Origin of the sequence: Bradyrhizobium sp. BR13661, assembly GCF_029892425.1 — a bacterium.
Classification (GTDB): Bacteria; Pseudomonadota; Alphaproteobacteria; order Rhizobiales; family Xanthobacteraceae; genus Bradyrhizobium.
In genome coordinates this window covers 338,034-388,043 of sequence record NZ_JARXWB010000005.1, presented here as the reverse complement: position 1 = coordinate 388,043, position 50,010 = coordinate 338,034, and the positions used below count along the sequence as shown (strand labels likewise).

The 50,010-nt window shown below is 59.9% G+C and carries 54 protein-coding genes (1 of these 54 cut by a window edge); 27 read left to right on the top strand and 27 right to left on the bottom strand.

What is annotated here, in order from left to right; genetic code table 11:
- Positions 1-10 precede the first annotated feature (10 nt).
- The 4 genes from M2427_RS11595 to M2427_RS11580 form a co-directional block, all read right to left on the bottom strand.
- The gene (locus M2427_RS11595) at positions 11-403 is read right to left on the bottom strand and encodes a hypothetical protein (RefSeq protein WP_280706420.1); all 393 of its coding nucleotides are present in this window, start codon (positions 401-403) and stop codon (positions 11-13) included.
- A gap of 50 nt (positions 404-453) precedes the next feature.
- On the bottom strand, positions 454-870 hold the full coding sequence (locus tag M2427_RS11590) for a hypothetical protein (RefSeq protein WP_280706419.1): 417 nt from the start codon (positions 868-870) through the stop codon (positions 454-456).
- Between the two features lie 562 nt (positions 871-1,432).
- Positions 1,433-1,885: a hypothetical protein gene (locus tag M2427_RS11585; protein ID WP_280706418.1), complete on the bottom strand. Its 453-nt coding sequence runs from the start codon at positions 1,883-1,885 to the stop codon at positions 1,433-1,435.
- Positions 1,882-2,352 (bottom strand): hypothetical protein, encoded by a 471-nt coding sequence (locus tag M2427_RS11580; protein WP_280706417.1) that lies wholly within the window; start codon positions 2,350-2,352, stop codon positions 1,882-1,884. Before M2427_RS11580 ends, M2427_RS11585 begins: the two co-directional genes overlap by 4 nt.
- A gap of 168 nt (positions 2,353-2,520) precedes the next feature.
- Here M2427_RS11580 and M2427_RS11575 point away from each other — a divergent pair, with 168 nt between their 5' ends.
- The 6 genes from M2427_RS11575 to M2427_RS11550 all read left to right on the top strand — a co-directional run bounded on the left by M2427_RS11575 (position 2,521) and on the right by M2427_RS11550 (position 7,166).
- Positions 2,521-2,877 carry a hypothetical protein gene (locus M2427_RS11575; RefSeq protein ID WP_280706416.1) on the top strand — a complete coding sequence of 119 codons (357 nt, stop codon included), beginning with the start codon at positions 2,521-2,523 and terminating at the stop codon, positions 2,875-2,877.
- Between the two features lie 381 nt (positions 2,878-3,258).
- Complete coding sequence (locus M2427_RS11570) at positions 3,259-3,831, top strand: hypothetical protein (RefSeq protein ID WP_280706415.1); 573 nt, start codon at positions 3,259-3,261, stop codon at positions 3,829-3,831.
- A 111-nt stretch (positions 3,832-3,942) separates the two neighbouring features.
- Complete coding sequence (locus M2427_RS11565) at positions 3,943-4,110, top strand: hypothetical protein (RefSeq protein WP_280706414.1); 168 nt, start codon at positions 3,943-3,945, stop codon at positions 4,108-4,110.
- Positions 4,111-5,028: 918 nt separating this feature from the next.
- The gene (locus M2427_RS11560; RefSeq protein WP_280706412.1) at positions 5,029-5,502 is read left to right on the top strand and encodes a hypothetical protein; all 474 of its coding nucleotides are present in this window, start codon (positions 5,029-5,031) and stop codon (positions 5,500-5,502) included.
- A complete protein-coding gene (locus tag M2427_RS11555; RefSeq protein ID WP_280706411.1) occupies positions 5,499-5,795 on the top strand; it encodes a hypothetical protein in 297 nt (98 codons plus the stop codon). Before M2427_RS11560 ends, M2427_RS11555 begins: the two co-directional genes overlap by 4 nt.
- 9 nt (positions 5,796-5,804) lie before the next feature.
- Entirely contained in the window at positions 5,805-7,166 is a 1,362-nt protein-coding gene (locus M2427_RS11550; protein WP_280706410.1) for a type IV secretory system conjugative DNA transfer family protein, read from the top strand.
- Between the two features lie 13 nt (positions 7,167-7,179).
- Here the strand turns inward: M2427_RS11550 and M2427_RS11545 are convergent, their stop codons facing one another.
- The 8 genes from M2427_RS11545 to M2427_RS11510 form a co-directional block, all read right to left on the bottom strand.
- Positions 7,180-7,908: a hypothetical protein gene (locus M2427_RS11545; protein ID WP_280706408.1), complete on the bottom strand. Its 729-nt coding sequence runs from the start codon at positions 7,906-7,908 to the stop codon at positions 7,180-7,182.
- A gap of 382 nt (positions 7,909-8,290) precedes the next feature.
- Positions 8,291-8,560 carry a hypothetical protein gene (locus M2427_RS11540; protein ID WP_280706407.1) on the bottom strand — a complete coding sequence of 90 codons (270 nt, stop codon included), beginning with the start codon at positions 8,558-8,560 and terminating at the stop codon, positions 8,291-8,293.
- Positions 8,561-8,585: 25 nt separating this feature from the next.
- On the bottom strand, positions 8,586-9,734 hold the full coding sequence (locus tag M2427_RS11535; protein ID WP_280706406.1) for a relaxase/mobilization nuclease domain-containing protein: 1,149 nt from the start codon (positions 9,732-9,734) through the stop codon (positions 8,586-8,588).
- Positions 9,724-10,128 carry a hypothetical protein gene (locus M2427_RS11530; protein ID WP_280706405.1) on the bottom strand — a complete coding sequence of 135 codons (405 nt, stop codon included), beginning with the start codon at positions 10,126-10,128 and terminating at the stop codon, positions 9,724-9,726. The genes M2427_RS11535 and M2427_RS11530 overlap by 11 nt, the downstream gene beginning before the upstream one ends.
- 560 nt (positions 10,129-10,688) lie before the next feature.
- Positions 10,689-11,006, bottom strand: a complete 318-nt coding sequence (locus M2427_RS11525) for a hypothetical protein (RefSeq protein ID WP_280706404.1) — start codon at positions 11,004-11,006, stop codon at positions 10,689-10,691.
- A gap of 64 nt (positions 11,007-11,070) precedes the next feature.
- Complete coding sequence (locus M2427_RS11520; RefSeq protein WP_280706402.1) at positions 11,071-11,274, bottom strand: hypothetical protein; 204 nt, start codon at positions 11,272-11,274, stop codon at positions 11,071-11,073.
- Between the two features lie 62 nt (positions 11,275-11,336).
- The gene (locus M2427_RS11515) at positions 11,337-11,546 is read right to left on the bottom strand and encodes a hypothetical protein (protein ID WP_280706401.1); all 210 of its coding nucleotides are present in this window, start codon (positions 11,544-11,546) and stop codon (positions 11,337-11,339) included.
- A 525-nt stretch (positions 11,547-12,071) separates the two neighbouring features.
- Positions 12,072-12,974, bottom strand: a complete 903-nt coding sequence (locus M2427_RS11510; RefSeq protein WP_280706399.1) for a zincin-like metallopeptidase domain-containing protein — start codon at positions 12,972-12,974, stop codon at positions 12,072-12,074.
- 271 nt (positions 12,975-13,245) lie between these two features.
- On the opposite strand from M2427_RS11510, the gene M2427_RS11505 reads away from it, so the two are divergent.
- From M2427_RS11505 to M2427_RS11490, 4 genes are all read left to right on the top strand, one after another.
- On the top strand, positions 13,246-13,803 hold the full coding sequence (locus M2427_RS11505; RefSeq protein WP_280706398.1) for a methionyl-tRNA formyltransferase-like protein: 558 nt from the start codon (positions 13,246-13,248) through the stop codon (positions 13,801-13,803).
- On the top strand, positions 13,800-14,525 hold the full coding sequence (locus tag M2427_RS11500; protein WP_280706397.1) for a hypothetical protein: 726 nt from the start codon (positions 13,800-13,802) through the stop codon (positions 14,523-14,525). The genes M2427_RS11505 and M2427_RS11500 overlap by 4 nt, the downstream gene beginning before the upstream one ends.
- Positions 14,526-14,677: 152 nt before the next feature.
- Entirely contained in the window at positions 14,678-15,388 is a 711-nt protein-coding gene (locus M2427_RS11495) for a hypothetical protein (RefSeq protein WP_280706396.1), read from the top strand.
- Positions 15,389-15,391: 3 nt separating this feature from the next.
- On the top strand, positions 15,392-16,153 hold the full coding sequence (locus tag M2427_RS11490) for a hypothetical protein (RefSeq protein WP_280706394.1): 762 nt from the start codon (positions 15,392-15,394) through the stop codon (positions 16,151-16,153).
- A 9-nt stretch (positions 16,154-16,162) separates the two neighbouring features.
- On the opposite strand, the gene M2427_RS11485 is transcribed toward M2427_RS11490, so the two are convergent.
- The gene (locus M2427_RS11485; protein WP_280706393.1) at positions 16,163-17,260 is read right to left on the bottom strand and encodes a DUF4238 domain-containing protein; all 1,098 of its coding nucleotides are present in this window, start codon (positions 17,258-17,260) and stop codon (positions 16,163-16,165) included.
- Between the two features lie 3 nt (positions 17,261-17,263).
- Positions 17,264-17,761, bottom strand: coding sequence for a hypothetical protein (locus M2427_RS11480; RefSeq protein WP_280706392.1), 498 nt, complete (start codon positions 17,759-17,761; stop codon positions 17,264-17,266).
- Between the two features lie 357 nt (positions 17,762-18,118).
- Between M2427_RS11480 and M2427_RS11475 the strand changes: the two genes are divergently transcribed.
- Positions 18,119-18,298, top strand: coding sequence for a hypothetical protein (locus M2427_RS11475; protein WP_280706391.1), 180 nt, complete (start codon positions 18,119-18,121; stop codon positions 18,296-18,298).
- A gap of 48 nt (positions 18,299-18,346) precedes the next feature.
- Here M2427_RS11475 and M2427_RS11470 read toward each other — a convergent pair whose 3' ends face one another.
- Together M2427_RS11470 and M2427_RS11465 are read right to left on the bottom strand one after the other, a co-directional pair.
- Positions 18,347-18,655 (bottom strand): hypothetical protein, encoded by a 309-nt coding sequence (locus tag M2427_RS11470; RefSeq protein WP_280706389.1) that lies wholly within the window; start codon positions 18,653-18,655, stop codon positions 18,347-18,349.
- Positions 18,652-18,867 carry a hypothetical protein gene (locus M2427_RS11465; RefSeq protein ID WP_280706388.1) on the bottom strand — a complete coding sequence of 72 codons (216 nt, stop codon included), beginning with the start codon at positions 18,865-18,867 and terminating at the stop codon, positions 18,652-18,654. Before M2427_RS11465 ends, M2427_RS11470 begins: the two co-directional genes overlap by 4 nt.
- A 389-nt stretch (positions 18,868-19,256) precedes the next feature.
- Here M2427_RS11465 and M2427_RS11460 point away from each other — a divergent pair, with 389 nt between their 5' ends.
- Genes M2427_RS11460 through M2427_RS11450 form a run of 3 tightly spaced genes read left to right on the top strand, consistent with a single transcriptional unit; the run spans position 19,257 to position 23,508 of the window.
- Positions 19,257-20,873: a VPA1262 family N-terminal domain-containing protein gene (locus tag M2427_RS11460; protein ID WP_280706386.1), complete on the top strand. Its 1,617-nt coding sequence runs from the start codon at positions 19,257-19,259 to the stop codon at positions 20,871-20,873.
- Positions 20,874-20,882: 9 nt separating this feature from the next.
- A complete protein-coding gene (locus tag M2427_RS11455) occupies positions 20,883-21,527 on the top strand; it encodes a hypothetical protein (RefSeq protein WP_280706385.1) in 645 nt (214 codons plus the stop codon).
- Positions 21,511-23,508, top strand: a complete 1,998-nt coding sequence (locus M2427_RS11450; protein ID WP_280706384.1) for a hypothetical protein — start codon at positions 21,511-21,513, stop codon at positions 23,506-23,508. Before M2427_RS11455 ends, M2427_RS11450 begins: the two co-directional genes overlap by 17 nt.
- Positions 23,509-23,541: 33 nt before the next feature.
- Here the strand turns inward: M2427_RS11450 and M2427_RS11445 are convergent, their stop codons facing one another.
- Positions 23,542-28,848 carry an ATP-binding protein gene (locus M2427_RS11445; protein WP_280706383.1) on the bottom strand — a complete coding sequence of 1,769 codons (5,307 nt, stop codon included), beginning with the start codon at positions 28,846-28,848 and terminating at the stop codon, positions 23,542-23,544.
- Positions 28,849-29,264: 416 nt separating this feature from the next.
- The gene (locus tag M2427_RS11440; protein ID WP_280706382.1) at positions 29,265-30,476 is read right to left on the bottom strand and encodes a site-specific integrase; all 1,212 of its coding nucleotides are present in this window, start codon (positions 30,474-30,476) and stop codon (positions 29,265-29,267) included.
- A gap of 427 nt (positions 30,477-30,903) precedes the next feature.
- On the opposite strand from M2427_RS11440, the gene M2427_RS11435 reads away from it, so the two are divergent.
- Positions 30,904-31,314 carry a twin-arginine translocation pathway signal gene (locus M2427_RS11435; RefSeq protein ID WP_280706381.1) on the top strand — a complete coding sequence of 137 codons (411 nt, stop codon included), beginning with the start codon at positions 30,904-30,906 and terminating at the stop codon, positions 31,312-31,314.
- Here M2427_RS11435 and M2427_RS11430 read toward each other — a convergent pair.
- Both M2427_RS11430 and M2427_RS11425 read right to left on the bottom strand, forming a co-directional pair.
- Entirely contained in the window at positions 31,311-32,513 is a 1,203-nt protein-coding gene (locus M2427_RS11430) for an FAD-dependent monooxygenase (protein ID WP_280706380.1), read from the bottom strand. The two genes, M2427_RS11435 and M2427_RS11430, sit on opposite strands and share 4 nt — an antisense overlap.
- A 19-nt stretch (positions 32,514-32,532) precedes the next feature.
- Positions 32,533-32,778, bottom strand: a complete 246-nt coding sequence (locus M2427_RS11425) for a zinc-finger domain-containing protein (RefSeq protein WP_007602543.1) — start codon at positions 32,776-32,778, stop codon at positions 32,533-32,535.
- Positions 32,779-33,096: 318 nt separating this feature from the next.
- Between M2427_RS11425 and M2427_RS11420 the strand changes: the two genes are divergently transcribed.
- Together M2427_RS11420 and M2427_RS11415 are read left to right on the top strand one after the other, a co-directional pair.
- Positions 33,097-34,233, top strand: coding sequence for a hypothetical protein (locus M2427_RS11420; protein WP_280706379.1), 1,137 nt, complete (start codon positions 33,097-33,099; stop codon positions 34,231-34,233).
- A 34-nt stretch (positions 34,234-34,267) separates the two neighbouring features.
- Positions 34,268-35,023 (top strand): alpha/beta hydrolase, encoded by a 756-nt coding sequence (locus M2427_RS11415; protein WP_280706378.1) that lies wholly within the window; start codon positions 34,268-34,270, stop codon positions 35,021-35,023.
- Between the two features lie 34 nt (positions 35,024-35,057).
- Here the strand turns inward: M2427_RS11415 and M2427_RS11410 are convergent, their stop codons facing one another.
- A complete protein-coding gene (locus M2427_RS11410; RefSeq protein WP_280706377.1) occupies positions 35,058-36,029 on the bottom strand; it encodes an AraC family transcriptional regulator in 972 nt (323 codons plus the stop codon).
- A 214-nt stretch (positions 36,030-36,243) separates the two neighbouring features.
- On the opposite strand from M2427_RS11410, the gene M2427_RS11405 reads away from it, so the two are divergent.
- Both M2427_RS11405 and M2427_RS11400 read left to right on the top strand, forming a co-directional pair.
- Positions 36,244-37,014: an alpha/beta hydrolase gene (locus M2427_RS11405; protein WP_280706376.1), complete on the top strand. Its 771-nt coding sequence runs from the start codon at positions 36,244-36,246 to the stop codon at positions 37,012-37,014.
- A 113-nt stretch (positions 37,015-37,127) separates the two neighbouring features.
- Complete coding sequence (locus M2427_RS11400; protein WP_280706375.1) at positions 37,128-37,655, top strand: hypothetical protein; 528 nt, start codon at positions 37,128-37,130, stop codon at positions 37,653-37,655.
- A gap of 60 nt (positions 37,656-37,715) precedes the next feature.
- On the opposite strand, the gene M2427_RS11395 is transcribed toward M2427_RS11400, so the two are convergent.
- Entirely contained in the window at positions 37,716-38,651 is a 936-nt protein-coding gene (locus tag M2427_RS11395) for a LysR family transcriptional regulator (RefSeq protein WP_280706374.1), read from the bottom strand.
- Between the two features lie 107 nt (positions 38,652-38,758).
- Between M2427_RS11395 and M2427_RS11390 the strand changes: the two genes are divergently transcribed.
- Positions 38,759-39,172 carry a hypothetical protein gene (locus tag M2427_RS11390; RefSeq protein WP_280706373.1) on the top strand — a complete coding sequence of 138 codons (414 nt, stop codon included), beginning with the start codon at positions 38,759-38,761 and terminating at the stop codon, positions 39,170-39,172.
- A 24-nt stretch (positions 39,173-39,196) separates the two neighbouring features.
- Here M2427_RS11390 and M2427_RS11385 read toward each other — a convergent pair whose 3' ends face one another.
- On the bottom strand, positions 39,197-40,555 hold the full coding sequence (locus M2427_RS11385; protein ID WP_280706372.1) for a hypothetical protein: 1,359 nt from the start codon (positions 40,553-40,555) through the stop codon (positions 39,197-39,199).
- Between the two features lie 275 nt (positions 40,556-40,830).
- On the opposite strand from M2427_RS11385, the gene cysE reads away from it, so the two are divergent.
- The 3 genes from cysE (at position 40,831) to M2427_RS11370 (ending at position 43,040) form a co-directional block, all read left to right on the top strand.
- Entirely contained in the window at positions 40,831-41,655 is an 825-nt protein-coding gene (cysE, locus tag M2427_RS11380; RefSeq protein WP_280706371.1) for a serine O-acetyltransferase, read from the top strand.
- Positions 41,656-41,778: 123 nt separating this feature from the next.
- The gene (locus tag M2427_RS11375) at positions 41,779-41,997 is read left to right on the top strand and encodes a DUF3126 family protein (RefSeq protein WP_007602550.1); all 219 of its coding nucleotides are present in this window, start codon (positions 41,779-41,781) and stop codon (positions 41,995-41,997) included.
- Between the two features lie 425 nt (positions 41,998-42,422).
- On the top strand, positions 42,423-43,040 hold the full coding sequence (locus M2427_RS11370) for a hypothetical protein (RefSeq protein WP_280706370.1): 618 nt from the start codon (positions 42,423-42,425) through the stop codon (positions 43,038-43,040).
- Between the two features lie 31 nt (positions 43,041-43,071).
- Here the strand turns inward: M2427_RS11370 and M2427_RS11365 are convergent, their stop codons facing one another.
- The 3 genes from M2427_RS11365 to M2427_RS11355 form a co-directional block, all read right to left on the bottom strand.
- A complete protein-coding gene (locus M2427_RS11365) occupies positions 43,072-44,916 on the bottom strand; it encodes a caspase family protein (protein WP_280706368.1) in 1,845 nt (614 codons plus the stop codon).
- Between the two features lie 8 nt (positions 44,917-44,924).
- Positions 44,925-46,793, bottom strand: coding sequence for a caspase family protein (locus M2427_RS11360; protein WP_280706367.1), 1,869 nt, complete (start codon positions 46,791-46,793; stop codon positions 44,925-44,927).
- A gap of 279 nt (positions 46,794-47,072) precedes the next feature.
- Positions 47,073-47,780, bottom strand: a complete 708-nt coding sequence (locus M2427_RS11355) for a hypothetical protein (protein WP_280706365.1) — start codon at positions 47,778-47,780, stop codon at positions 47,073-47,075.
- Between the two features lie 223 nt (positions 47,781-48,003).
- On the opposite strand from M2427_RS11355, the gene M2427_RS11350 reads away from it, so the two are divergent.
- Together M2427_RS11350 and M2427_RS11345 are read left to right on the top strand one after the other, a co-directional pair.
- Positions 48,004-48,333 (top strand): hypothetical protein, encoded by a 330-nt coding sequence (locus M2427_RS11350; protein WP_280706363.1) that lies wholly within the window; start codon positions 48,004-48,006, stop codon positions 48,331-48,333.
- 87 nt (positions 48,334-48,420) lie between these two features.
- A complete protein-coding gene (locus M2427_RS11345; protein ID WP_280706362.1) occupies positions 48,421-48,951 on the top strand; it encodes a gamma carbonic anhydrase family protein in 531 nt (176 codons plus the stop codon).
- Here the strand turns inward: M2427_RS11345 and M2427_RS11340 are convergent.
- Positions 48,948-49,112, bottom strand: coding sequence for a hypothetical protein (locus tag M2427_RS11340; RefSeq protein WP_173937527.1), 165 nt, complete (start codon positions 49,110-49,112; stop codon positions 48,948-48,950). The genes M2427_RS11345 and M2427_RS11340 overlap by 4 nt on opposite strands.
- 114 nt (positions 49,113-49,226) lie before the next feature.
- Between M2427_RS11340 and M2427_RS11335 the strand changes: the two genes are divergently transcribed.
- Positions 49,227-49,535 (top strand): hypothetical protein, encoded by a 309-nt coding sequence (locus tag M2427_RS11335; RefSeq protein ID WP_280706360.1) that lies wholly within the window; start codon positions 49,227-49,229, stop codon positions 49,533-49,535.
- A 103-nt stretch (positions 49,536-49,638) separates the two neighbouring features.
- On the top strand, positions 49,639-50,010 hold the 5' portion of the coding sequence (locus M2427_RS11330) for a hypothetical protein (protein ID WP_280706358.1). Its footprint extends 12 nt past the window's final position; only the first 372 of its 384 coding nucleotides appear in the window; the start codon lies at positions 49,639-49,641; its stop codon lies beyond the right edge, outside the window.

Below are 50,010 nucleotides of genomic sequence, written 5' to 3'. Positions count from 1 at the left end.
GGTCCGGACTTCAGGTGAGAATTTGTTCGTCGTCTTGCTTGTCATGGCTCCACCTTCTCAAGAGTTGGAGCCTCCGGCAATCCCGGGGCGGTTCAGCGCCCCGCAATGCTTGATCTAACGTTAATCCAGAGACAGCAGCTGAGGCACCATACAAATATGCAGCAGCGGCCGTATAATTCCCGTTGAACTGACCAATGGCACCATTTGGACGCTGAAGGTCGCCTTGTCCGCCCCATATAAAATTCTGAGCGAGAAAAACATCGGCAGCTACGCCTCCTAACAAAGACCAACTGTATGCAGTATTGATCTGATCTTGAAATGATTGGGCGCTGAATCCGTCGGGGATCAGAATTGGCTGCCCGTCAATAGTAATCGTTTGGCCGTTCAGAACAAGATTTGTCATGAGTATCCTCTGTTTTTATTGATGAGCGGCACTTACAGTTCAAATTCACCTCATTGTGTTTCTTCGTACACAAGCTCGACGCCGTTAAAGGATGCTTTTTTATCAACTATCTTCATCCACTTCGGCACAATGACCTTCAGAGTATTGACATCAATCCATTCGACTTTAGGGACCACAATTGCGGATGGAGTTGTTGAGTCATTAAAAGTCACTTTTCTTTCTGAAAAAGGACTAAAAGGCATGTCCAGATAATAGTAAGAGCCAAACGCCTCTCCGCAGAGATGAATTTCGGCAGTAACCCCTTTAGCGCTCACCGCCTTACTCTGTATTTCGTCGGGGAAACACAAGCCAACGCCTGTCTCTCGCATGAAGTACATTCTTTGCGCGATGAAGACCGCCGATAAAAGCGCAATGCAGGCAGTGGCTCGAAAAGCCCATTTAAATAGTTTTCGCAAAGGCACGTTCAAAGGAAAATCTCCATTAGTTAGAGTTCGTCTTTGTTAGAGCTGCAATAGCGCACCGTATCGGAGCTGCCGAAGTGAACTGTTGGCGACCAGATCCCTCACGGTAGGATCGGCTAGCGTAGCCAGCACAATCGTCAGGCCGCTGAGGCAGGAGGCAATCAAGAACCAAGAGACTATGGTTACCGATAAAGGTCGATTGGTCATCATTGCTCTCATTCGGCATTTTACGGATTGCGCAACCACGATTTCCATCTTCCAACTTCTCCTGAAACCGATGCAGCTCCGCCGTGCGGCAAGAGCAAAAGCGTGTTGTGAAGGCGTAAGCGGGAAAGGATGGCAAAGTCGCGTAGGCGAAGGCACTGCCTGCTGCAATTCACTTCAGCGCCTGGCGCGCTTGTCTTGATTATTTTTCGAACTGCTTTCGCGGGTCTTTATAGCACAACGTCTAGAGGTTGTATATTCAGATACGCGAGGAGACTGAAAGTTCTTACTTGTTTTGAATGAGAAACGATCAACCGCTTGTTACAAGACATAAATATCTGAAGGTTAGCTTCAGTAGAATCGATCACAACCGGCTGTGGGAAAATCTCGTAATACGTGGTAGCGTCGGCGCGTCCATGTTTCGAGTGAATCTCAAGCCACCGCTGTCCTCGCTGAAAAGAAAAAATGCGTCCTTCTGTTCGCGTTCGATGCGGAGCTTGTGCGTCAGCGTTGCCAGCCGGTCACAAAAGGTGACGGCATAAGCGAAGGGCGCGATTTGTTCCCGTGGCGGGACCGGAAGATCCGCGTGCGCGGGCTGCACAAGATAGACGTGGAACGGCTCGCTCGGATCGGATGCAAAGAGCAAGCCGCTTTCGACGTGAAGAAATGTTTTCGTCGTGCGGCTGTGGATATGCACGTGCCAACGTGAATCCTCCCGAATGGCAACGGCTTGCTCGATCATGTCGTCATCGCATTCAGGGTCGTCCTGCGTGAAGGCTCGGCCGACAAGCACATGCGGGGCGCGGCGACCGGTCATGCGCGCACCACGCGCGGTAATTCCGGCGCGTCAGCCGTTAACGCGTCATCAGGTGAGCCATCGCGATAGGCGTAATAAAAAGCGCCTTCGTGCCGCATGCGGCGCGAACGTGCAAAGATACTGGCCATGTCCGCCGCATGGCCGATGATGTGCAGCGCTGGCTCATCAACCGGCAAAGGCTCACAGGGCGATACGACTACGAGTTCACTTTCGCGATAATCGGTCGCAAAGGTGAGGGCGGTAGGGCAATGCCGAATGGTCGATGTCCAGCAATCCCAGGCCTGAAACTGCCAGATTGAACTGAAGGCGGTATCCGAAATAGCCTCGCTCCAGCCATACGCGTAGGTACCCAGACGGAAAGTCACTCCCGTGGAAACAACCGGTGCCGCGCTAGTTCGAAGAGAAGGCACGGTAACACCGGCGGCAACCGCCGCAAGGCTGGTCACAAGCTGGCGTCGGTCGATCATGGTCACGCACCCCGCACAAAGCACGTCGGCAATGAATCACAAGAACGGTCGTGCGTCACGCCCCCTGGCGGTCGATTATCGATCCGATGAGGTTGTAAGGCGCCAAGTCCCTAGAGATAATGAGCAACTGCGTAAAGTCGGCCTAATCGAGCGAAAGGCAGTCCCGCAATGAATGCAATCGATTTGCCGTTTTATCCGGCTTTCGGCTTTGACTTCGAGCTGACCGGGGAAAACATCGAGTTCCTGCAAAAGTTGTACAGCGCCGGAGAATTCGAAAAATACCTGCGCCTGATCCACCCGCAGTTAAGCTGCTTTCGCACCATGCCTTCGCGCGGCGTGGCCGAGGAGCCGAAAGCAAAACACGCAAATTCGCGTTGGCGGCAATGGCGCGACGAATATCTGGCCGAACTCGCCAAAGACTTCCCTGCGAATCCGGCCATCCACGCCGTACAGCGCGAGGTTGATCTAGTATTGGGTTGGCGGGAAGCCGTGCCGGCAAAGCATCGATATTGGATTCACGACTAGAAAATGCCGCGTCTGCGGCACAAGACCCGTTAGGGATGGAAGCAGGACGGCGGAAACCTCGCGGGTTCGGTTCACGACAGCCCGACCACGACGCGCGGGAAGGCAATTCTAAGCCACCCCTTCAACAGGTCGCCAAGTCGGTATAAGTTTCGGGGCATGGCGACGAACAAAACACCAAGCGAAGGAAGTGAGGGCGGCCAGACGCGGCTCGAACGACACCTTGAAGCGCTGAGGAAGCGACACCTTAAGAGGCAGACGGAGCTCGAAGCCGTGTCGCCGTCGCCGTTCGCTCCACGGCAAAAGCGCACTAAATCGACCGACAGCCCCAAGGCACTGCCAAAACCGCGCAAGCCCCCCGCCAGAGAAGCGCGGGACCCCTCCATGCCGGTCGACGCGGCGGGAAAGGTGAAGTGGTTAGGCGTCCAATGGTATGACCCTGCCAAAGGTTTCGACTTCGGGGAACACGGCCAAAAGCCACTGAAAGTAAAGGGAAACGTCCCACTTGAAAGTACGGTCCCGAGGGGTGGTAAGATCGGCTCGGCCGAGATTTTCGGCGGAATAGACGAAGGTTTTTTGAACGATGCGATTGCCGCCGTCCTGACAAGCTTGGGCGTTCCTAAATCTCAGCACCGCGAGACGTGGGCAGAGATGGAACGCATCGCGAGGGCGCGCGCAGATGCCGCGCGCCGTCCGAAATGGGATGAGCGCGGCAAATATGCCGAACTGAAAGACCTCAGCGCGCCGCAATTTTTGAAGCGCGTATATGCCGACGCGATTACCTCTGACGGTTCGATAGAAAAGCAAATGGTCAGAGACATAGATCCGAAATTGATGGCTTCGGTCGAGGTCTATTTGAGCAACCGTAAGTCGCGTCAAAAAGATTTAGGTGATGCAGCCGGATTACGCCTTATCGCGGGACCAACGTCTCCGCTGAAACGGTCCGACTTGGGGTGAAAAGACTTAAGACTTTAGTTGAATAGGCTTAAGTCTTTTCAACATGGTTAACGCGTGCTACTGATCTCCGTGGCGGCACAATTGCCGCTAGGCCCAAACGGAGAACTGGAAATGACCAACGACCAGCCTTCCTCTTACGGTGGTGCCCAGCACGTTGGCACTACCGCTGCACAAAACGGACATGCTCCCCCCAACACGCACGGTTGGGATGACTCGGCGCGGCAAGCCGCTGAAGCGGCCTATCGGTATGCGCAAGAGCAGATGAACAAGAACAAGTAGCTCCTCACCAACGACGCTTCCGCCGGGTGACCGGCGGGAGCGCACGGCGCAAAGACTCCATTTAACATTGGGGGCCTTCGAGATGAGCGAGACACTGATCGAGACCCGTACTGCCACGACCAGCCCGACGATCACAGCGCGTGTGGCAAAAATTCCGCCGATCCTGATTGCGGCTGCAGCGGCGTTCGGAGCTTACGAGACAGCTCCGCTCCTGGTCCAATACGCCCGTCTAACGCGGCCACTCTACGCGACGACGGCTGACATCGAACCAGTCGTCTCGCCGGAGGAGAAACCGGCATCGGCTCCAGCCTCAGAGCCCACTTACAAACAAGCAACGCCGCCGTCTGTCGCACGCCAAGTGCCGGAGGAGGTTGCCGCTCCGCCCGTGCTATTTGTAAATCCGCCAAGGGTTGTAGAGCCGCATGGTGTGGCGGCCGCGTCGCCAAGAATGACAGCGCATCCCCTGCTGCGTGGCCGCCCATTTCAGGTGAGGCTAGCCGCACCTGGCTTCCGTTTCGGTCATGCCTTCTCGGGCGCGCGCGGGGCGCTTCGTATTGGACATGTGATGCCCCTGCTCAATTTTGCCCGTCGTTTCCGTCGCTGAGGAAGATCGCTATGTCCGATTCAGTCAATCTCGACGCGCCAAACCTGCACCGAAACTTTGCCGTCAATCTAGGTCTCGCGACCGTAACAGCGAGCATCTCCGGCTTCACTCTCTGGGGCGCGAACAATCTCGGCGTCAACGATCCACTTTGGTGGCAGGGAGGCAGCCTCGCGGCGGGCCTTGCCGCAGCTCTATTCACGGTCGCCGCCAGCAAGGCGCGACGGTCGATGAACGGCAGTGATCCCTCGGTTCCTTCGCCATCGGCGACTTTGGTCCTACCTACAGCGAAGTCGACAAAGGAAGAGGAGGTACCCATGGCCGACACCAGCGCAACAACGGAACACCTCGTCGAAGCCGAACGCGAGCGGTTGGCGAACTCTGGTTACAGCGAAGCGGAGATCAGCCAAATCCTGATCGCGCGCGAGGCGAGGCTTGGCTTCGGTGCTCAAGGTGCCGCGTCAGGTGTCGTCAGCAACCTGACAGCGGTAATGGGGCATGTCCGAAATTTCCTGCCCGGCCTTAAGGCCGATTTTGAAAGAATGCTGAATACCAGATCCTCCTTCAGCGCGCGGATCGAAGCGGCCGTCGTTGTTGCGCTGAAGGCCTTCGTGGTTGCTGTGCTCTGCTACATCGTCTCGCTGGAATGCGCACAGCTGAAAGCCAGCGTCGACAAGGCGAGAGCTGAAGCCTGCATCGAGCGGCAGAAGAATGCGATCAACTTCAGCACCATGAGCGAATTGATGTCGGGACACGTCAGGGAACTTGAGAAGGATTGCAAGACGCTGTGACCAGCCGCACCGACAGCACCGGCTGGCTGCTGCTCGCGCTGCTGGTGGCGCTCGGCCTCCTCGGGGGCAAGGCTTTGATGGAATACGCGCACTTGACCCTATGGGGTCTGGCGATTGGTTTCTTCATCTGCGTTGCTTTCGTGGTGGTCGGCTTGCCGGCGCAACTCGGCCAGACGCCTAAGAATACGCTTGTGCATGGTGCCGCCCGCCCGGCGACGGAGTCGGAAGCGCAGGCAGCCGCGCGTGGTGGTATCAAAACACGCGACATCCACGACCAACAATTCCCGGACTGAGGCTCGGAGATGGCGGATAGCAGCGAAGGTATCAGCCTTGGACGGCACTACAGCGACTCCACCAAGAGCGCGGGTAGCAAGGTGGCTTACGAAGGCGAGCGGCACCTGCTCCTGTTCGGACCGAACGGTACCGGCAAAGGTACACGATTTTTGATTCCCAATCTGCTCTCGATCAAAGACCGATCCATCGTTGTCATAGATCCGAAGGGTGAGTTGGCCGCCGTCACCGCCGATTATCGCCGCACGCTCGGCGACGTGATCATGCTCAATCCCTTTGATGTGCTTGGCCTCGGCTCCGCCGGGTTTAATCCGCTCGCCTCTCTCGACCCGAAGTCGCCAAACTTTTACGATGACGCGGCGGCGCTCGGCGAGGCGTTGATCAAACTCGAAGGCAAAGACCCGCATTGGTCGGAATCGGCGCAGGGCCTGATCGTTGCGCTCATCATGTGGGAAAAAATGAACCACGGTGACATGGCCAATCTCGAAAATGTGCGCGAGCTGCTGACCGAGCCCGACCGCTGGGAAACCTATATCGGCAACGATGGAAAGCCGCATGAGCGTCTCATTGGCGGACTGCGCTACACCGCGACGCAGATGGCGATCGACGGCGGCTATGAAATCTCAAGCCTGGCCTCGCGCTTCGCCGGACGCGAAACAAACGAGCTGGCCAGCATTCGCTCCACCGGCGACACACAGACCCGCTGGCTGCTGTCAAAACCGATGCGCGACGACCTCAAGAAGCCGGGGGTGGATTTTCGGAAACTGAAGGACCGGCCAACCACGGTCTATGTCATCCTGCCCGCAGATCGCATGCGCACGCATAGTGTATGGTTACGCCTTATCGTCGTTTCGGCATTACGCGCGCTCTATCGGCCGGGCGGTGTGCGGACGCTGTTCCTGATCGATGAGATGCCGGCGCTCGGTCATCTCGGTCCGCTCGAAGACGCTTTCGGCCTCGTGCGAGGGTACAAGGTTCAAATTGCCGGTATCTGCCAGGACCTCGCTCAGCTCAAGGCTCTTTATAAGGAGCGATGGGAGTCGTTTCTCGCCAATGCTGGCGTCGTGCAGGGCTTCGCGCCAAATGATCTGACGACTGCCGACTGGATGTCGCGCCGCGCCGGGCAAACGACGCTGCTTGCGCCTTCGTCAAGTGAGAGCCTAGCGGCGCAAGGACACCGCAGCGAAACGACAGGCTGGCATCAGGTGAGCCGCGCGCTCTACCTGACACAGGAGTTAATGGGTTTCGCCGAAGGCACAGGCCTGCTGTGGCTGGCGGGCATGGCAAACGGCGTTCGCTTCTTCGCGCCGCCTTACTGGAAGATCGAACAAGCCGCTAAGCGCGCCGCGAAGAATCCGTACTATGATGGATGAACTTCGGGTTGCTCTATGGAACGATGACGACCTGGTTCCGAACTTCTTCAAGACGGGCCAAAACCTCTTGGGCCGAATTACCAAACTCGACACCGAGCGTGAGCGGGCTTTGCTGGCTTATCTCATCCCATACAGCCCGACGTTTTTTCGCCGACCTGAAGAGCTCCATTCGTTCGCACAAATAGAAGCCCTTCTGGTGGAAGTCTGTCCAAGCTTTATAGAGATCGGGATGTTCCGTAAAACTGTCCCGCAGCTGAATAAGTTTTTTCTGAAACGGCTCTATTTCACCGGTTTCGTCGCCGAAGGATCTCATCATCTGGACGAGAGAGCGGTACTCGCTGACAGACGAGCGCGCCTCGCTCAGGCGGTTTAGTTTTTCGTCGATCTGCGCACGGGCGATCCCGAGCTTCTGCTGCAACTCCTGACGTTTCGTCTCAAGTTGGCCAGCGAGCGTGTTTTTCTTTTTTTCCAACTCTTCCAGAATTTCGCCTTTGCGAGTTTCGATCCGCAAACTGGCGTTACGCTGCAATCCAACCAGAGCCACCGCAGTGATCGCCGCAACAATGCTGCCGAACATAGCGGCGACGGCCGTAGGCGTTACCTTGAGTAATTCGCGCTTCGTCCCGGTATCGAGGTTTTCCCATGAGCCGAAAAAGATAGGCAACCAGTGCGCAGAGGAATAGTAGACCGCTGCTGCAACAGCTAAAGGGAGAAGAACAACCCATGCGAGATATTTAAGCACGTCTATGTGCACCGGCCATTGATACAAACACAAAGGTCTTGGGCTGCGCAGTCCGTGACGCAGGGCGCTCCCGGCGTAGGACAACTCGTCATTGTCGTGGACAGTTTGCGGGGCACCCATTTGAATGCGATGCAGAAAAAGCCTTGGCGTATACAGGCCTGGTAGGTGATCGGCGATACGACCACCTTTTTGACCGCTCCGAACGCTTCTGAAGTCGGGTCGGGGACTGCAAAGACACCGCTTCCTGGAGTTTGATCGGGGTCTATATTGGCGAGGTCATTTTGATCCGTTTGGTTCTGAACGGTCAGCATGGGGCGGTCCCTCCAATAATCGCAGACTAAACCAAAACGAGTAACCGTACCAGCACTCACCGCCCGCTAAATCACAATGACGGCCCATTTCCTCCTCCCCATTTGCGGAAATATTCAGCCCAAGTGATCTTGCCTTCGATGGCGGCATTCAGATCGGCAAGCTGTGCCAGGCTCATTCCGCCATGCGCCATAGGGCGCAGAGGCATCGTCCAATTTGTGAAATCGTATTTGGCTTCTCTGAACCGGGCGTACAGAGCATCAAAGACAAATCCTCTCTTTGTTAGGCGGCGACCGGCTGGCGCGAAGCCCGGCTTCAAGCGGGGCTGGCTTGCTTTCGGCACCGGCGCTGCCCCCGCGCCGGGCCTGTTACCCCCTGTCGCGCTCTCGCCCTCGATCGCGTTCGATCTCGGCGTCCCTCTCGGTCTCGGATGGAATCTCCCGCGACAATTGACGCATCAGCTCCTGTCGGCGTTGCGACGGCTGGGCAGCTTCCTGCACATGCGGCGCCTTGTCAGCCTCTTTCGGTTTCGGAGCGGGCTTCTCTCCCATCAAAGCGCTGAAGAGGGCGTCCGCCACCTTGACGGGGGAGGGCCGCAAACGAAAGCTGCCCTTTGCCACCTTCGGGCCTCGTGCCTGACCGGATGCCTGGCGCGGCGGGCGGGCTTCGGACACTCGTTGCTTCGTCGCTTGCTTTTCCTGGCCTCCATACCGCTCGCGCTGCACCTGCTTGGCCTCGGCGACACTGCGAAGAGTTTTCGGATCAAGGTCGTCGAAACGCTGACGGACATCGGCGGCTTTCGTCCCTTTGACGCGGCGCGCAATGCTATGGACGCCGCCATGCGGGTCGATCGCCACAAAATCGCGCCGGTCGCCCCGGGCTAGCATCCAGCCTTTCTCCTCAAGCGCCGCTTGAAACTCCTTGCCGTTCTTGCTCGATTGCCAAATCCCGGTCATCAGCTCTTTGGCTTGCTCGGTACTGATGCCCGTCCGTTCGGACTGCAACATCTCGCGGTGGCTCGGGGTTCGCTCGGGCCTGTCCTTGCCCTCCCGTTCGACCAATGCGCCCTGGACGCGCTCATGGCCAAACTCCCGTTCAAGGGAACGCGCCACCTCTTCATGCTTGCGATAATTGTTGCTGTCGCTGATCGCGGCCATGCGGTCGAGGTCGATCCGTGACCAGACGATGTGGCAGTGCTCGCGGCCTTCCTTTTCGTGGATGACGACGACGCGGGCCTGGCCGGTCAGTCCGAGAGCCGCCTCCAGCCGGTCGATGGCGTGCATCCGCTGCTCGTCCGTCAGGCGCTCGTCCGCCCGCGTATTGATCGAACCGTGGTAGAACGGCTTGGTCGTCCGTGCCCCGGCGGCGACGGCCTCCATCTCATGCAGGGCGCCGGAGAGGTCGTCGGCAACGACGCCCCGTATGTCGATGACTTCGGCTCGTTCGTTGGTGTCGGTTCGGGTCAGATGGGTATTGAGGCGGCTCGCCCCGGCGCAGGCTGTGCCCTTAATAATCACCGGACTGCCCCGAGCGACCCAGCGCCTTCATCAGGGCAGCGCGTAGCTCGCCAACGTCGATACGCATCTCCACCAGCTCCGACAAGCCGGGCAAATTCCTATCCCGGTTATAGGCGTGGGCAATCTGGTTAAGGTTGGAGCCGACTTTGCCGAGATGGCCGAGGAGCCGGGCCAGCTCCTTGCGCTCGACCGGCGGGCGGCGGACAGCGCGGGGGCCGGGGCTGCCGAGCGCCGTGGCACGCAGATAGGCGCCGACGGCGAGGCCGGATTTGGCGGCAGCTTCGGTTATCGTCGCACGCTCTTGAGCGGTGCAGCGAACGGCGATAAAGGCTTGCTTCGGATCTTCAACGCGGCGGCGTCCGGGGGCCGCATGTTTCCGGGGCGTTTTGCTCATCACCGCGCGCCTCCTACGCCGGTGGGTCCGGGAGGTCAGAGCCTCTCGGGCCAGGGATGCAACGGGGGCGAAGCCCCCTTGCCAAGCGTGATGTGGAGCGGTTGCCGAAGGCAATTTCCGTGTAACATCACATGGCTTGCCAGCACTCTTAGTACCTTAATACATACCATAGTCATCATTTCAGACCGGTAAAAACTGCACATAGGGGTATGCAGAAAACATACAATCGATAAACCAAAGCCAAGCTCACAAAGCCACAAAACACGCACCCCAAGCATTCGGTTCAGCTGAGAAAATTAAGTCTCGAAAAACGTCACACGGAATCGTCTGAACATCTTGAAGCCTGCCAAGGAAAGGCTGTTGCGACGACCCCAGTTTCTGACCCTCCAGCCAATCAGCATCTCGTCCGGCCTGCCAAATCGGGAATCGCTGCCCATTCCTGGCAGTCCCCGAACGCAATTGGCTGGCCGGGTGACGCCTCCTATTGGTCGTCCCTGAAAATCTCTTGGGCATAAAAAGCCCGCACCGGAAAAATCCGGCGCGGGCAATTCGGTGCTGGATCAATATTCGTCGGGAAGAAGGAAGGTGGTCACGCTCCGGTCGCCCTCGGTGATGATCCAGAGGGTATTGTCGCCGAAGCCTTCAGAGGGCTTTGCCGGATCGATCGGATAAGCCGAGAGGATGCGGTCGCCGTCCTTCACGGCCTCGTCATTGGCCATCCAGTCGTCGCCGGATACGCAACCCCAGTCGCCGATCAAATGCCGCTTCAGGCATTCAAATCGGCGCTGGTCGGTAGTCGCTGCCAGAACCCCCGGCGTGGCGACGATCTGGCCGAGGTGGAGGCTGGGACGGCGTGGGATGCGGATAGTCTTGGTCATGGGAAACTCCTTTTGGTGATGAAAAAGCCCGCGCCGGATCAGCCGGCGCGGGCGGATGGATCGGCTAGTCGTCCTGCGGGAAAAGATTGTCGGCATGGGCGGCAAGGACATCCCAATTGATGCCGATGGTGGCGTCGTGCCGGCGCTTGGCCTGTTCGAGAACCTGCCGGGCTTGGGCGTCGGTCAGGCCGGGTCGAACCTCTTTGACATCGTCGATGTGCCACGAAATCTCGATGGTATCGGCTGATGGTTTTGCTCGTTTGCTCATGTCTGAAATCTCCTTTTGGTGATGAAAAAAGAGGCCGCCTCTTGCGAGGCGGCCTCGAAGGGTCAGGCGGTGACCGCAGCGTCGGCCTCATCGGCCTTCGGCTTGCGAATGACGATCTCCGCGTCGTTGAGCGGGAGATAATCGAGCTTCAGGTTGAAGCCTTCGCCGTCGCTGTGAGCCCAGGCGGCTCCGATCGGCTGCCAGAAATTGCGTTCGCCGTTCTTGGTCACGGCGTAAACACGGTGGCTCGGGCGGTTGGTTGTCTTGCTCATGGGATATTCCTTTCGTCTTGATTTTGAAGCCATGCACCTTGCGCGGCTTCGATGGGGCAACTCAGCCCGCGCGAAAGAGCGGCGCGTTCAAAGGCTGCTGTCAGGCACCGCGTAGCGGCGCGGAGCTGCAGGAGCGCAGCGACGAAGCGAGCGGCCTTGAACGCGGCGCGCGCGCGGGCATAAGCCCCGTCGATACGAAGCCGCCGGTGTTGGCTTCAGGTCGAAAGGATCATCGGTAAATGAGCGGCCAGCCGAACAAATGCCGTTGCAACGCCGAAGAATGGCCGATCGTCTGGCATTCCGGTCGCGGTACGTGACAGGACGCGCGGGGAGGCGACTTGAAGCCGACTTCCTATCGTCCCGCGCTCGCGGCGCAGCGACATTGTTGCGAAGAGGGTCGGTTCGGCGCAGCGGCCAGCCGCCGTCCCTTCGGTCGCCGGACGGCGGTCGGTCTTCAGCTCAAAAAGCTGACTGCTTCCGTACAGTTCGCAGAGGCGTCGCCAGCTAAAGGCGCGTCGCGCCATATCACGCGGCCTCGGTCGCCGATTCCACTGCTTTCGCCGCGCCGTGGATAAAATCCACGGCGCGCTGCGCATGCGATGCGGCGGTAAAGATCGCCCGCTTGTCGTTCTTCAAGACCTTGATCCACGATCCGATATAAGCGGCGTGATCTTCCCGAACCTCGGGCGTCAATTCGAGGTCGGCGGACAGGAAGGCCGAACCAAGCTCGGCGACCAGCTCTTCCATCGCGTAACCCTCATCGCCGAACCGCTTGCGCCCGAATTCGCGGTCAAGGCGGGAAGGGTGCCTCGTCCAGTGACAGGTCTCATGGGCGCGAACAGCGTAATAGCTCTCGGCGTCTCGGAAAAAGTCGATGCAAGGCATATGAATGTTATCGGTGGAGGTGACATAACAAGCCCGGCTGCCGCCGTGAACCACATTTGCGCCAGTCGCAGCGAAGAAGTCCTCGGCATGGGCGACCCGCTGCACGGATTCCATCCGAACTTCCGGCTTGCCGTAGTAATGCTCGGGCAATCCTTCGATCTGCTCGACATTAAAGACGGTGTAACCCTTCATGAAGGGGATCGCGTGTTCGCTCTCCTCACCGGTCGTTTGATCCGTCTCGGTGCGGATGATCCTGTCGGCATAAACGACAAGGCTCCCCTGCTCACCCTTCCTGACATGTGCCTTTAATTCCAAAGCCTGCTTGAAGGTCATCCAGATTGGGGCGGCGTAGCCCTTCTCGATGGCGGCCGACCACAGCATCAAAACATTGATACCTTGATACGGAACGCCGTTCCCGCGCAACGGTCGCGTGATCCGTCCCGCGCTATGCTCGACGTTCCATGGCTGGTGCCAAGGCCTGACGCCTTTCTCCAATTCGGAAACAATCTGATTGGTGATCTTCTCATAAACATCGGTTCTCATCTTTCTCTCCTAGTTTCCCGGTTGCACATGCAACCGGCGCTAGGCGAGCGCCGATGAGCGGGGGTTGGCCGTCACAGGCCGGAAAACGAGCGGGGTGGTGCGGGCCGGAGCCCACCTTTCTTGGGGCGACTACACGGCCCGCCGTTTTTCGCCCGCGACGCGGGTTGCCTTGACGGCCTGGGGGCCGCAGGCCCCTCTTAAATCGATAGATTACTCATCGTTGCGACTTGGAGAGGAAAAGCGTAGGGGTTGAGTCGGTCGGAGCGATCAAATGAACGAGTTGGATTCCATTCTTCAACGGGCGACGGCTGCGATCGAAGCCGGTTACTTTCAGCTACGTGTTGCTGGTGCAGATGCTCAGATTTATCGCGAGCGTGTCTATTGCTACGAGCTCTATCATCAGATGCGCCTGTTTTGGCCGAAGGAAGGATATCCATTCGTCTTAAATGGAGAGGTTGATAAGAGCGGTCATCGAATACTTGGCCCGAGAGGGGTCGGCGGTATCCCGGATTTTCTGGTTCACAGGCCAGGCGACATGAAGGGAAACCATGCAATAATTGAAGTGAAAGCGCCGACTGCCCGAGATCGTCAGATTAAGATCGATTTGGATAAACTGAGGCGCTTCGTCAGAGGTGCTGAATACGAGCGAGCCATTTACCTTATCTACGGCACTGAAGCGGAGCGACTGATCGAGCGGATTTGCGAAATGGCGAGATCGACGCCAGGTCTCGCGCCGATTGAGCTTTGGCTTCACCGTCAAGTTGGCGAGCCTGCGAAGTGTCTGACGGTCTTGCGGGGGTCGAGTCCCAAAAGAATTTCAACGCGATGACGAGCAAACTCAAACCGGATGAGGAATTTGTCGCGCGATCTCTCGCCACGCACTTCGATGGAATATGGTCACCGGGAGAGAACCCGCCCGACATTTATCTGGAGATTGGGAGTGGCGCTGTCGCGGTTGAGATATCGATCCTGACGCAGCATGTCGTTGATGAGCGCGGCGGAACGAAGCCCCGCCTTTCCGAAGATTCGACCGCGTTGTGGCTCGCGAATGAGTTGGAGAAGGAGTTGTCGGCGATCATTTTGGCCGGTCGCGTGTTCGTCCTGACGCTACGGGCTCCAATTTCGAATGCACGTCGCACAAAGGAGGCGCTTAGAACTAGGCTCCTTAGCCTCGCCGCAGGCAACGGGGATGAGACGATTGACGTCGAGGAGACAATCCTCGGCAATCGCATTGGCGTCCATCTCACCTCATACGATGGATCGGATCGAAGGAAAGTGCTCGCTGTAGTCGCTAACCGAAAATCTGATCCGCACATAGGCTCTAACGCTCGCTCCATCTTGGAGGAGAGAATTGTAACGAAGTCGGATAAGTGCAGCTCCTTTGCTGCTAAGACGCCAGTTTGGCTTGCGTTGCTAAATGACTACTTTCTTGCTGATGACGAAACCTACAGACAGGCACTCGCGCAAATATCGGCATCGCATATCTTCGAAAAAATAATCCTGATATCGGGAAACGGGTCTGTAGCAACGTTATACGATGGGACGGCATGAAGCCTATCGCGCAAGGGATCGTTACCGAATGGCCAAGACCCGCTCTCCCGCGCGCGGGATCTTCGGGGCTTGGTGAGCGCAGCGAGTAGAGCCCGTCCGGCAGAGCCGGATGCGTACAAGAAGGCGTGCTATACTGCGTCTAGGAGAGCGCAATGTTTCGCAAAGAACTGCCGCGCATTTACGAGCTTCGCGATCTTTTACCGGACCCGGTGCCGCTTGGAGCATATTTTCAAAATCTCGAAGAGTCCTTGGCGAGGATACCGCAAAAACTAAAGCAATTCCGGGATATCGAGCGCGACCTGGAGGGGCTCGATCCCGAAGCGTGGGAAGCTCTGAAATCAGATTTGAAGCCCCTGCTAGCCGCCAAGCACCCAACGCGAGGTTGGCAGAGCCTCTTCGACAAGCTCAATGAAGCAAAAGCATACAACTACCTAAAGAATGCAGGCTGCAGCGATGTGCGCTTTATTCCCCGTTCGAAGATAAGTGGGCAGCGAACGCCAGACTTGAGCGCGAGCAAGGGCGGAACGAAGACGCTTTGCGAAGTCAAAACTATCAACCATTCGGAAGTCGAGGCGACGCGCCGACACAACGGCGGAGTTGGTGCGGTAACGGATCGGCTTGAACAAGGGTTCTTTGACAAGCTTTCGGCGGACTTAAAAAACGCCAAATCTCAAATGCTCGCCTACGACACGGATGCGTCCACAAGGCGGATCGTGTATGTGATACTCAATTTCGATGATCATCTGCATGAGTATTCCGACCGATATCGGGAGCAGATCGATGAACAATTATCTTCTTGCACGCCCGATGGCCTTGAGGTTGTGCTGGAGAGTAAGCCGCCATTTTACGGGGCAATGATCTGACGCATGATCTTGAGCGACGAAAACACATGGCCGACGGACGTCATCAAATATCTTGAGCGCGAGGAAGGTACGTTCCGTGCTTGGGAGGAGCAAAGCGCCGGGCTTAGCCCCGCGCGCATAGTTAGCGGCCCCGAATACGATGCAGCCCTCTATGGATTGAGAGCGGCGCTCGATGCCTGTGAATTGCGAGGTTATCACTGCACGCGCCTGACGGAATCGGAAATTGGCCATATCGTTGCCAACGGGATGCAATTGCCGAGCGGCTCAATGCTCCGGAAGCGTATTCATGCGCTTCAGGGTGATGGGCTGATCGACGCCACAGTCGCGAAGAGGCTTGTAGAGAAGAACCAAGCCGATGAGGAAAATCGCGCCGGGCGCATTTGGTTTTGCTTTTTCCCACCCTATCTGGCGGGCGAGAGTGGTATTGAATCGTTACTGCGCTATTGGGGGGGCGAGGCCCTTTATAATTTGCATGACCGAGACCCGGAGACTGAGCCGATCCTGGCGCGCATTGGCACGCCGTGCCTGATAGAAGCCGATGTGCCGATCAGTTCGATGAAAGGACCGAGCTTTCTTGACATGAAAGTAGCGCGGCAATTCTTGATGCGGCGCGGCTTTCGGTCGTCGGAACCAGTCGAGCACGAAGATCGTGCCATAAAGGCAATTCCGCCTCAAAATATCAAGCGGATCATCCGGTATCCCGAACGAGATTTCATCAAGCTGACACGATGTGACGAGTGGGAAAAACCGCTGAGCAACGGATGATCCTGCAACTTACCGGATCGCTGGGCCTCGGTCGGTTGCACGCCGCTCCGCGAGAAACTCGTCGAAGATCTGGCGGATGGTCCTATCAACAAAGTCCTTCACGCAACTGCCAGTCAGCTTCGACAACGCGGCAAACCGGTGTTCTCGACTGGCCGATATAAAGAACGACTGGCTGGCGGCAGCAGCGGCGGCGTTGAAATCGAAGGGATTGGGGGGCTGTTCAGGAACCCGGAGGCCGACAAGAAGCTTGTCGGGCGAGAGCGGCATATAGACGGTCCGAAGTTTTTCTAGATCGGCGAGCATCAAAGGCTTCGGGCCCTGATCGTCGTCTTCGGCGAGCGCTATGCAGTCAGGTAACAAGCATCCGCTATCACGGGAAGGCGCGATGCGCCAGAAAAGTGTGCTTAGGAACTCAATCCGTTTGTCAGGCGCCAGCCCCGCTGCGAGCGCCTTATTGTGAGCCAAGCGCGCGCGTTCCGACGCTTCGCTCGAAAGGGATGCGAGGGCAGCCGCCAATTGTGGGATATGGTCGGCGAAGATAGTCTTGAAGTTTTGTTTCACAGCCATATGGCCGAGCTGATAGAGCATTTGAGACGGCAAACCGAGCGCTGCGAGTTGAGGGTTGCTTGCAAACTCCGCGTCGATAGCGTTCTTTAAAGCTGGCGAAGGGGTATTCCCGTCGTAGCCAAGAATGGCACGCAACGTCTCTTCATTGCAAAACATTTCGATTGCGTGACCCAGGATCGCCTGTACCCCCAGCGTGAAGGTGCGCCGCAGATGATCATTCCTGATCGTGAGATGCGCGACAAGCTCCGCTGATATTTGTGGATCACAAGGAGTGTCAGGCGTCAGATTCCTTAACCCTTGGATAGAACGAGCCGCTTTATTTTCGTAATCCGTTATCTCATCATCGAGTGTCCTTGATCCATCCGACGATTGCTCCGAATAGAAGTGCGGTTCCACGGCAACTTCGTCCTTGATGAGAGCTAGGCGCGGCTCTTCGTCTTTCGCATAAAGCCAAACCTGACTCTGCTTTTTGGAGCCGCCGGGTACGCGAAATCCGCGGGTGAGAAATTGTGGAATATGGTGTTGAAGAGCGCCAGCCACTGGCTATTCCCGTGCCGTGAATAGTTCGGCGATTATCTCAGTGACTGCCTTGAAGGGTTCGAGGAACAGAGGCGGGTTGAGCACCGTGTCACTGCCGTGAGCGAACATTTTTCGTAGGTGGTTGATCCAGCCTATTTCAGCCGAGATCAAGCCCTGGGCTTTTGCGGTCTCAAGCAACTCTGGAAGCATAACAGGCGGGCGCGGCTTTCCTTTCCGATCAAGACGTCCTTCGAATTGACTTCCGATGCGTAAGCGGAGGGCCAACTCAAGGCACGGAAAGGTCTGACTGGCGGCGAGCGTGAGCAGATCATAGGAAAAGTAAGAATAGATGTATGCGTGCCGCAGGCCGTCGTGCATGCGTCGCACGCTTTCAGGAACATCCTGCGGAAGGGCTAGAGCAGCCATATCCTGGTGCAATGCCTCCATAGTGGAGCCGATAAAACCGGCGGCTCCGGAGTAATAGGGGTCTGGCAAGTGGAGGCTCTGGATGTCCTTAAGCATGACGTTCGGAATAATCCTTTCGGTAAATACGCAGCAGCCGTATGTGCTGATTTATCTTGACGTGGATATTCGCTCCTTGGTTGCAGTCTTGCGCCGCAACTTCCCAATGTCAAAGCAGGTCGCACGGTTAGGCACAGTTCGGTTCATGTACTGGCCCGTGACGCTTCCTCCACATCCCAACCGGCGTCCATCCCGTCCTTTTTGAGACTACGTCGCACCGTTCGTCGGCTCCATGGCTGCAAGCGCTAAAGCGCTCGTCCTCTGCGTTTCCGTCGCAAGCGATGCATCCGCCTCTCTCGTTGCGGGGGCTCCGTCAGAAAGGCCGCGATTGGCGCGGTCGAAATGATGGAGGAAACGATGAAAGTGCTGACAATCAGCGAACTGTTGCGCCTGACCCGTACCGAGCTTTGCGGCCTCACGGCGCAAATCACGGCCAAGCTACTGACCTTTCGCGAAGGATCGCCTCAACGCACTGCGGCTTATATCAACCTGCGGAACATCCGTGCCATCCTGGCGCGCCGCGACTTCTCTCCCTGATCACGCAAAGCCCCTGCCGGTTTCCGCCGGCAGGGGTTGGCTGCGCCGTCAGAACAGCGGAAGCTGCCGGTCATTTCGGGCATTCTGGTGCGAACGCAGGGATGCGAGCACGACCTCACGAGCATAGTCCTGCGGACTGTCGGCTGCCGTCACTTCGTCCATGGGGGCGAAGTAGCTGCGATAGCCGGTCTCGCTGATGGGTATCCGGCGCGGCGGCTCGTGCGGACTACGAAACTCGAAATGACCCGTGTCGGGCATCCAGTTCGGTTGGTAGGTGACGATCATCTCCTGCGCCTCGACCACGAGGGAGAAAGTGATGACGCTTTTTTTAGCCTTGCGACGGGAAGAGGTGCTCATTGAGCACCTCCGGCTTCTGCCTGCTTGTTGCCCGCCACGCGGACGACGATTTCGGCGTCGTTGAGCGGCAGGTAGTCGATGCGAAGATTGAAGCCCTTGGCATCAGTGTGAGCCCACATGGCTCCGATGGGTTGCCAGAACTTGCTTTCGCCGGTCTTGGTCACCGCATAGACGCGGTGCGTCGGGCGGGGCGCGTTGGTCTTGGTCGTCATAGTCTTGTCCTTTCGATTTTGAGCCCGCCCCAATGGCGGCCTCGATGCCCGTTTCAAGGCCGAGGCGGAAAGGCGGGGCTGTCACAAGCTGTCCGAAGGACACCGGAGGCGCGGAGCTGCACGGAACGCAGTGCAGGAAGCGAGCGGCTTTGACAGGCCCGCGCGCCTCGGCAAAACCGGGCACAAAGAGAGGACGCCTTGCGGGATGGGCTGAATGTTTGAGAAGCTCGACATGACGGAATAGAAGAGCGTCACGGCTAGACATCCCTAACGGGAGGGGATAACGGCCAAACCGGATGCATAACCTCGCCTCTTTCGGCAATGCTATTGCGACAACCGAGCCGCGTTGTTAGCGTGTCGTTCGACCAGAGGTATGGGCGCGAAAGCCGTTGATCGATAAGGTCTCAATGATAGCAGAAGCCGAAGCTGAATTTCTTACTGCCTATAAGTGGGCCATCGTTCGGATGGCGACCTGCATTCCTGCGTCGGCAACACCGAACCCGCCGCTGCTTGTTTTCGCAAGCGTTGAGTTTGTCCATTCTGGCCGCCCGCAGCCGGATAGCACGCCGCTAAATAAGGATGTTCCGCCGCATATCGAAGGCTCATCGGGCCTGCGCGTTTACTTTCGACGGGTAGGAATGAGATCGAGCGAGGCGCTTGGCTGGTATCTCGACGCATCGAAAGGCAAACTGACTGTACCGATACCGGCCGCTCCTGACGAGCGGGGGAGATTCGATGGAGGCCCTCTTAGCGGTCCGCCTGTCATTGAAGAGCCGCGATGGCCGCGCCTTGCGTTTCCGGTTCCGGATCAATCGCTTTTCGGCGGCGTCCTGCGAGCTTATCCAACGCCGTTTCTCGGCGCAGGAGCCGCACCTGCCCGGATTCATCGGTTGATGGCTTCGGCTGATCCATATCTCGACTCTCTCGCCGACGATCTTCGTGCATGCGATTGGTTGGCGCCGCGCATTCACTTTCGCATTGAAGAGTACCCGGAGCTTCTGGGCAGCCTTGTCCTTGTGGCACCTGACCCGCAGGTGGAAAAGGTTTCGCAATATTTTGTTCGGGATGCAGAAAAGAACGAGCGGCTGGTAACCCAGGTGCAGGCGAGGCCAGGCCAAAAGCTCGATCACCTCCAACTGACAATCCTTGAGGAACGCTTTGGAGCGATTTCGACGTTCCGCCAACTAAACATGCCGCCGAACGGCATTGTGGTGACGGAGGGGCCAGCCGAAATCAGGGCCTCGGGATATTTCCTGAGCCATTCCGAGCGCGGACTAATTGACTTTCAAACTCCGACGCCTTTTATCCGCACGGTAGGCTTCTCCATGGAAGTCGCGTCACGGACAGTCAAACTCCAGACCCGCGATAGCAAAAAGAAGAACGCGGACGTAAAGGAACATCAGATAACCGAGCGGATGCCGCCGATCAGTAACCTTATCGGAGATACCGCACGGCAGCCTGATCCTTACACCCGCTTCTGGGACGCCGCAGCTGACCGCAACGTCAGCAATCAAGCGCGTAGCAGCGACCAGCGCTGGATTGACGACCCGAATGAAGGACGAAAATTCATTCGCGGCCTGATCGGAGGTGCGAGGCACGACGTTTTGATTGCTGACGGCTTTTTTGGCGGTGAAGAACTCGGAAGTTACCTGCACTTCGTCAGGCGGCTCAGCGTGAACATCAGGGTGCTCACGTCGCGCGAGGCTTTTGGCCCGGACCGTTCCGCAGCTGTCCAGCAGATGAAAGCGAGTATCGCCAGCTTTCACCAACGCGGCTTCAAGAATGTGATTGTTCGGGTCATGGAAAATAGCGGTGGCATGCCGCTACTCCATGACCGTTTTCTCGCTGTTGATGGGGCTGCCTGGTTCACGGGAAATTCATTGAATGCGATCGGACAGCGCGAGAGCCTTGTTATCAAGCTGCCTGACCCCAAACCGGTCATCAGGCGACTTGAGGAGATTTTCGAAGGCGAGTCCGAAGACTTCTTTTCGTTTGCGGAATCGTAGGCACAGGCAATGGCTTTTAGAAACATCCTTTCCCCGATCGTCGAGACTAAGCCAGCTACCGGCTTGGCTCCGCAAATTCTGTGGCCAACGATGGTGCTGAGAGAGCGAGGCTATGTTGAGGCTGATTTGGAGTTCTTTCCCGAGAACGACTCGTACCATGAGCGGTTCAATCGCGGAATTGGTGGCGCAATGTCGCGCGCCTTCAAGGATGCCGTGCGTGTCGCTCGTGAGCGCGTGTGGCTGCTCGACGAGCAGTTGCTTCGCGACGATCTATCCTACGAGCGGCTTGGTGAGCTGTTCTATGAAACCAGCGCATGGGACCTCCGGGTTGTTACTGCATCGAAAGCGGGCGCGCTTGAACGAGCCGAATTCCTGCGAGGGCTCGAGCCGGACTTGAGGGCGAGAGCACTTGGAACTCCACCTCAAATTAAAGTCTATCTGAACTTCAATAAGGCCGTGAAGGGTGTGCCGGAAGTGCATGATCGTTTCGCGATCGTCGATGACGTGCTTTGGCACTGCGGCGCAACGATTGGAGGCCTTCATAATCAGATCAACGCAATGACGTTCGGATGGTCTGCGCACACGACGCGGGCCGTCGAATTTTTCGAGGATATCTGCAAGCTGCTGGAAGAGAACGATGGCCGAGCCTCTTGAACTTCAATGGCCGTTGGAGGCCCATCCGCGGCAGGACCCCGCGCTCGCGTTTCGGATCAAGGAGTCTGAACGCGTACTTGCTCCGCTCAAAGATGCGGAATGGCGATCGGATTCGATTAACGCTGCCGTAAAGATACTGGAAGAAGCTACCATACCGGGATTTGACCAGCAGAAGCCGGATCTAGATTCGGTTGCTGAAGTGCTTGGTCGCGTTGTTCCGGAATCGGCTAAGTCGAGCGATGTTGCGGTAAACCAGGTTCTCGTCGATTCAGTAATTGGAGAGGCGGTAGGTTGGCTGCTCGTTCGAGAACCGAATCGCGACTCGTGGACGTTGGCTACCGGCTTATGGTCTCACTTCCCCGGCATGCTGGCAGCGCTCGGTGTTGTCCTGAAAGATGCGTACGAAAACGACACCGAGTTTCGAGCGGATTTTGACGATCTAGCAAACGCCGTTTTCGATCAAGCTGCGACGGGCGGTTCAACGGAAGCGGCACCCAGCAAAAGCGATCTCGGACAACTTGCCGACCGTTGGCGGGCTGCCCCTAATTTGCGGGAGGTATGGTCCGGTCTGCATTGGATGAGGCATGAATTTGGTCCAAGCGAGGCACGAATTCTCGCTCACATTTACCTCAAGCTGAATGCACCGGTGCTTGCTGGATTGCTCGACCGTTTCGACAATCCTTACCAGATATGGGACATACTGACGGGTTGGGCAAATCTGGGTCTCGATCGCAATTTTAGTTCCTGGGCCGCAATGCTCCGATGGGCGGAGCCAGCCTTCGGGGAGGATGGAAGCTGGACAGGCAGGACGCTGGAGCCTCTCTTGTTGCAGATCGCTGAGGAAGCTCTGAAGCAGGCGCGTTTACCGAGAGCGACGCCCGAAGACCTGGTCAAAGAGCGCGGTCTGGAATTCGACAATCTCACGAAGGGGATTGCTGAGATCATTGGCCAGAAATCTGAAGGCGGTCCGCTGGCTCTTCGTTGGGGCGCACAACTGTTTCGCTACAGTTCTCAGGGCACTGACGCGGAGCCGTATCCGCGAGACCTTCGGGATGCGGCAACCCCTCTATGGCGGATGCTTGAGGCTCTGGGCCGGTCCGATGCGGCTGCTGCTTGGAACGACATCGCGATCCCGGATGCTGTGCCTGAAGATGCCCTGTGTTTATTGGCGGCCAAGACGGTTGCTGCAGACGAGCGAAGATCGCAACTTCCGGACATGAAGCCGCTGCTCGATTGTTGCCCCGACGGACCGGAAAGCTTCCTAGGCTTTGACGCCATCGGGAAGCGCATGGAGACCATGCCATTCCTAACCCAAAACACGCGGCCCGACGCGCTGAGATTTCGCGTATTCGCGTTGCTCTTTTTTCAAGGCAATCCGGTCGATCTTTATCGAAAACTCTGGAAGCGAACGCTTACGCTTCGCGAGCTAGCCGAGCACTGGCACTCAGGCGAACAGAACGATGGTCGTACTGACGCGCAACGCGTCTTGGCGATGATTTTGGCTATCGGAATGAACCTCCTGGACTTGTATGCCGATGTGCGATCCGCAAGCACCGGCGCTTTCCCGCGAAGCACTGAAGAATTTGGACTGCTTTTCAAGGCCGTCTACGACAGTCTCCGCGAGGTGCAGGCGATTGAGGTTTTCCATCAGCCGTTTTGGTCGATCCTCTTCACGCACTTGCTCGTACGCCGTGTGATCTATGAGAAACCGCAGATAGGCGATCTTGTGTTGGAAGCGCCCTTATCGCCAACGGCACAGCCGATGCTATCGGAAATGCTGGCTGACATTGCGGGCTTGAAGCTGCCGTTCTTTCAAGCGTTGGAGAACCTCCTTCGTAACGGTGTTTCCGCCGATCGTATAGCGATGGAGTTAAAGTCGAGGGGAGTTGATCTTGCTACGTGGATCGATGCCGCCAAGCTTCTCAATGCAATCGATGAGAGGCGCCCGTACCGGATTGAAACGCTTCAGTCGATTTTGTGAGCTATCGTGGTGTTCCAGAGCTGAAACCGTCGTTCAAAAGCCCGATAATGCTCGACGAGCGCGTTCCTGCAAGGCAAGCGCGGCGGGGAGCTGTTTCGAGACCAAGAGTCCGACCAGCGCCAGGAAGGCGTCGCGTGCCGCCGTGTCTGACCGCAACGCTGGTGTATCCTGAGTAAGCGTCACATTAAGAAACTCGGTCAATGCATCGCCCATTGCTGGTCGGTACCAATCCGGTGTCTTGACCGCCTGCTGGAGCCATCCCAATCCCTTCGTGCGCAGCGAACGCGCGCTGGAGGATGCGAGGAAAAAACATAAGCCAGTCACATTGTCGTCTTCGCGCGAAAGCTGCTCGTGCGCCCAGCGCTCGTAGTAATGCGCCATCTGGCTTACAATGTCTTGAAAGGCTGGATTTCCGTCCAAAAGGGCTTGAGACCCGAAACCGAGGATCTGCCGTAGCAAAGTCTGGCCATAATACCAGGGCGTTCCTTTCCCCCATTCTGGTGCATCGAGTGCGTATTCGATCATCGGCTGCCAACGTGCGGCAAACTCGGTAGCTTCGAGGCGCGTCGTCTCAAGAAACCAGCAGGAGACGAAATGCCCAACGGCGTAGTGACCGGCCGCGCCCAATTTGAGGACTGGCTCCCACAATTCCCGGGCCTGAGACCCTGAAGCTCGCACCATCATTTTCGCGATAGTTTGAAGGACGCTGTAGCCGAGCTGATTTGGTAAGGGATCATCCTTGTGTCCGGCGCGCGGCCGGTGATTGAGCCAAACCTCAAACGCCCATAACGAACTTATTATATGCCGCTGCTCTTGAAACGCAGCTTCATCGTTCCACAACGGATTGGGTTTTTCGCCTTGCCACAACAACCAAGCGAATTCGGCCTCCAGAAAATCCCAATCCAGGCCGGCTGTCCGGCGTTCGTCCGGATTCCGGCCACGTAGGGCGTCTCCGCGCCGGAACTCGCGACGCCATTTTACCTTTTCCAAGCGTTCAAGGCGCTTTGCGATCTCGACCGGTTCGATTAACGCGGGAGTCGCGGCGATCCCGTCAAGTTGGCGGCTTCGAAGCCACTTGAGCCATCTTATCCATCGGGTTCCTTCGTCAGCTTGGTAGCCGTAACGCGGCATCAGCACGGAGAGCGCCGACCAGAGCAGTCCAAGATATAGAAGACGCCACCACCGCTCGCCCAGTTCCAGTCGGTACGCAAAGGCTAGGTGGAAGAGGATCGTAACTCCAGCCTTGTTACCGCTGCTTACGATCTTGAGAACTGCCGCTTGCGATTCGGGCGTACCGGTGTCCATCCATTGCTTGAAAACGGCGTGGGCTGCAAACTCCAGTGCGCTGATCGGGTCGAGGCGCGACGCGCGCAAATCTTCCATAGTCGTTGGGATGCCGGCGATGACCTCTTGAATTATGTTCGATGACCGCCCCCGTATGGCGGCGTGAGAGTCGAGCCAATTCGAGCCGCGCGCTAAAAGTGTGCTCGCAACAGCAACGCGCGCTCGCGTCTTAAATTCCTCATCGATGTCTGATGCGGCGTCGATGATGTCGAACATCCGTGATAACGCCTCCAACGCCGCATCGGCCAGCGACGCGCCGCTGTTCAAAACCCGGCTGCACCATTCGGGGATTTGCAATATCTGCTGCCCCGGCACGTTGGCCTTCTGGAACGCCTCGATGTCGCGGGTGAGCTCTGGCGGATACGAGAACTGGTAATTGCCGTCGGTCGTTAGCTGATAGTTGCGACCATCGATCTCTGCGGCAAGGATGCGCAGTTCCAGAGCACGTTTTTGGTCCAAGGGAGCCTGCCACTTTGCCGTAGCTTCGTTCAGGAAAGAGGCGAATTCTGCGTCGGATCGAGCAAGTTCGGCAACCACTTCGCGCATCGATTTCTGGCGGTATGGCGCATTGTGCCACTCGCGCGCCATATTGAAAATCAACTCGCCCTGCCTGGCCCAGTGCGGCGCAACAAACGCAAATTGAAGTTCAGACGATCGCTGGTCGTCCCAACGGTAGATTTGCTCTCGTGTGACGAGTGGTCTTAAGACACCTCGGAACAAGTCCGGCTTGTATTTTCCAACGTTCGTTAGAACGCCAAGCAATCCAGCCGACGTCGTCGTAAGCAATATGCGTTCTAAGTCAGGTTCAACGCTGGCACCTGAATCGATCTTTAGCGTGAGACAGCGCTCCAGTGCTGCCAGCGCGGAGTGCAGTTGACCTGCACTGTTAGTGTTGGTCTGGGACCACGTAAAAGCCCTTGCTCCTCCTAAAAACACATGTTCGGCGTCATCGCTGAGAAAAACGCTGGCCGAAGACGGTGTGGCCGATTGGTGCCGTCGCAATTCGGCGATCCATCGCTCTGTGCAAAAGTCAGTTAATTTGAAGAGCGCTTCAAGCGCGGTATCCCAACTAATCTGTAGAAATGAAAAGAACGGACTTTTCCAGTAAGCAGTTGGATAAGACTGCATATCAGATCGAAGACCAAGCCCGTCATCAAAGCGACCGCTGCTGCTGTAGCTTTCTTCCGGATCGCCCTCGATGAGTGCTGCCAACAACACTTCCGCTGCAACATCAGCGTCCACGCGCATGAGCGGGATTAAAGCGCTTCCGTTGGTGCAGCACTCCGCGAACTGACGGTCGATTACTCCTTTAGGACCGAGAGGCCACGGCGGAAGCCTGCGGCCCGACGAAATAGAGGTTGGAAAATTCCGTCGGCTTTCGAAGCGCTGACGGTATTCCGGATCGTTTTTAAGCTTCTCCTGATGTTCGCGTGACTTCTGCTGCCGATGCTCATCAAGTTTTTGTGCGGACTCGGCGTTGAGCGGTCTGCGCCGCGCCATCTCCAGCGCCCAGGCCGACACTTCGTTCGGTAAATCGGGCGCCCCCGACAGCGCAGCGGGAAAAATCGCCTTGCCGAAATCGCCGACGTACATGGTGTCTCGCTTGAGTTCCTCAAGCTGTAACGTACGGGCGGTCGCTAAGGCCACCTCCGCGAACTCCCTTCTAAAGGGTATCGGCTCTCCCGACGTGAAAGTTGCGGGTAGGCTAGTCAGCCATTTCTGGCACGATGCTGCCACGGTTGTCGAAACCAGCGCCGCAACACGCTCACGATGAGCGCGGAGAAAACGGGCGATCGCTGGCCATCGGGCTACAACGGGGGTGCGGAACTGCGTCTCGATGTAAAGTGTGAAAGACGGATCATTGTTCAGCGCCCCCGCTACGATGCTTTCACCTCCGCCGGGCGTCGTCGCTATGTGCTGAAACCGCTTTAGCAGCCTGTCCAAAAGTCGGCCATGATTTTTGAGGAGCAGATCCGCGCGGGCAGAAAGGAACGTCTCGGCAAGCGGATCGAGGCAAAGCGCGTCGAGTAGAATATCTGCGGCCAAAGTCTTCTTCTGGTTCTCCAGTGTTTCAAATGCCACGTCCCAGGCAGTTACGCTATCGACGATTTCCCGCAGCAAAAAGCTGCCGAGCATCCGGAGCGCGCCGATCCAGAGTGGGCGATCAGCATAGGACGCCCATTGCTCGGGCTGGTCGGCGATCTCCTTGAGTCGCTGAAAGCGGGACCATTCGGCGGCCAAATCGTGCTGGAATTCGATTCGATTGCGAGCATTGATCCGGAGCGGCATTCGCGTAGGCCGCTCGTCCATTGCGGCGGCATCTACGGGATCGAGCTTGCTGACTTCAAAGCTATGCTCGAAGTTTGCCTCGCGCTCGGCGAGGCGAACGAGAAGATTTTGGAATCGGACTTTTCCTTCAGTCCAATAGCGCCAAAGGTGATCAGCGATGGCGGCGGGCGATGCCAAAGCTCGAACGTCGGTTGGCTGAAAGCGAGTGTCGGCTTGTAATACCCAAGCGAGCGTTCTTAGGTTGCTCAAAGCGGCTATGATCTCGTCATGGGATGCTGCCCAGCTAAGGCGCGGCGATGATCTCAAGGCCGCCTTGGTATCGTCCTCTGAAACGGGACGAAGACCGAGAGTTGCCGGTTCGGCCGAGCCGACGATTGCCTGAAACGCCCCCTCGGCCCAAGCTTCCGTTTGGCCGACGACAATCACATGCCATCTGCTTGGTCCACCACCCGCACCAGCTTTCGTGATCGAAGCCAATAGGTCTCGCGCATCGTTGTGTACTTCGGGGGGGAGGCGTTCCGCCGCGTCGATGATCAATACATTGTCCGGCTGGCCCGACGCTTCTAGTACAGCGGAAAGGGGGTGGGTCAGTCCGAGTGCTGCGCGCTCTTTGTAATTGAGCGCAGCCGCAAATTGGTCTGGACCGAACCAAACCTGGCGCCAACCCGTAAACTTCTGATCGAGCACGGTCTTGACGAGCGCCGATTTTCCACTGCCTGATTCTCCGTAGAGAACCGCGATCGCATTTTGCGAGATGACAGTTGCAGCGGCTTCAATTTCTGTTGTGCGATCAATGACGAATTTATTGGGAAGAGTGGACTCGATATTCTTCTTATAGTTCGCAGTGCTCGTTTCAAGGGCTAGCCATGACGACGCGTAGCTCGGATGATCTTTCAGATCGAATTGCTTGGAAAGGCTCTCGATAACGCTGCTGATCTCGATCGTGCCGTGCCCCAATCGGGCGTTGCGCACGATGTCAACCAACGCCAGCCATAGCTTGTTACCATTAGCTAGTGTGCCGTCTTTGAGTAAGTTTCGGCAGCGTGAGATCGATTGCCTGCGATAGTTGGAATCAGACAGGTCAAAATCTGTTGGCAAGACTTCGAGATGACGGATAAACGCGATAAGCTCCTCGTCCCGAACGGTTCCCTTGAGCTTTTTTATTGGCGTCTTGACGCTATCGAAGACGCGCCGATGCCGCGCGGTGCCGGCGATACGGGCGAGAGCTAGTTCGGCATCACCAGACCAAAGTTTGATGTCAGCCCAGAGTGGGGCGAAAGTCGTATGACCAAGCCCTCGTGTTGCAAGCAGCAGGCAATCTTGCCCGCGTATCATTTGACCTTTGCCTTTTTGGCACCATTGCTTCCATGCACTCAGCACGAAGTCTTTGGGCAACCCTGACGCTGAAACTTGCGCGCTGCTCTTGCAAGAGACTGCTACGCGGCGCTGAGGCTCGGCGTCATGCTGGCTCGTCGCAAGCAAATCATCTATAAACCAGCCCAACTCTTTCGTTTGGCTCTGCAAACGACTGCCGATTGCGTCCACGAAGCCCGGCATGGCTTCGCCCATCATCATCTGAAGGAGCAGATACGCGCCGATTTGGTCCTCGAAGGCAAAGCCGGGGCCTGCGCGCGAACGAGTAGTCGCGACGGAGGGCTTGGCCGTTTTCTTTTTAGTTTTTGGCCGTCCAGTTTTCTTGACCGCCATGCAAGGCTTGCGCTCCCTGGCTGTTGGTGCGGGCGGCCGGACTTGAACCGGCATAGCTCTTTCGAACCGAGGGATTTTCTTACCAGCTACGGCTTTCGCCGCCGTGCCTTGGCGCGTTCGCGCTGTCGGCTCGTTTGTGGTCTGGACTATACCTTCACCGTCGCGCGTTCGCGCTTTAGGTGCTGCCCGTCTAGTCTCTACACCTTCGCGGTGGTCGTTCGACCGCTGCGCTTGGCTCGGGATTGCCTGTTACCGGTTTCCCCGAATTTGAGCAGTTCTGCACCTTCGGTTTCCCGGAGGGCACTCAAAAGTTGCTTAAGTCCCTTGCGTCTACCAATTTCGCCACGCCCGCGTACCAAGTTCAGTGTATAGCGAGAGAATCCGTTTGAGCCAAGAACCATCGAATTTCCAAAGGATTAATCGGTGTTCTTCCCCCGTTTTGTTGGGCGTTTCGGCGCTTTCGGCTGCTTCGATCGCCGGACGTTGACGATGGAGGCATCGACCGTGTTCTTGATGTGCGAGGCGTAGAAATCCTCGATCATCTTGACGCTCGTTCGGCAGTTCTTGGCGATCTGGTACACGTCGGCGCCTTCCATCAGGCGCAGGCAGATATAGGTGTGACGCAGGCTGTAGAAGGTCCGACGCTGCCCCTCTCGATCGGCCTTTAGTCCAAGTTCTCCAAGAATGGTGTTGAACAGCTCGTGGTGCGTGCGCGGAAACACGAGGTCGGTCGGCTTCGGGTTTCGTCGCTTGGCGACACGCTGAAACGGCAGCACCGCGCCGGGCATGCTCTTGCAGAAGCCGACACCTCGTTTGCCGCGCACGTCGATTTCAAGAATGCGTTCGCCGCTATCGCGATCATTGACTACTTTCACGTCCCTGAACTCGATCCGTCTGGATTCGTCGGGACGAAGGCCGGTGTTCACCATGAAGAGAACGTAGTCGTGCAACTCCTCATAGTCCTGCTGGAATTTTTTCTTTCGCGGATTCTCCACGCGTTCGCGTGTCGCCTTATAGAGTTCCTTGTATTCGTCCGGGGAGAACCAGGCCCGGTGCGAAATCTTGGCGTTCGTGCGGTAGGGCTGTGAGAGGTCGGGGAGGGTCGAGATGTCGCCATGGCGCATCGCCGTCTTCAGAACCTGACGGAGGGCAACGATCTCCTGATGCATGGTGTTGCGAGCGGGAGGTTTCCCGGTCGCTGCCTTGCTCTCTTCGGCACGGTGAATGCGATATTCTTGGATGAGGCCAGAGGTCACTTGCGACACGGGTTTGTCGCCGAAGAAGGGGATTAGATATTTCCTGATCCGTCGTTCATGCCCCTCAACGTATTGCTTGTTGCGTTGGCCTTCGGTGATGACGGGGAACTCGCGGATGAATTGCTCGGCCGACTGCTCGAAGGTCTTGCCTCGGTCTACCCTGACCAGCTCGCCAAGCTCGCCGCGTTTGAACTTGCCGCGAAGTTCGAGATACCAGTCTTCGGCTGCGTCCTCAGCCTGCCTAAGCTCTTCCTTCTTTGTCGTCGAGCGATGTTGCACGCCGCCGATCGAGGTCGAGCATTGCCAGAAGCGGCCGTCGCCGCGCCGATAGAGCTGGACCTTTCCTCCAAGAATCTCGTGGCGCGCGCTCATGGGGAGAGGCGCCTTGTGCTAGCCGCAGGGGATTTTCCACAGGCGAAGTCCCTCCGGCTTGGAGTGCGGTTTTTGCTGTAAACGAAGGCACAAATCGTCATGGCGTTAGCCTCATGGGACATTCATGTGCTAACCGCTATTATGTGCTAGTTTTGTGCTAAGGTCAAATTTTACTATCTTATTGAAATATATAAGAAATCAGATTTTTAAAGGGATTTTAAGTCCCTTGCGTCTACCAATTTCGCCATGCCCGCTTGATCCAACGAGATCAAACACTTAAGTCCCATCCGGCGGTCTGGAATTGGCGCTCTCGGGCCGGACAGGGGGTTCTTCCTTAAGCGAGCCGGCGGCACAAGGCAAAGCCTCAATCCGGACATCCCGTCCTGCTTTAGGCATTCTCAATTCACGAAGGACTATTCTTCCGCCCATGCCTGCTTCGCATTCCCTTTCCTTCCGCGCCTGCTGCGCGATGGCCGCGCTGGTCGCGGCCGGCTTTGCGCTGTCCGGCTGCGCCGGCATGAGCGAGACAATTGCTCCGGCCTTTGCCGATCCCGCCAAATACGAATTGTACGACTGCAAGCAGCTCGAGGCGGAGCGCAAAGCGCTCGCCAAAAAGACCGCGGATTTGCAGAAGCTGATGGACAAGGCGGAGACCGGGGCCGGCGGTGCTGTCGTGTCGGAGCTTGCCTATCGCAACGATTATCTCGCGGTGCGCGGGCAGGCGCAGATGGCCGAAGACGCCTGGCGCCGCAACAGGTGCCGGGAAACGCCGCCCGACGCGGTGCCGGTGTCCACGACGCCGCAGCGGCCTGACATCAAGCCTGCGCCAAAACGTTAGGGCCGCCAGCCGTAGATCCAGTCCTGCCGCGCCAGCATGCGCTCGGGCCCGAGCGCGCGGATCGCAAGATCGCGCGCGATCGCGAACGGGCCACCCAGATGGTAGATGCGGCCCTGCTGCCGCGCTGTCCGCTGCACCTTGCCGACACGGGCCTGACGCGCGCGGCCGTATTGCTTGAGTGCCGCGGCGACGCTGTTTGCGTCCTCGGCGGTCTCGAGGCTCAGATGCCGGGCGAGCACGGCGGCATCCTCGATCGCCATGCCGGCGCCTTGCGCGGCAAACGGCAGCATCGCGTGCACGGCATCGCCGAGCAGGGCGACCGGGCCCTTGCTCCACGGGCAGCCGTCGGGCACGCCGAACAGCGCCCATTTGCGCCAGCTGTCGACGGTGGCCAGCATCATCCGCGCCGTCGGCGGCCAGCGCGGCGCGGCGAAGGCCTCCATCACCTCGAAGGGATCGCCCGGTGTGCTCCAGCCCGGCCTGTTCCAGGTGCCCGGCAGCACCGCCACGACATTGAGCTGGCGCCCGCCCGCGATCGGATAGGCGACGAGATGCGCGTTCGGGCCCATCCAGAGCTGCACCCGCCGCGCCGTGAATTCCTTCGGGAGCTGCGTGGCATCGAGCGTGCCGCGCCAGGCGATCAGGCCGGAGAAGCGCGGCTGCACCTCGGGGAACAGATGCTGGCGCACCGTCGACCAGATGCCGTCGGCGCCGATCAGCGCGCTGGCGAGATCGCTGCGCCTGATGGTGCCGCTGCGATGGACCACCGTCAGTCCTTTGGCGTGGGGCGCGACATCCTCGAACGTCGCGCCCAGTTTCAGATCGATATCGGGATGGTCGGCGACCGCGCCTGCGAGCGCGGATAGCAGGTCGGCGCGGTGCACCACCCAATAGGGCGCACCGGCCCGCGCGGATGCAGCTTCGCCAAGCGGCATGCGCAGCAATTCGCCGCCGGCGCGCGCGCTCATGATCGAGACCGCCTCGGGGACGACCGCGCGCAGCTTCAGCCGTTCGGCGAGGCCAAGCTCGACCAGCACGCGGCTGGCATTGGGGGAGAGCTGCAGGCCGGCGCCGACTTCCTCGAGCCGCTCGGCCTTTTCCAGCACGACGATGCGAAATCCGCGCTCCGCGAGCGCTAGCGCAGCCGTCAATCCTCCGATACCGGCACCGGCGACGACGATCGTTCGCGGGAGGGCCACGCCTGACCCAACGAAGCGGTCAGGCCACCTTGTCCTTCAAGACACATTCCGGCGGACGGGCTTCGCCCGCCTTCAGGTCCGCGGCGAAGCGGTACAGCGTCGAGCAATACGGACAGATGATCTCGTTGTCGTTGCCGAGATCCAGGAACACGTGCGGATGATCGAACGGAGGATTGGCGCCGACGCACATGAACTCTTGCGAGCCGATCTCGATGACGGGAACACCGGCATCGTTATGGAAGTGCGGGACGACATGGTCGGACATCGTAGTTCATCCTGGAGTGGCAATGGCGGCAGACACAATCAGCAGTGACGCGGCATATGATCGACGCCGCGGACCATACTGATGGGTGCAAGTGATTGCTAGCCCGGCGGAACCGAAAGGTTCGCAATTGCCCCATGCTCATTTGCTCATGCAAATTCGACACAATCTTGCGGCCTGAGAGAAGCCCTTCTTTCGTCGGGGACGTTGTGTCGCAATTTTGGCATACTATCTCTGGGGACACGCGAATTTGCGACGAAAGACGCATCATCGCGCCAGTGATCCCGCGCAAACGAGTCTCCGGATGTCCAGGCTTTCAGCATGAAGTGGCTGCGAATCACCTCGGCTCTGACCGGGATTGCTGCATGCAGCCTTGTGCTCGCGCAGGTAGCGCCGCATGCCCGCGACGCCGGCGCTGTCCTCGCCGCTCAGGACGATCCGGTGGCCCTGTCCGAGCTCAAGCTCGATGCGGTCCTCGCGAACAACGATCGCCTGGTTCAGGACAATATCGAGGCCGCGCTCGCTGCCGGCGATGCCGACCTCGCCGACAGCTTTGTCGCGCTGGCGCGTGACCGCAACATCGCGCTGCCCGACGACCTCCTGAGCCGCGTCAGCGATGCCGTCAAAGTTGAAAATTCCAGCTCGCATTTCGCCAGGCGGTTCGCCACCGGGCTCGTCACCGGCAACGCCGACGATGTCGCGAGCCTGTCGGGAACAGTCGCCGGCGATCTCTTCGTGATCGGCGATATCAGGGACGTCGTCCGCGAGGGCAAGCATCTGGCGATGGGCGAAGACACCGATCGCCTCGTGCTCGGTCTTGCCACCGCGGGCCTCGCCGTGACCGCCGTGACCTACGTGTCGGCCGGCGGCGCTGCGCCTGTTCGCGCCGGGCTGACGCTGGTGAAGGATGCCCGCAAGGTCGGACGGCTCGGCGAAGGTCTCGCCGCATGGGCCGGCCGCTCCGCGCGCGAGGTGGTCGACACGCCGATGCTGCAGAACGCGGTCGCCTCCGGCTCCGTGCTGCGCCCGGGCGAGACCGTGAATGCGATCAAGGCCGCGTTCCGCGTCGAGAAGGCAGGCGCGCTGGTCCGGCTCGGCAAGGACGTCACGCGCGTCGCGGAAAAGACAGGCACGCGCGGCGCGATGGATAGCTTGCGCATCGCCGAAGGTCCGAAGGATGTCGCGCGCGCGGCGCGGCTGGCGGAAGCGCAAGGCAGCAAGACACGCGCGATCATGAAGCTGCTCGGCCGCGGCGCGCTGCTGCTCGTCGGCGGCGCGTTCGATCTGGCGCTGTGGCTCCTCGGTGCGGCGCTGACGCTGTTCGGCCTGCTGTCCTCGATCAAGGCGACCACCGAACGCCTGACCCAGGCCTGGTGCGATCGCAGGCGGTCCCGGCGGCTCCGCCGGGCGCAGATCGCTGCCGAAGCCGCGCTGGCCAACACGGCCGTCACGGCCTAAGATCAGTCTCTCCCACAACACTGCGGAATTGCTGATGCCGAGTTTCCACAACGGCGCCGTTGAAATTGCCTATCTTGACGAAGGCGAGGGCGATCCGATCATCCTCGTGCACGGCTTTGCCTCGAGCAAGAACGTCAACTGGGTCTATCCGACCTGGGTCTCCGAGCTGCGCAAGAACGGCCGCCGCGTCATTGCGCTCGACAACCGCGGCCATGGCGACAGCGCAAAGCTCTACGAGCCCGAGCAGTACTCGATTCCCGTGATGGCCGGCGACGTGCTGGCGCTGATGGACCATCTCGCCATCCCGCAGGCCGACATCATGGGCTATTCGATGGGCGGGCGGATGGCGGCCTGGCTTGGCCTGAACGAGCCGCAGCGCCTGCGCTCGGCGATCCTCGGCGGCATCGGCATCGGCGGCCTGATCGAGGGCACCGGGCCCGGCGAGACCGTCGCCAAGGCGCTGGAGGCGCCCTTGCTCGACGATGTCACCGATCCCGTCGGCCGCACCTTTCGTGCATTTGCCGATCAGACCCGCTCGGACCGCGTGGCGCTCGCCGCCTGCCTGCGCGGCACGCGCGATCTCATGACGAGGGAGGAGGCCGCGCGGATCGACGTGCCCGTGCTGATCGCGGTCGGCTCGACCGATGACGTCGCGGGCTCGGCGAGCGCGTTAGGCGCCATCATCCCCGGCTCGGAAGTGCTGGATATCCCGAACCGCGATCACATGCGCGCGGTCGGCGACAAGGTCTATAAGTCAGGCGTGCTGGATTTCCTGTCACGCCGCGGATGAGGCGATGAGGTTGTCTCGGCTGAGAGCCACAGCCTTATCGAAGTCGATCGGATATTTGCAATTCCGATCCGTCCAACGGCGGACGGCCGGCATCGGCGCGTCGAGCGGCCCGGTAACGGCCGGGCGACTGACCATGATGCCGGTGAAACAACTTCGAAAATGCCGCCGCTGTCTCGTAACCGACCTGGCTGGCAATTCGTGCGATGGACTCATCGCTGGTTTCCAGCAGGAACGCCGCTTCAGCCATCCGACGTTCGATCACATAGCGTTGCACGGACTTGCCGACGAGCTTGGTAAAGCGCGCCGAAAATGCCGAGCGGCCAAGCCCGACGCGACGTCCAAGGCCGCTCAGGGTCCAGGGTCGCTCCGGGTTTTCGTGAATCAGCTTGAGCGCCGGTCCGATATGAGGGTCGGAAATGGCCCCAAGCCAACCGCCTTGTCCTGGACCGAGAGACGAGATCCAGCTTCGCAGGACCTCGACAAACAGCACTTCCGTCAGTTTTGAAAGCGCGACGCGTTGGCCGGGTCGCTCAAGGGCAGATTCACTGACCATGCGACGCAGAATTGCTTCGAGCCATCCGCCGTCGGTCGTCCGCTTGAGCAACAGGACTGGGGGGAGCAATTCGAGCACACTGCCAAAGAGCGGGCGCGACACCGTGAAATTGCCGCAGATCATGGTCGAGCGCGGCTTCACGCGGCCGCCGTGACGAATGACGCCAAACCTCGACGACGCTCGGTCGATATCGATGATGCGCAAGGGCTTGGCCCGGCGATCCGAATAAAACACATGGGGCTCGCCGCGCGTAATGACGACGAGATCACCCTCGGTCATCTGGGTTTCCTGTCCCCGCTCGAGCGCGAGGGTCGCCGATCCTCGGCTGACATAGTGAAACAGCGCGTACGGGCGCGCCGGCAGCTCAAGATGCCAGGGATGTCCGAGCTCGAAGTGAAACAGCAGCGTCCCTCCGAGACGAATGCGATCGAGCATCTGAGCGAGGATGTCCATCGACAATGATTAACGCGGTGGACGATCGGACACAACATCCGGACGATTGATCCCTATCGTCCGGAACGGCTGCGGATTAGGTCATCTCGTGGCGGGCCGGCGTCACGTGCGGCAACCATTTCGCCGACGGCAGATGGAAGAAACCGCGACCTCACGGAAACGCCTGTCCCTTCCTCCGGACTTTGTTCGTCCGACATGCCCATAGGAAAAATCGATGCGAAATATCCTTGTCTCAGCTGTCACTGCACTCCTGGCCGGATCGACATTGGTCGGCGCCGCCAACTCGGCAGAACTGCCCAAGGGAGCAGCCCACAACATCGTGCTCGTACACGGGGCCTTCGTAGACCAGACGAGCTGGCAACCTGTCGCTGATATACTCACGAAGAAGGGCTACACCGTCACGCTCGTGGAAAATCCGCTCACGTCGCTCGCGGCTGACGTCGATGCTACCAAACAGGCGATCGCGAAGCAGGACGGAAAGACCGTTCTGGTCGGCCACTCCTGGGGCGGCGTGGTGATCACTCAGGCGGGCAACGATCCCAAGGTTTCGGCGCTGGTCTATGTGTCCGCCTTTGCGCCTGACATAGGTGAATCCCTTGCGTCGCTGGCAAAGGCAGGCCCGCCGACCGAAGGCGGTAGTGCCATCCATCCTGACGCGAAGGGTGATCTGTACATCGATCCGAAAGTGTTTCCGTCAGCTGTCGCGGCGGATCTTCCTCCTGAAATCGCTCAGCACCTGGCCAACTCGCAGCTTCCGCTGAATCACGTTGCGTTCGAGGCCCCAGTGACCATTGCCGCCTGGCATGACAAGCCGACTTTCTACGTCATCAGCACCAAGGACAAGGTCCTCGCGCCTGAGGCCCAGAAGTCGTTCGCGACAAGGATCAAGGCTCAGACGACGGACGTCGCCGGCAGCCATGCCTCCCTCGTCGTCCATGCGAAGCAAGTCGCTGAAGTCATCGAAAAGGCAGCGCTCGCGAAGTGACGTGATCGCTCCCGGCGCTTCGCGTCGGGAGCGCATGCGCCGCCTCCGTGGCAGCGCGCAGCGCGACGCGCGTGATGGCGACCCGAACCAGACATCAGAAGCGACACTCCTTCATGGACAAGACACTTGCATCACCCCTCATCGCCTTGGCTCTTTGTATGGGAGCTGGTGCGTCCGCTTCCGCCATCGGGAACGATCCGCTCGATGCTGCAACGAACAGCGCGATAAAATCGAAGTTCAGCAAATTGATGGAGCTGGCCAACAAGCACGATTTCAAGGCTCTGCACGAAATGTTTTGGCAATCGCCCTCGGCCCTGTTGGTGGCCAAGAGCGCGATCCCGTCCGAGGGAAACTGGGCCGGCTTTTGGGGCAACGAGGCGATCGATCAAAAGCTGCATGACATCGGTACCTCGGGTCCAGTCCTGCTCGAGCCGGATTATGCGAAGCTCAAGGTCGTCGGCCTGACGAACGACGTTGCGGAGTCCTACGTGCCGATAAACATCACGGTGTCCTACGCGGGACAGGATGGAACAGCCAGGCCGTTCTTGATGATCATCAATTGGCTTCGCATCGGTGACGACTGGAAGGTCGCGTCCGAAATCATTCTGCCCGTGCCGCCGGCCCCGGCCCCGAAGGACTAGGCGCAGTCTCACCGCGCCGATCGCTGCTGGCATCGGCCGGATAGACTCTCCGTTGCGGCTTCACACCGCCTCGTCGCTGAATGCGGCGGGAAGCGTGGCGAGGAACGACATGACGCGTTGTGTGCGCAGGGGCGGGCGGCGGTCGGAGGTGCGCAGCATCCATAGAGGTTCCCCAGACGCGCGCCAGGGCGCAAGCACTTCGACCAGCCGGCCGGCGCGCAGATCTTCATGGACGAGCCACGCCGGCCCCCAGCCGACCCCAAACCCATTTGCGATCAAAGCGAGCGACGCGTGCGCGTCGTCGCAAATGTGCTTGGGCTTGGGCGTGACGCGAATGGGTGCTTTGCCGCGCGGGTCGGCAAAGCGCCAGGTCAGGATCTGACCGCTCGCGGGATTGCGGAAGCCGACGTGGTCGTGCGCGGAAAGCTCGTATGGTGTAGCCGGCGCGCCGCGCGCGTTCAGATAGGCAGGCGAGGCGCAAGCGATCCAGGAGAACTTGCAAAGCCGCCGCGCCTGATGGCCGGGCACGCGGTCGAGGCGTCCTGAGCGGATCGCGACGTCGACCCCTTCCGCCGCGAGATCGAGAATCTCGTTGCGGAATTTGATCTCGATCTCGATTTCCGGCCGTTCCCGCAGGAACGCGGGCAGTCGCGGCAGGATGCAGGCGCGCGCGAACGAGGCGGGGGCGGTCACGCGCACCCGTCCGCCATCGTCGCGCGCGACTTCGCCGAGCGCGGATTGGACACGGGCGAGACTTTCGACCAACGCGCGTCCCGCCGCCATCAGCCTGTCGCCCTCTTCGGTCAGCGCCAACGAATGGGTGGAGCGATGCAAAAGCCGCAACCCGCGAGCCTTTTCGAAGCGGGCGACCGCCTTGGACATCGCCGAGGTGGTCGTCCCCGCCCGCCGCGCGGCTTCGGCAAAGGAGCCCGCCTCGACGACGCGGACGAAGGCGAGGAGACGCGAGAGGTCGGGAGGTAAGGTCGTTGTGGACATGCAGTCCACATGATCATGGCTGCGCAGTCACTACAAGAGTCATTCCCGAACGGCTAAACGGGGAACGTTGGCGCGCATTCTGCGGCGCCGGAAACGCGGGAAGTCCCATGAACCTCATCGAAATCACCCTGCAAGCCCTCGACGCCGCCGAGCGTGCGATTCCACCCGGCCAGCCGGTTTATATGCTCAATCTGCTGCGCTACCGCGCGGTTGCGCGTTACGAGGATGGATTCGACGCCGCGCCCTGCTCGGGCCGCGAAGCCTTTAATGAACGCTATAGGCCGGCCTTCCGGCGTCTTGCGGCGGGCAAGCCGCTCGCGCGGATGTTTTCCGGGCCGTTGCTCGCGAGCCTCGTCGGCTCGCCAGGCGAACGCTGGGACGAAGCGGCGATCAATGAATACGGCGATTTCGCTACCTTCCGCTCGATCGTCGACACCGAGACTTACCGTCGCGAAGTCGCCCCGCATCGGCACGCGGCGCTCGAGGATTTCCGGCTGTTCGCGCTCGCCAGGGCCATGTGAACGCGGTGACGCTTCATCCCAATCTCACCGCGCTTTGCTGTCGTCGCCAAACCGCCGCGCCAGCGCCATCAGCACCACGAAGGTCGCAAGCCACACCATGCGTGCGCCGTAACGGTCGTGCGGGCCCGAGATCACGCCGCAGATGAAGGCGTTGCCGAGCAGCGCCAGCGTCACGGTTGCCGCCAGCAGCGTCAGATCGTCGAGCCTGCGGTTGGCGAGCGCATGTCCGAGCAGCGCGAGCAGCGCCAGCATCGAGATCAGCGCGACCGGCACGTGCAGCCAGTTGACATAGTCGAAATCGAGCCCCCAGTTCTGCTGGCGCGCCGCGCGCATCGGCGCAATCTGCGCCGGGATGTAGCGTTCGATGATGCCGTAGGTGTGGGGAATCCAGACACTGGCGCCTTCGCCGGTTGCCACATGCAGCAATTGCTGGCCCATGGCCCGCAGTGCGGCACCTAGCTGCCAGGCCGGATAGTCGGCGAGCGACCGCTCGACGATGGTGGCCATCTCGTCGTTGAGCCCATCGAAGCGGCCGAGCGTGTTGAACATGCTGCGGCCCCACAGGAACTCGTCGGCGGTCGCCGGCAGTTCGTTGCGATAGGGACAGAGCTTGAAGTTTTCGCGCGGGCAATGGTCATTGAGGAAACGCGCGACGATGCCGTCCTGCATCATGCGGCCGAAGGCAACACCGGTGCCGCCGGGGGTCCACGCCCATTTGCCCGATAGCGCATGGTTGGCCGCGATCAGCATCAAGCCGCCCGCAACGATCGTCAGGCTCGCCTGGCTCAATCCGGCCATCGGCAGGCGACGTCCCAGCAACGGCCGCGCCATCCAGCCGGCGGCGCAGAGCCCGAACAGCACGCCGAGCGTGGCGCTGTGAGTCGCGGCGGCAAAGGCGGTGAAGACGAACAGCGAGACCCTCTCGGCCCGCGAGATACGGCTGCCGCCGACGATCAGGAGAAACAGCGACAGCACCGACAGTCCCGCGAAGATGTCGGTGAGCAGCATGCTGGCAAGCCAGGGCAGCGCCGTCGACACGATCAGCAGCAGGCTGATGGCGGCGAAGCGGGTCGTCTGCATCATCGAGAGCACGCGCAGCGTCAGCTGCAACAGCCACAGCGTCGCCAGCGACTGGACCGCGAGGTTGATCCAGAATCCGGAGCTCTCGCCAAAGTGCAGATAGAGGCCGAACACGGTGGAGCGGCTGGGGACGAGATAGCCTTCGTACCAGCGCGCCAGATAGCCGCCGGTATCCCATTGCAACAGCGGATAGCCGTTCCAGAACGCCGGCGCGATCATGAGGAGGGGCAGAGCCACCGCCGCCAGCCGCAGCCAAAGTGTACCCGCGGCGCGCGCGCGCAATTGATCGGTGGTGATGCTCAAAACCGCTCCGTCCTCGTGCCGGACCATGCCCGCAACAAGGGTTGAGACGAAATTCACCAATAGTTTGACGCCGTCCGGCTTGAATTTGGCGAGACTCTGACCATTTGAAGCCGACCTTGCCGCCTGGGGCGTCCGAAGAACCTTTTGTGTTTCAATGCGTTGGCGTGCGGCCGCGGGGCAAGGCGCTGTTCACTCTCAGGCAAGCCCGTCAGGACTTTGTCGCTTATACTGTGCTATAAACGAAATTCGAAAGAGCAGATCCCAGAGAGAAAATCATGGCAATGCATCAGGTCAATCCGGGAGGAAAGCTCGCAACGCTCGATCCGATCTGGGACCGGATCCGCGGCGAGGCCGAGGACATCGTCCACCGCGAGCCCGAGCTTGCGACCTTCATCTATTCGACGGTGCTGCATCACAGCCGTCTCGAAGATTCGGTTGTTCACCGCGTCGCCGACCGGCTCGATCACGCCGCGCTGTCGGGCGACCTCGTGCGCCAGACTTTCGATGAAGCCCTGCGCGACGATCCCGATCTCGGCAACGCCTTCCGCGCCGATCTCGTCGCCGTCTACGACCGCGATCCCGCGACCTCGCGCTTCATCGATCCCTTGCTCTACTTCAAGGGCTTCCACGCGATCCAGACCCATCGCCTCGCGCACTGGCTCTATTTGAAGGGCCGCAAGGATTTTGCGTATTACCTGCAGAGCCGCGCGTCTGCGGTGTTCCAGACCGACATCAATCCCGCCGCGCGCATCGGCCGCGGCATCTTCCTCGACCATGCCACCGGTTTCGTCTGCGGCGAGACGGCCGTCATCGAGGACGACGTCTCGATCCTGCACGGCGTCACGCTCGGCGGCACCGGCAAGGAGAACGAGGACCGTCACCCCAAGATTCGTCATGGCGTGCTGATCGGCGCGGGCGCCAAGATCCTCGGCAACATCGAGATCGGCCATTGCGCGCGCATCGCCGCAGGCTCGGTCGTGGTCAAGCCGGTGCCGCACAATGTCACGGTCGCCGGCGTGCCGGCCAAGATCGTCGGCGAAGCCGGCTGCGCCGAGCCATCGCGCACCATGGACCAGATGATCAACGCGATGGGTCTTTAAGCTCCCGAGTTAAGGGCCGGAATGACCGACCCTTTTCGTCCCCAAATTCTTTGGCAATTCATGCTGGCGGTTCGTCGCGTCTCGTCCTAAAACCCGCCGACCAAATTTGATCGGAGACTTGCCGTGGATGTCAAAGAAGTCAGAAAGCTCGATGCGTATTTGAAGCGCGTATTCGGCAATCCCAAGATCCGCGTCGTGCCGCGGCCGAAGAAGGACGACAGCGCCGAGGTCTATATCGGCGAGGAGTTCATCGGCGTGCTCTTCGTCGACGACGAGGACGACGATCGCTCGTTCCAGTTCCAGATGGCGATCCTGGAAGACGATCTGGTCGACCAGGAATAGTTTTCAACCGCTCTCGTGTCCCGGACGCGCTGCAGCGTGAAACGCTGCTGCGCAGAGCCGGGACCCAGAACCCAACGACGCATCGCTGCAACATGGGCCCCGGCTCTGCAGCGCACCGTCGAAGACGCGCGTAAACGCGCTTATGGCGTCCGGGGCACGCATTCCACATAGAAGCGCGCTCCCTCCACATCGCCATTGCGAGCGAAGCGAAGCAATCCAGAGTCTTTCCGCCGAGGGATTCTGGATTGCTTCGCGTTTGCGCGGAGAGCATGCTCAAACAACAACCTAAAGCGCGATGACGCTTCATCCCAATCTCATCGCGCTTTAGCCGAAAGGAAGCAAGCGTGTCAGCTCAGCGGAGTCTCTCAGACATGGCGAACTCGGTCCTCCGCTTGCTAGGCCAGTCTCTCCTTTGCTTTTGCTGCATGACGACGGTCCAGGCGGCGCAGCCTGAACACATCGTATTCCCCTACGAAAACGCGGCAGATCTGCGCGGCTTCATCAATTTGCTGACGGCCTTCCGCGCGGCATGTCTTGCGCAGCCCGTTACGCGCGACTTGCCCGCCAACCTCGTACCTGAAGGCTATCAGGTGGTCACACGTGCCGTCCATTGGTGGGGCAAGGAGGACGCTTCATTTCAGGATACGGCGATCCTGTCGAAGACCGGGCGCGAGGACAGCGATCTTGCCGGCGGTTACCCCATCATCGATTTCACACTGCCGAGCGCCAAGATGCCCGACGGCGCTTGCAGTGTCAGTTGGAAACGAAAATGGAGTCAGGACTACGCCGATGGAGCGCCGCGGTTGTCTCTCGACATGGCTGCCTCGCTCCCCGCGCGCGTGTCCTTCTATCTGAATGCGACGCTGATCTCGAAGCCGTCTGACATCTTTGCTGCTGCTGATCGCTATACCGACCTGACCACGTGGCGGACCGATTGCAACCAAACCAGGCGATGTGATTTCGAGGTGAATGCCAGCTTCGATCAGGAAGGCATCGACGTCGCGATGACGTCGCGGGGTGAGGTGAGTATCTTACGGCAGTGAGGCTTCGCTCGGAGCATCGTGCGGCCGCCGCTCAGTCGCACACTTCCATTTGTCCCCCTCCTACCATGGAGACTGCGGAGCCATACTTTTGAATTGATATCCGACAGCCGGGCCTCACCGGCCGGCAGCCTACCGTGGTACAAATAACTTGCCCGGATGCAGACGGCTTCGTGGGTGCCGCTTCGGTTTGCTTCCGCTCCGTGTCTCGCTTCTTGGCATCCTCGCGGGTCGCAACCGGCTTCTTGTCCTGCACCTTCTCGCATTCATTGTCGTCATTGACGCGATAGCCGGCGCGGCAGGCGATCTTCACGCACGCATCGCCGTCGGCCTTGAAGCCGTGCTCGCACACCAGCGGGCAGACCCGGCCCGTCTTGGCCTTGATGGCGTCGAGCGCCTCGAAGCTTGCGAGCTTGGCGTCGAAGTTCGTGCCAGCATATTTGTTGAACAGCGTCAGCGAGCGTTGCGATGGTGCATTCCAGTCGCCGTCGGCCGCGGCCGCGAGACAGCCGACACGACGGAGCTCGGACTGAACGAGCTTTGCGGTCTCCTGTGGTGAGAGGCTGGGCGCCGTCTGAGATGGAGCGACTGCGGCGACCTTCTGCTCACGGTCACGCTGAGCCTTCTCCGCCGCCTGCTTCGCAGCCAGCTCGGCGGCCGCCTTGTCGCTCGCGATCTTGTCGGCAAGCGCCTTCTCGACCGCCTGCTTGTCGGCAAGCGCCTTTGCCACGGCAGCCTCGGCATCCTTTCTACGCTGTTCTGCTGCGGCCGCCTTGGTCTCCTCGATCTGCTTGGTCTTCTCCGCCGCTGCCTTGACGTCCTCAGCAGCCTTTGCGGCGGCAGCCGCTTTGTCCTGCTCGGCCTTCTTGGCGCGCTCTACCGCGAGCCGAGACTTCTCATCCTCGGCCTGCCTGGCTTTCTCCGCTGCGACGGCGCGGGCATCTTCTGCCCCGATCTTCTTCAACTGCACCCGCGCAAGGTTGGCGTAAAAACCCTCAGGATAGGTCTGGAGGAACGCTTCCCATGCATCGCGATCGCCCGCCTGCAGCGCCAGCTCGTAATCGCGGCGAACTGCATCTTGGGGATTGGCTTGGGGGCCGGCGACGGTCGGTTTTGCCGCAACCAGCGCCACGTCATCTCCTCCGAGCGAGCCATAGACATACGGCTCCTGCTTGTTGCCGGTGGCCTTGAGCACGTCGTCGCGAACGAATCGGAAGGCCTTGCCAAGGTCGAGGCCGGGAGTCGGGAGGCGTTCGACCAGCGCTGTGGCAAACGGGCTGTTCTTTGCATCACCATCGGAGGCGGTCGAACCCGCCTTGGCCGCGAAGGCGATCATGGTGTTCGGGCTGGTCGGTTCGACCTTGGCGAGGCCGCGGCCGATGGCGCGGGCAGCGATCGTGCGCTTCATCGTCTTGGCGAAAGGATTGTCCCGGCAGGCATCGAGGATGACGAGGCGCAGTTGCTTGGCCGGCTCGATCGCAAACAGCACCCGGTCGAGTGGGAAGGCCTCGTCGAGAACATCCGTATCGGTTTCCAAGGCGGCATCGGTCGGGATCAGGTAGTTGGTGCCGTCAAGCTCGATGCCATGGCCGGCGTAGTAGATCACCGCGACGTCGGCGTCGCGAACCTTGCTGCCGAACTCGCGCAGCGCCTTGCGCATGTCGACCACGTTGAGGTCGAGCTTGACGTCGACCGTATCGAAGCCGGCCTTCTTGAACATGCCGCCGACCAGCGCGGCATCATTCGTGGGGTTCGCGAGCCGCGCCACGTTCTTGTAGGCCGAGTTGCCAATGACGAGCGCGACGCGTCGCTCGGCCATTGCCGGTCCGCATCCGACCCAGGCAGCAAAAACGATCAGGAAAAAACGAAACGCGCCCATTGCAGCCCTCAGTTGCAGGCCTCCCCCGTATAAGTACCCTTAGCGACGCCAGCGGTCCCGCCCTCCGCCGTTACGAGCCGACAACCCGGCCGGACGGGGCGGCAGCCCAGGTTGTTGCAATAGATCTGGCCGCTCGCCTGCGGCTTCGACGGTGCAGACTCGACCTTCGTCTTGCTGCCGTCCCTCGACTTCGCCTCCTCTCGCGTGGCAACCGGCTTCCTGTCCTGCACCTTTTCGCACTCGTTGTCGTCATTGACGCGATAGCCGGCGCGGCAGGTGATCTTGACGCAAGCATCGCCATCGGCCTTGAAGCCGTGCTCGCACACCAGCGGACAGACGCGGCCCGGCTTGGCTTTGATGGCGTCGAGCGCCTCGAAGCTTGCGAGCTTGGTGTCGAACTTCGTTCCCGCATATTTGTTGAACAGCGTCAGCGAGCGTTGCGAGGTCGCATTCCAGTCGCCGTCTGCGTTGCTCGCGAGACATCCGACGCGCCGGAGCTCTGACTGCACCAGTTTGGCGGTTTCCTGCGGCGAGAGAGAGGAGGGCGATTGGGTTGGGGCGACTGCTGCGACCTTCTGCTCGCCGTCGCGCTGCGCCTTCTCCGCCGCCTGTTTGGCCGCCAGCTCGGCGGCCGCCTTGTCGTTGGCAATCTTGTCAGCGAGCGCCTTCTCGGCGGCCTGCTTGTCGGCAAGCGCCTTCGCAACGGCGGCCTCGGCATCCTTCCTGCGTTGCTCGGCTGCGGCCGCCTTGGCCTCCTCGATCTGCTTGGCCTTCTCGGCGGCTGCCTTGGCGTTCTCGGCGGCCTTGGCGGCGGCCGCGGCCTTCTCCTGCTCGGCCTTGTTCGCACGCTCGGCTGCCAGCCTTGCCTTTTCGTCCTCGGCTTCGCGCGCCTTCGTGGCCGCGGCTGCGCGCGCCTCCTCGGCCGCGACGTTCTTCAGTTGTGCGCGGGCGAGACCCGCATAGAACCCGTCGGGGTAAGCCTGCAAGAATGCTTCCCACGCGTCACGGTTTCCCGCCTGGAGTGCCAGCTCATAGTCCCGGCGAACGCTGTCTTGGGGATTGGCTTGCGGGCCCTGGGGCGCAGTGACCACAGGCTTCGCCGCGACCAGCGGCACGTCGTCGCCGCCAAGCGAGCCATAGACAAAGGGTTCCTGCTTGTAGCCGGTGGCCTTAAGCACATCGTCGCGAACGAATCGAAAGGCCTTGCCCAGGTCGAGCCCCGGTGTCGGCAGGCGTTCGACCAGAGCCGTGGCAAACGGGCTGTTCTTCGCATCGCCGTCCGAAGCGGTTGAGCCCGCCTTGGCCGCGAAGGCGATGATGGTGTTCGGGCTGGTTGGCTCGACCTTGGCGAGGCCGCGGCCGATCGCGCGCGAGGCCACGGTTCGCTTCATCGTCTTGGCGAACGGGTTGTCGCGGCAGGCGTCGAGAATGACGAGGCGGAGCTGCTTGGCAGGTTCGACCGCGAACAATGCGCGGTCGAGTGCTACGGTCTCGTCGAGCACGTCGCCGTCGGTCTCCAGCGCGGCGTCGGTGGGGATCAGGTAGTTGGTGCCGTCCAGCTCGATGCCGTGTCCCGCATAGTAGATCACCGCAACATCGGCATCGCGGGTCTTTCCCGCAAACTCGCGTAACGATCTGCGCATGTCGGCGGCGTTGAGGTCGAGCCTGACATCGACATTGTCGAAACCGGCGGACTTGAACATGCCACCGACCAGGGTGGCGTCGTTCACCGGATTGGTGAGCCGCGGTGCGCTCTTGTAGGCCGAGTTGCCGATCACCAGCGCGACGCTCTTCCCGGCGGCCAGCGCAGAGCCGGTCCCAAGCCAGGTCGAAAGCCAAGTCGCAACAATCAACAAACCAAACAGCCGAAGCCGCATTCCAGCCCCCGAATGCATGTGCGTCAGATTACCCGCAGAATGGCCAAATGCAATTTGCGGTCTGTGACGTCAGTCACACTTCGCTGCAAGCGACCAAACTTTCAGAGAAATGTGCGACCACATCGCTAAAATCGATTGTCCCACGATGACATTATGCGCCTGTTTTGCCCGACGGGTCAGATCGTATTTCGATAAAGGCGAAATACCGAAAATACGAAGTCGTGCCAGGCACATGGCTACTGTGCATGGGGTTGTTTTCGGCCTGTTGTCGCGGCCGGCTCAGCCCTTCGGCCCGCGCAGTTGCGCCGTCAGCCTGTCCATCGCGTTTGCGACATCGCGCCATTGCGACAGCCAGCTGCGCGGAAAGCGGTAGGTGAGGTCGGCGCCGCCGACGCGGCGCTCCGACAGGCACATTCCGGGCGTGGCGGCATCGCGCGTGCAGCGCGCGGTGAGCGCGGGGGATGCCGCGGAATACATATCCTCGCTGCCATAGGGCGTATCGCTGCGGAAGGCGCGCATCGTCAGTCCGTCGTCCGGTGTCGTCGCTGACGGCTCGAGATAGCGCGGGTAGATCGTCGCAGTGCGCTGCTCGGGCGAAAGCGCATCGTGATGCGCAGCGATCGAGAGGAAGATGCGGTCGATCGGCTGCATCGCCGTGTCCACGGTGTCGGCGGTCACATGCGTCGGCCCGTTCGGAGCGTCCAGCGAGGGATAGAGAAAGTCGAGATCGATGCGCTCCTGCGGCCCCGAGTGCCGCTGGATCTTCATCCGGATCGCCTGAAGCGGCAGGTTGAACAGCGTGCCGCCGACGCTGACCGGCAACTTGTCCGGAGCGTCCGCGCCGCCCGTGCTCCAGGTCGGCCACAACAGATAGGCCACCAGCGCGATCGCGCTCGCCGCGAACACACAGGTCAGCGCGATCGGGACGAAATGTGTCCTTGTGCGCGTTCTGGGAGAACGAGGGGAGGTTGCCGAAAACACCGTCATGACGTCGCGCAAAGGACCCGGAGGTCGGCCGGTGGCCGACGAATCACCGGCGAATATGCCACGCGGCGGCAATGTCGCGGAAGGTTCCGGGGCTACCGGGAACGGCAGGGAGCTCTGCGTGGCCCGGGCGGCGCCGTTAACCTTCGCTTAAGGATAATGTAGCGTTAACCGGCACTAGATGTCAGAGGAAGGCTCCAGCGTTGCGTATGGGCGGACTGTTCCGATGACACCCGAAGCTCTCAACACTTTCTTCTCGATCTGCATCGGCTTCGCGCTCGCGGGCGCGCTCGCAAATGGATATCAGGCACTGTCGCAACGTCCCGCCGGTTTCGGACTGTTGCAGGAGGGCGTGGCTGCAAGAACTTTTGCGGCGGTGCCGTTCCTGGTATTTGCCGCGCCCTTCATCATCATGCGCAACACGCTGCGCGGCATGCGGCTGGAAAGCCGCCGCTTGGAATTCGTGATGATGGCGACCGTCATCGCCGGCTTCTGGAGTATGATGAGCGGCACCTTCTTCCTGATGACGCTGCGCGCGACCGGCGTGCTGGGCTGACGCTCTGCAGGGCTGCCTGCTGCGGCGGCCCTTTGCCTCCTCGCCGCCGTTTCGCTATGGCTTGGGTTGACGCGACAGGAGGCCTCCATGGCGATCTACGAGCTCGACGGGCAGGCGCCCGATCTTCCCTCCGACGGCAACTACTTCATCGCGGAAACCGCGACCGTGATCGGCAAGGTGCGCCTGAAGCCGGGCGCGAGCGTCTGGTTCGGCGCGGTGCTGCGCGGCGACAATGAGTGGATCGAGATCGGCGAGGGCGCCAACGTGCAGGATGGCTCGACCTGCCACACCGACCTCGGCTTTCCGCTGGTCATCGGCAAGAACTGCACCGTCGGCCACAACGTCATTCTGCACGGTTGCACGATCGAAGAGGGCGCGCTGATCGGCATGGGCTCGATCGTGATGAACGGCGCGAAGATCGGCCGTAACAGCATTGTCGGTGCCGGCTCTGTCATCACGGAGGGCAAGGAGTTCCCCGAACGCTCGCTGATCATCGGCTCGCCCGCACGCATCATCCGCACGCTCGACGATGGCCAGGTGCAGAAGATGGGAAGCGCTGCAAGGTTCTATGTCGCCAACGGCCCCCGCTACACGAAGGGCCTGAAGCGGATCGGCTAGCTCCCCTCGGACTCGCGGGCTTCGATCGAGCTCGCGACTTTCTCGTGGCCGGCTGCCCACAGCGCGTGCTCGTCACTGCCGTCCGGGTAAGGGTTGGCTTCGGCCGGGATGTTCTCGCGCGCGGCGCGCTCGCCATCCGCAAAGGGATGGCGGTCCGCCATCGTGCGTTTCCTTTCGCATTCTTGCGCGCAGTGTCGAGTCTCAAGCTGATCTGACGGGATTTGTTCCGGAACCTGTCTTTGCCGCGGCCGTTGGTGGGACGAGGAGAGTTTCAGATGATCAGATTGTCCGCGCGCGCTTCGATCAAGACATTGATCGTCATCTTCAGCCTGGCGGCGATGCCCGCGATATCCTTCGCGCAAGGTACTGGCGGGTCCGCCGGGTCGACGGCTGGCGTCGGCAATGCACCGTCGCCGCCGCCCGGCATCAACAGCCTCGGCACGGCGCAATCCTCGGGCGCGAACGCGGCACCCGGCGTCACCACCGGCGCCGCCTCGGGGACAAACCCCGATGCCGATGCGACAGTGAGCGCCGAGAACCGGCTGCTTGACAAGAAGATGAAGAGCATCTGCCGCGGCTGCTGACGCTCGCGCGGAAGTGAGCCACCGCGCCTATCCTCGATGGGCGAGTGACATTAGCTTGGCCCAGTATTGAAGTGTGGAGCGTTTCCACGCGGAGGGTGAGTTGATGTCACGCAAGATGATCATGGCCGCACTGGCCATCGCGGCAGTTGGTCTCGCAGTGCCCCAGGCGGCGCAGGCGCGGGGCGGTTTCGGTGGTGGCGGCCATTGGGGTGGTGGTGGCGGTTGGCATGGTGGCGGCGGCTGGCATGGCGGCGGCTGGGGCCATGGCTGGCACGGCGGCGGCTTCTGGCCGGGTGTCGCGATCGGCGCCGGCATCGCGGGCGCCGGCTATTACGGCGCGTATGGTTATGGCTACGGTTATCCCTACTACGGCGACCCCTATTACGGCGTCGGCTACGAGGACTACGGCGCGCAGTGCTACCTCGTGCGGCAGCGAGTCATGACGCAATGGGGTTGGCGCGTCCGCCGCGTTCAG

Coding starts and splice junctions, on each gene's coding strand:
- M2427_RS11595 (WP_280706420.1), bottom strand. CDS start 403: ATGACAAATCTTGTTCTGAACGGCCAAACGATTACTATTGACGGGCAG.
- M2427_RS11585 (WP_280706418.1), bottom strand. CDS start 1,885: ATGACCGGTCGCCGCGCCCCGCATGTGCTTGTCGGCCGAGCCTTCACG.
- M2427_RS11580 (WP_280706417.1), bottom strand. CDS start 2,352: ATGATCGACCGACGCCAGCTTGTGACCAGCCTTGCGGCGGTTGCCGCC.
- M2427_RS11575 (WP_280706416.1), top strand. CDS start 2,521: ATGAATGCAATCGATTTGCCGTTTTATCCGGCTTTCGGCTTTGACTTC.
- M2427_RS11570 (WP_280706415.1), top strand. CDS start 3,259: ATGCCGGTCGACGCGGCGGGAAAGGTGAAGTGGTTAGGCGTCCAATGG.
- M2427_RS11565 (WP_280706414.1), top strand. CDS start 3,943: ATGACCAACGACCAGCCTTCCTCTTACGGTGGTGCCCAGCACGTTGGC.
- M2427_RS11560 (WP_280706412.1), top strand. CDS start 5,029: ATGGCCGACACCAGCGCAACAACGGAACACCTCGTCGAAGCCGAACGC.
- M2427_RS11550 (WP_280706410.1), top strand. CDS start 5,805: ATGGCGGATAGCAGCGAAGGTATCAGCCTTGGACGGCACTACAGCGAC.
- M2427_RS11530 (WP_280706405.1), bottom strand. CDS start 10,128: ATGAGCAAAACGCCCCGGAAACATGCGGCCCCCGGACGCCGCCGCGTT.
- M2427_RS11525 (WP_280706404.1), bottom strand. CDS start 11,006: ATGACCAAGACTATCCGCATCCCACGCCGTCCCAGCCTCCACCTCGGC.
- M2427_RS11520 (WP_280706402.1), bottom strand. CDS start 11,274: ATGAGCAAACGAGCAAAACCATCAGCCGATACCATCGAGATTTCGTGG.
- M2427_RS11515 (WP_280706401.1), bottom strand. CDS start 11,546: ATGAGCAAGACAACCAACCGCCCGAGCCACCGTGTTTACGCCGTGACC.
- M2427_RS11510 (WP_280706399.1), bottom strand. CDS start 12,974: ATGAGAACCGATGTTTATGAGAAGATCACCAATCAGATTGTTTCCGAA.
- M2427_RS11505 (WP_280706398.1), top strand. CDS start 13,246: ATGAACGAGTTGGATTCCATTCTTCAACGGGCGACGGCTGCGATCGAA.
- M2427_RS11500 (WP_280706397.1), top strand. CDS start 13,800: ATGACGAGCAAACTCAAACCGGATGAGGAATTTGTCGCGCGATCTCTC.
- M2427_RS11495 (WP_280706396.1), top strand. CDS start 14,678: ATGTTTCGCAAAGAACTGCCGCGCATTTACGAGCTTCGCGATCTTTTA.
- M2427_RS11490 (WP_280706394.1), top strand. CDS start 15,392: ATGATCTTGAGCGACGAAAACACATGGCCGACGGACGTCATCAAATAT.
- M2427_RS11480 (WP_280706392.1), bottom strand. CDS start 17,761: ATGCTTAAGGACATCCAGAGCCTCCACTTGCCAGACCCCTATTACTCC.
- M2427_RS11475 (WP_280706391.1), top strand. CDS start 18,119: ATGAAAGTGCTGACAATCAGCGAACTGTTGCGCCTGACCCGTACCGAG.
- M2427_RS11470 (WP_280706389.1), bottom strand. CDS start 18,655: ATGAGCACCTCTTCCCGTCGCAAGGCTAAAAAAAGCGTCATCACTTTC.
- M2427_RS11465 (WP_280706388.1), bottom strand. CDS start 18,867: ATGACGACCAAGACCAACGCGCCCCGCCCGACGCACCGCGTCTATGCG.
- M2427_RS11455 (WP_280706385.1), top strand. CDS start 20,883: ATGGCTTTTAGAAACATCCTTTCCCCGATCGTCGAGACTAAGCCAGCT.
- M2427_RS11450 (WP_280706384.1), top strand. CDS start 21,511: ATGGCCGAGCCTCTTGAACTTCAATGGCCGTTGGAGGCCCATCCGCGG.
- M2427_RS11445 (WP_280706383.1), bottom strand. CDS start 28,848: ATGGCGGTCAAGAAAACTGGACGGCCAAAAACTAAAAAGAAAACGGCC.
- M2427_RS11440 (WP_280706382.1), bottom strand. CDS start 30,476: ATGAGCGCGCGCCACGAGATTCTTGGAGGAAAGGTCCAGCTCTATCGG.
- M2427_RS11435 (WP_280706381.1), top strand. CDS start 30,904: ATGCCTGCTTCGCATTCCCTTTCCTTCCGCGCCTGCTGCGCGATGGCC.
- M2427_RS11425 (WP_007602543.1), bottom strand. CDS start 32,778: ATGTCCGACCATGTCGTCCCGCACTTCCATAACGATGCCGGTGTTCCC.
- M2427_RS11420 (WP_280706379.1), top strand. CDS start 33,097: ATGAAGTGGCTGCGAATCACCTCGGCTCTGACCGGGATTGCTGCATGC.
- M2427_RS11415 (WP_280706378.1), top strand. CDS start 34,268: ATGCCGAGTTTCCACAACGGCGCCGTTGAAATTGCCTATCTTGACGAA.
- M2427_RS11410 (WP_280706377.1), bottom strand. CDS start 36,029: ATGGACATCCTCGCTCAGATGCTCGATCGCATTCGTCTCGGAGGGACG.
- M2427_RS11405 (WP_280706376.1), top strand. CDS start 36,244: ATGCGAAATATCCTTGTCTCAGCTGTCACTGCACTCCTGGCCGGATCG.
- M2427_RS11400 (WP_280706375.1), top strand. CDS start 37,128: ATGGACAAGACACTTGCATCACCCCTCATCGCCTTGGCTCTTTGTATG.
- M2427_RS11395 (WP_280706374.1), bottom strand. CDS start 38,651: ATGTCCACAACGACCTTACCTCCCGACCTCTCGCGTCTCCTCGCCTTC.
- M2427_RS11390 (WP_280706373.1), top strand. CDS start 38,759: ATGAACCTCATCGAAATCACCCTGCAAGCCCTCGACGCCGCCGAGCGT.
- cysE (WP_280706371.1), top strand. CDS start 40,831: ATGGCAATGCATCAGGTCAATCCGGGAGGAAAGCTCGCAACGCTCGAT.
- M2427_RS11370 (WP_280706370.1), top strand. CDS start 42,423: ATGACGACGGTCCAGGCGGCGCAGCCTGAACACATCGTATTCCCCTAC.
- M2427_RS11365 (WP_280706368.1), bottom strand. CDS start 44,916: ATGGGCGCGTTTCGTTTTTTCCTGATCGTTTTTGCTGCCTGGGTCGGA.
- M2427_RS11360 (WP_280706367.1), bottom strand. CDS start 46,793: ATGCGGCTTCGGCTGTTTGGTTTGTTGATTGTTGCGACTTGGCTTTCG.
- M2427_RS11355 (WP_280706365.1), bottom strand. CDS start 47,780: ATGACGGTGTTTTCGGCAACCTCCCCTCGTTCTCCCAGAACGCGCACA.
- M2427_RS11350 (WP_280706363.1), top strand. CDS start 48,004: ATGACACCCGAAGCTCTCAACACTTTCTTCTCGATCTGCATCGGCTTC.
- M2427_RS11345 (WP_280706362.1), top strand. CDS start 48,421: ATGGCGATCTACGAGCTCGACGGGCAGGCGCCCGATCTTCCCTCCGAC.
- M2427_RS11340 (WP_173937527.1), bottom strand. CDS start 49,112: ATGGCGGACCGCCATCCCTTTGCGGATGGCGAGCGCGCCGCGCGCGAG.
- M2427_RS11335 (WP_280706360.1), top strand. CDS start 49,227: ATGATCAGATTGTCCGCGCGCGCTTCGATCAAGACATTGATCGTCATC.